Below are 51,919 nucleotides of genomic sequence, written 5' to 3'. Positions count from 1 at the left end.
TCCAGCGAATCGGCGAAGGAACCGGCAATTTCCGCCATGACCTGCTCCCAGCTTGCCGAGGCGGGAACGAGCATGACGGTGAACCTGCCTTCGCTATCCCTTCCGGCCCTGCGGATAACGGGTCCCGCTATCATATAACGGTTCAGTGTTTCTGCAAGCTCCCCGGGTTCCCGTCCATCCACGATGTCCTTGACGATATCAAAGAGGATGCTGCGCAGCGCTTTCAGCTTCTCCAGTTCATCCTCATTCGGCGCGGGCAGTGCCGGCAGTCCTTCCTGGGCGAGCCATTGCAAGGTCCATTCCGGTTCCTCCAGCCGGTCGCGGTCCTTACTGCGGTCCCCGGTTCTCCAATCCCTCCAGTAGCTGTTAATAAAATCAGTCCACAACATGCGATCCTCCCTTTCCATCCCTTGATTGTAACAGGTGAAACTCAGTTTTGCTAGTTACTTGAAATCATTGTGTCGAGCGTGATACAGTGTCTTTGTAACCTGTATTTTAACTTTAGGTAGTTACGAATATGTGGGAGGTTAGGGATATGAGCGAAACAATGGTCAAAGTGCTGCAGCAAAACTGGGATTACGCGATGGAACAGGAGGATTGGGCTCCTCCTCTGAAGGATGCGCTTGCCGACGTGAGTGATGTGCAGGCGCTGTGGAAGCCGGAGGGAGGGGCGGCGAATTCCATTTGGGAGACGGTGAATCATCTTTTGTATTACAAGGAAAGGCTGCTCCGCAAGTTTAAGGGACTGCCGCAGCTTTCATCTGCTGAAAATAATGACGATACCTTCACCGTAACGGGGAGCGGGCCGGATGCCTGGGCAGAGGCAGTGCAGCATCTTCGTGAAGTGCATGCGGAGCTGAGAGCGGAGATCGCGAAATTCGGCGCTGGTGTCTTTAACCGGGAGGGAGAACGCCATGCGCCGGGCGAGGAGATTATGAGCCTGATTCTGCATGATGCCTATCATACGGGCCAGATCGTGCTTGTCCGCAAGCTGCAGGGCTCCTGGCCGGCTCAGCGGCATTTTGGCTAGCGTCATCCATCGCCGGCACAGCATAAACAGCATAACGGACCCGTTCTTCCTTAGGGGAACAGCGGGTCCGTTATTGCTGCCGGGCGAACTTCCGATGTTTGCCGGAGGATACTATACGGGCGTAGGTCAGGCACGTCCCTGTCTCCGCTTAATCACGGAATCCCGGTAGAAGTACCAGCATTCGTTCAGCAGCTTGATCTGCCGCCGGTCTTTTTTGTAATACGCCTTCATTAATTGATGACACAGCCATTGGGGCATAGGAATCCCTCCTCGAATGATTCGTATGACAGCATATGTGGGCGCTGGGTTAAAGGTGCGGTCTACTGCCAGGAGGGCATATGTCCGGAATGGCGGTTCTATAAGGCCGGGCAGCGGCCGCAGCATGGATTCTGGTAGAAATAGGAGGCAGCAGACAGATTGAGTTTTTGATCTTGTGTAAGATAAGATTACATTAACAGGCTTGGTTTTGAAGAAAAACAGCTCGAATCCTGCCTATTTTACGCAAAAAAACACTGTTTATTTCACCTTTCATGTTATGTTTTGAAACATTATTTTATTTTTTTATTGAAAATCATGAAACATTAGTTTATCATACATTCAAGAGCTGCTACACCGGTGCGTAGCTTGAATGTTATTACGGCGCTGAAGAAGGTGAGAACATTTATGCATGGAGGTCTTATCAGCATTAAGGAAGCCTTGCCCACACTGAAGCCGCAGGAGCGTATCGTAGCGGATTTCATTCTGGCTCATCCCGAGCAGACGGTGAAGCTGTCGGTTCAGAAGCTGGCCAAGCTGACAGGTGTCAGCGAAGCTACCATCATTCGCCTCTCCCGCTCACTGCACTTCAAAGGCTTCCAGGAATTAAAAATGAGGCTTGTCGCCGATTTGGCCCAGCCAACCTGGGCGCTGCAGGATACGGAAGCCTATCAGGAGATTCAGGTGGAAGGGTTGACCTCGACCCTGATCGATTCCATTTCCCACAATAATATGCAGTCCATTCAGGACACGCTCGCGGTTCTGTCGGCGAAGGAAGTGGAGCGGGCGATCGAAGCGATCGAAGGCGCACGGAAGATTTGCGTATTCGGCATCGGCGCATCGGCGATCATCGCCCAGGATTTCATGCAGAAATTCTCACGGATCGACCGCTGGTGTGAAGCCGCCTATGATTTCAATTCGCAGGCGACGCTGGCCGCCAATCTGACAGAACATGACGTTGCGTTCGGCGTATCCTATTCGGGTCAGACCGAGGATATCATCCAATCGCTGGCGGTCGCCAAAGAGAGCGGAGCGACGATTATTACGCTGACGAAGTTTGGAAGCAATCCGGTATCCGGTCTGGCGGATATCAAGCTGTTCACCACCTCCCTTGAGAAGGGCATCCGCAGCAGTGCCACGGCTTCGCGGATTACCCAACTGAACGTGATCGACATTCTGTATGTCGGCGTGATCCGCCTGAACTTCGAGAGCACGGTCGGGCTGCTGGAAAATACACGTAAAGCGGTAAGGAGCTCCAAACGCGATGGAAACGTGGAATGAGCTGATTGAGGGATGGGTGTCTCAAGGCAAAATACCCGGCGCGGTGCTCGATATCCGCTTCGGAGATGCCTGGCGATATTCGCGGTCATATGGAAGACTAGCTCCGAATACTTCTTCAAACAACGAATTAAATCATGCGATTGACGGACCCGCCAAACTGTCCACCCTGTTCGATGCGGCCTCGTTAACGAAGGTTGTTGCCACGCTGCCCGCTGCACTTCTTCTGGCGCAACAGCAAGAGCTTCGGCTGGATGATGAGGTGAGCCGCTATATTCCCGAATTCCGCCACGGCGGAGTGACACTCAGACATTGTCTTCAGCATACCAGCGGACTGCCTGCCGACATGCCGGGGTATCTGGATCGTTACACCTCGCTTGATCCGCTGCAGGATGCTCTGGCGCAAGACTTGATCAGCGCTCCCGGAGAACGGGCGCTATACAGCGACGTCGGCATGATTCTCCTGGGGGTTATCATCGCCCGCGTTGCCGCGCAGCCGCTAGATGCATTTGTTAAGCACAACATATTCGAGCCGCTGGGAATGATGGATTCCACTTTCAATCCTCCTGCGGAGCTGAGGAACAGAATCGCGGCAACCGAATGGGACGGAAAGTGTTATCTGCAGGGCGAAGTCCATGATGAGAAGGCGTATCGTCTCGGAGGCGTGTCCGGAAGCGCGGGGTTGTTCACAACCGCCGAAGATTTGTCGCGGTATGCTGATAGCTGGCTTAATCCGGAGCGTTACAGCCTGCTGGACCCCGAATGGATAGAGGAAGCTGTAAGCCGGGCGATTCAGGGCCGGGGGCTTGGCTGGCAGGTGTGGCGGCAAGGCGGCGAGAAGATGGCGTGCGGGAATCTGATGCCCGAGGGAACATATGGCCATACTGGATTTACAGGCGGCAGCCTTTGGCTTGAGCCGAAGCGCGGACTGTCGGTCGTCTTCTTGACGAATGCCGTACACTACGGGCGGAATAATCTCATCCGGGAGCTAAGACCGGAACTGCATAACGCGATCTTTGCACATTTCTATATGTCATAAAGACGAATATATCGGATAAAAGGGGAGAGATTGATCTAATGAAGCGTATATTCAAGCACACTGCAACTCTGATGCTCCTGACTTCTGTCGCACTGGCCGGCTGCAGCAGCAATTCGGGCGGGAATGCCGCCGCGACGGAAGGCGCAGCCGCCAGTCCGGCAACCGCATCGGGCGAGAAGGTGAAGCTGACCATGGGCAGCTGGAGAACGGATGATAAGGAAGTCTACGATAAGATCATCGCGGCGTTCAACAAGCAGTATCCGAATATCGAAATCGACTTCAGTCCGACCAAAAGCACCGAGTACAACACTGTGCTGAATACGGCGCTCCAGACGGGCGGAGGCCCGGACATTATCCATCTTCGTCCTTATGCCGCAGGTATTGCGCTCGGCGACTCCGGATATGTTGAACCGATCAACGGCCTGAAGGGGCTGGATGCATTCTCCAAGGATGTGCTCGCCGCGGCGACAGGCAAGGACGGCAATATCTATGGTGTGCCAATGGGTCTTAATACGGTAGCCATTATGTACAACAAAGATATTTTCGCCAAGTACAATCTGCAGATTCCGGGCACCTGGGACGAGCTGGTCGATACCGCCAAGAAGCTGAAAGAGAATAAAGTCACTCCGTTTGCCATGGGCACGAAGGATGGCTGGATTCTGTCCATCACACACAGCGCACTTGGACCGTCCGCGTATGGCGGCAGCGCCTTTGCGGAACAGCTCGTTAGCGGAGAGAAGAAATTTACCGATCCGGCTTATGTGAAATCTCTCCAGTTAATGAAGGATCTCTCCCCTTATTTCGCGGATAACTTCACAGGCGTGAGCTATGAAGACATGCGTACCCTGTTCGTCACAGGACAAGCCGCCATGTATATTATGGGCGATTTTGACGCTGGCGTCATTGAATCCCAGAACCCCGATTTGCACTTCGACGTATTCCCGGTTCCTCCGCAGAGCGCAGGCGGCAGCCCGACGGTAACCACCTATGTGGACGGCTCTTTCGGAGTCAACGCCAACTCCAAGCATAAAGAAGAAGCGAAGAAATTCCTGGAATTCGCGGCGTCTCAAGAATTCGGCAATTTGTTCTCTAATGAAATGAAGCGCGTCAGCCCTGTTCCGGGAGTATCGGTCAGCGACCCAGTTGTAGCCAAATTTGCGGAATATGCCAACACCATCTCCACACCGTATGTCCTGCTGGCCAACTTCGGCGTAGGCAACCCGACCACGAAGGTCACAATGGAAAATGACATGCAGGCGTTGTTCTTCGACAAGATGACGGCTGAGAAGGTAGCGGAAGATATGCAGTCCAGCTCGGATAAGTGGAAGGCTTCCTCCAAATAAGTTCGTTCGAATAAAATACACTTCAATTCACATAACAACGTAAATTCACTGATATACCCGGTGTCGGTTCGCGTTGAAACGCCGGGTATCCCTTTTTTAAGAAAGCCAAACGAGGTGAATGCACACTATGAACCAGCTCCCGTATACCCGCAGGAAGAGATGGACAATCCATTTGTTTCCGCTGCCGGCGCTTGCCATCTACCTGACTTTTATAATCTACCCGATCATCGCGGCCTTCTCCTACAGCCTGTACGATTGGTCAGGTATCCGGAAGCTTGATTTCATCGGGCTCTCCAATTTCGTCGACCTGTTCACAATGGAGCCGTTCAATACGATGTTCACCAACGCGCTGAAGCATAACCTGCTCTATTTTGCCTTGGAGATGATTGTCCAGAACGGAATCGCCTTTCTGCTGGCCTATCTGATTTATCAGCGGGTCAAAGGCTCGGGACTGTTGAAAATCGCTTATTTTCTGCCCCGTCTATTATCTGTCATTGTGGTCGGCTTCCTGTGGAAGCTGATTCTGAATCCAACCTACGGCACCTTGAACGTGATGCTGAAAAAAGTCGGACTGGAGTCGCTCGCCATGACATGGCTGGGAGATCCCAAGACGGCGCTGGTTTCCATTATTATCGTCAACTGCTGGTTCGGCGTCGGATTGTCGCTGCTTATTTTTCTGGCTGGCCTCCAATCCATTCCGACCGAGATTATAGAGGCTTCCCGTCTTGACGGTGTCAAAGGGATGCGAATGATTACTTCGATTGTTCTGCCGCTGATCGCACAGCAGCTCATTATGGTCACGGTACTGACCTTTATCCAGTCGTTCGAGGCGTTCGAACTGGTATATGCCATGCAGGGCTCCATGGGCGAGCCGTATTACTCGACGGACACGCTTGCGGTCTTCTTCTACCGGACGGCGTTCGGCGGTTCGGCGGACAGCTCCGCTGCTGTGGGACTCGGCTCGGCGCTCGCCGTGGTCATGTTCGCGATTATTGCCGCGATCTCCGCGCTGTTCCTCATGCTGACCAGGAAGGTGAGCCGCACATGAAACCACATCTTGCATACCGTATCGGCCAGCATGTGATTGGCTATCTGTTCGCTCTGCTGAGTCTGTATCCCGTCTTCCTGATGGTGACGGCTTCCTTCAAGACGACAATCGAAATCTTCACGAAGCCGCTGTCCCTGCCGACCAAATTCTCGCTTGCCGCGTACGACAAGCTGCTCGGACAGATGCCGTTTGGCACCTATTTTGTCAACAGCGTGCTTGTATCGGTCGTCAGTGTCTTCCTGATTCTGCTGACGGCGACGCTGGCTTCCTATTATATTTCCCGTACCCGGTATAAATGGAATGAGGCGCTGCTGTTCATCTTCCTGCTCGGGATGATGATTCCGATCAAGCTCGGTATTGTGCCGCTCTTCCTGCTAATGAAGGGGCTGCATCTGACGAATACGGCCTGGTCCCTGATTCTCATCTATACGGCAATCGGCATCCCGATGGGCGTGATGATTCTGTCCGGCTTCTTCCGGACACTCCCGACGGAGCTGGAGGAAGCGGGCCGGATCGACGGCTGCACAGACATGCAGATACTTGGCAAAATCGTGGTGCCCCTCATGCGCCCGGCGCTCGGAACGGTTATGATCATCAATTTCGTCACGGCATGGAATGACTTTTTCTTCCCGCTCATCTTCATTCAGAGCGAACTTAAGAAGACGATTCCGGTCGGCTTGATGTCGCTGTTCGGGGAATATGCTTCCGACTGGAGCACGCTGTTCTCCGGACTGACCTTGGCCTCGCTGCCGATGATCCTTCTATTCATGTTCGCTTCCCGCCAATTCATGGACGGCATGACGGCTGGGGCAGTCAAATGACGATCCAGCCGGAAATAGGAGGTATCAATCATTGAGCAGCGAGAGCTATGTTATCGGAATAGATGGAGGAGGCACCAAAAGCCGGCTGTATGTGGCCGATCTCTCCGGCGCCAAGCTGGGGGAGGCGACGGGCGGTCCGACCAATCTTCATGCCATAGGCGAAGCGGCCGTGACCGAATCGCTTCGGTCGCTGATTCTGTCCGCGACCGAAGACGCCGGACGGCGGATTGAGGATTGCGCGGCATTATGCCTCGCAAGCGCCGGAGCCGACCGGCCGGATGACAGAGCGGCGCTTGAGCAGATAGTGGCGGCCTGCGGCATCCGCGGGGTGATCACGGTGACGAATGACGCCGAACCGGTCCTGGCCGCAGGCAGCGGCGGACGCGAGGGCGTAGCCGTCATTTCCGGTACGGGCTCGCTGGCCTACGGCCGCCGGGCGCCCGGCCTGATGGCCCGCGCCGGAGGCTGGGGGCATCTGATCGGCGATGAGGGCAGCGGCTATGCGATAGGAGCCAAAGGCATTGCCGCCGCCGTCCGCGCCTATGACGGACGGGAAGCCCCTACCTTGCTTGCGCCCCGGTTGCTGGAGCATTTGGGACTTAGCCGCATGGAGCACATCGTGCCCTATGTCTATCAATCGGCGGGCAAGAAGGAGATCGCCGCTCTTGCGGCGGTGGTCCATCAGGCTTATCTGGACGGGGATGAAGCGTCTGCCCGCATTCTTAAGGAGGCGGCCGAGGAGCTTGCTCTAATGGCAGGCGCTGTAATCGAGGCGCTGTCTTTTGGAGAGGAACCGCTGGCGGTTGTGTGCAGTGGCAGCGTATTTGCCAATATGAACTATATTTACGCTACATTTACGGAACTGCTGCAGCGGAGCTATCCGTTAGCCAAGGCAGTGCTTAAAGGTACAGATGCGGCCTATGGAGCGGCTCTGCTTGCGCTGCTCTCCCTTCAGGATAACCCTTGAGTCCTGTATGCATAGCCGGGCAGCGGCGGGCATCGCGAGTATGGCCGGCAATTGAGGAGAGAGGAGACACCGATGTTGGAGAACTTGGGAGAATTGTTGACAGAAGGCAGGAATGAACATCCGGAGTCTTTGGACACCTGGTCGAGTCTGGAAATTGTGAAGCGTATGAACCGCGAAGACGCCCTGGTGGCGGATGCGGTGAGCAATAGATTGGAAGAAATTTCGCTGGCTGTTGATTTGATCGCGAATGCGCTGGATAACGGCGGAAGGCTCCTGTATTTTGGCGCAGGAACAAGCGGAAGGCTGGGCGTGCTGGATGCCTCGGAATGTCCGCCGACGTTCGGAACCGATCCGGAGCTGGTCCAGGGAGTAATTGCCGGAGGCACGGAAGCGTTGTTCACCGCCATTGAAGGCGCGGAGGACTCGGAGGAAGGCGGCGAGCAGGATGTCCGCGCACGGGATGTAGGCGCAGGCGATGTTGTCGTCGGCATCGCGGCCAGCGGCAGAACGCCTTACGTCATCGGCGCGCTTAGAGCGGCCAGAGCCGCGGGTGCCTCTACGGTTGCCGTCGCCTGCAATACGCCTTCGGAAATCGGGAAGCAGGCCGATATAGCCATCGAGGTGCCGGTCGGTCCTGAGGTGGTCACCGGCTCTACCCGGCTCAAAGCGGGCACCGCGCAGAAGCTGGTGCTGAACATGCTGACAACGGGAGCCATGATTCGGCTCGGCAAAGTGTATGACGACCTCATGGTCAATCTGCAGGCGACCAACAAGAAGCTGCAGGAAAGGGCCAAGCGGATTGTGGCGGCGGCCACGGGACTTGCTGCGGAGGAAGCGGAGCATGTGCTGGCCGCAGCCGAGGGAGACTGCAAAACTGCCATAGTGATGCAGAAATGCTCCATTGACGCCGAATTGGCGCGTGAATTGCTGATTCGGTCGCGCGGCCGGGTCCGCGCCGCGGTGGAAGCCGGTCTGGAAGGGAGCGGAGGCAAATGACGGCAGATTCCGCCTCCGCCCAAGAAGACCGGCATCAGAGAATACGGGACGTATCCCTGCGGCATATTTCCGTCCCGTTGATCAAGCCGTTCAAGACGGCGCTGCGCACGGTCGAAACGGCGGAGACGATCGCCGTCGTCATCACCGACGGCGAAGGACGGCGCGGCTATGGCGAAGCGCCGCCGACGCTGGCCATTACAGGCGAGCAGCTTGAGGGAATCGCGGCGTTCATCCGCCGCGCATCGGCATTGCTGCTCGGGCAGGAGCCGCTCAGGCTGGAGGCGGCTCTCGCGCTTCTCCAGCGCGGCGCCGTCGGCAACTCCAGCGCGCGGGCGGCGCTGGACATGGCGCTGCACGATCTGGCCGCGCAGCAGGCGGGTCTGCCGCTGTACCGATTCCTGGGCGGCTATCGCGATACATGCCGCACGGATTTCACGGTCAGCGTGGATGCGCCGGAGCGCATGGCGCAGGATGCCGCAGACAGCATTGCTTCCGGCTTCCGGACTTTGAAGATCAAAGTCGGACTTGGCGATGTCTCTCTTGACATCGAACGTGTCGCCGGAATCCGCGCAGCGGTCGGCCCCGGCGTCAAACTGCGGCTTGATGCGAATCAGGGCTGGAGCGCGAAGGAGGCCATCCGTGCGATCACGGCGATGGAGGATGCCGGACTGGACCTGGAGCTTGTGGAGCAGCCGGTTCCGGCCCGCGATCTGAAAGGACTTGCGCAGGTGACCCGCTCGGTCGGGACACTCATTATGGCCGACGAGAGCGTCTTCGGTCCGCAGGATGCCATGACCGTGCTTGCCGAGCGCGCCGCCGATTTGATCAATATCAAGCTGATGAAGGCGGGCGGTATCCGCCACGCCGTCACGATCTGCCGGATGGCGGAGGCCTGCGGCATCGAATGCATGGTCGGCAGCATGATCGAGACGCGAATCGGCATTACGGCGGCCGCGCATTTCGCGGCCTCGCAGCCCAATGTCACCCGCTTTGATTTTGACGCTCCACTGTTGCTGTCAGCCGATCCCGTAGTGGGCGGCGTTCGGTACGAAGGAGCGGATATGTTCCTCTCCCCGTTGCCGGGCCTTGGCATTACAGATTTGAAGGCGGAATACGGGACCGAACTTTAAGCTCAAAATTCTGAACTCTAAGCTCAAAATCCTAAACTCTAAAAAAACAAAACCCGAACATGCAGACCGCATGCTTCGGGTTTTGCTTTTTCTAAAAGGCCTTGATTACCGCTTGCTTACTGTGCCCGCTCTGCTTCCTCTTCGTACCACTGCTCCAGCTGAGCCTGTAGGGCGCGAATCTCGGTCAGCAGAGAGATCAGCGGGTAATTCTGCTCGTCAATCGAGGCGAAAGCCTTCTCCAGACGGTTGATGTAATCCAGCCCGGATTCGAGGGAGTATCCTTCGCGGAGAAGCTCCAGCGAATCGCACTCCGCAACTGCCAGGGGCAGATCCGGCACATTGTCTGCGGTCAACTTGTCGATTTCCTTGTTAAGCCGCAAGTTGAGCGCGCTGAGCTGATAGGCGTAATCTTCGGGCATTTCCACAAATTGAAGCTCCTGGTGCTGCTGCAGAATGACGTAACGCATATTTGACATCGAAATTCTCCCTTCCGTGCTTTCCTGGGTGCGGCTATGCCCGCAACATGACGCAGGCTTCCGCTTTCTCTTGAAGTGTAGCGTATGCGCAAGTTACAATTCAAGTAGATCCATAGAAGATTACCGAAAGGACTGGAAGAGAATCTCATGAGCATGACGGACGAAGAGCTTCAGCACTGGATTGAACGGGTGTCTCGGGAGAGCTTCGGTTTGCCTTTTCGGCATAAAGCATCGTTCAACAGCAGGCTGTCCACCACAGGCGGGCGATATTTTATGAAGAGTCATAACATCGAGATCAATCCCCATCAGCTGGCCGCATACGGGCATGAAGAGACGGAGAAGATTATCAAGCACGAGCTGTGCCACTACCATCTTCATCTGGCTCAAAGAGGGTACAGGCACCGGGATGCCGATTTCAAGGCGCTCCTGGAGCGGGTCGGCGGCAGCCGTTTCTGCCAGCATCTTCCCGGAGCCAAAGCGCGCAAGCCGCTGCCGTACCGGTACAAGCTGGTATGCAGACGCTGTGCAACCGAGTACCTGCGCAAGCGGAAGGTAGACCCGCGGCGCTACCGTTGCGGGAAATGCACCGGCCCGCTGAAGCTGATCCTGATCGGCGAAGCCTGATGATACAGCGTCCCGGCAGCGGGCGCTTTTTATTTTACCCGTCCAATGGACAGGCTTATCTTATAATTGCCATGCTTCAGCAGCCGGTCGAGCAGTGTGTTCAGCTTGTCGGGATGGTCCGTGCGAACCCTCATCCAGTAACAGCCTTCGCCGCTTACCCGGTAAGCCTCCTCGATTTCCGTCTCCTCCTGAAGAAATTCGAGAAAGGGCTTGTGCTGATTGCCGGAGTTCAGAAATACCGTTACCAGAGCGTGAACGTGAAGTCCCAGCTTCTCGGGGTCCCAATTTACTGAATACCCTGTAATAACGCCGAGGTCCTGAAGTCTGCGAATGCGGGCGCCAACGGCTTGCCCCGTCAAGTGAACCTCCTGTCCGATTTCCTTGTGCGTAAGCGCCGAGTTGCCAATCAGCTGCCGCAGTATGAGCAGGTCGGTATTGTCGATTGCCGCTTGATCCATCAGTCCAAATTCCTTTCCAAATGAAAATAGAAGAGCCGCATTCCTTTCAGCGCTTTATATACGCCGGGCCGGGCGGGGAAATATACTTAATTGTATCAGAAGTCATCTCAAAGAAGGAGTGCGGAGCATGAAACTTCAATTAATACGAAACTCGGCAATTTGGCTCGAATACGTAGGAACTTCCTTCCTTATCGATCCCATGCTGGGGGAACAAGGGGCCTATCCGCCGATCATCAACACGGAGAATGACCTCAGAAATCCGCTTGTCGGTTTGCCCGGTGAAGTAGGGCAGTGGCTGAAGCCCGATGCCGTCATCGTGACCCATCTTCACAATGACCATTGGGATGAGGCGGCTGTATCGCTTATGGACAAGGAGATCCCGGTCATTTGCCAGCCGGAGGATAAGGAGCGGATTGCGGCCCAGGGATTTCTCAAGGTGATTCCGGCCGGGATGGAAGTGAGCTTCGGACAGACGCTTCTGATCCGTACCGGAGGACGGCATGGAACGGGAGAGATCGGCGACATGATGGGACCGGTGTCTGGATTCGTGCTGAAAGCGCCCGGCGAACCGGTGCTGTACATTGCAGGCGATACGATATGGTGCGAGGAAGTGAAAGAGGCGCTGGAGCTGTATCATCCGGGGGCGGTAGTCGTCAATGCGGGCGGAGCGCGTTTTGTATCGGGCGACCCGATCACCATGACCGGGCGGGATGTTGCGGAAGTATGCCGGCAAGCCCCGGAAGCCAAAGTGATAGCCGTTCATATGGAAGCAATCAATCACTGCCTGCTAACCCGGGAAGAGCTGGGCAAGGAAATGAAGGCGAACGGCTTCGGCGATCGCGTGCTCATTCCGGCGGATGGGGAAGCGATTTCATTATCTGAATGACAGCCTTGACTCCAGGTTAAAATCATGATAAATTAAGCTTTGTTCACATTAAAATGTTCCCTGATAGCTCAGTTGGTAGAGCACTCGACTGTTAATCGAGTTGTCACAGGTTCGAGTCCTGTTCGGGGAGCCATTTTCTTGGAGAGATACCCAAGTGGCTATAAGGGGACCCTCTGCTAAGGGGTTAGACTGCGTAAGCGGTGCGAGGGTTCGAATCCCTCTCTCTCCGCCATAATTTCGAATTTGAAGACCGGCTGATGATCAGTCGGTCTTTTTGTTGTTCGCTGACAGAGGGAGAACAGGTTCGGGGAGGTCGGACCGTATGTGATATGATCCCGAATGCTGTCTGAATACTGTTGAATGTTGCGGCGTACTACAGAATACTATGTAATACTATATAATAGAAGGAAAATTTTTGAGCGCCTGCTTTTTTCATTTGCAGGAACGTGGGGAGGCGTGCGGGAGCATGCCGATTATCCCGGCTTGTCCCAATTGACCCTTTGTCAATTTGCTGTAACGGCGCTTTAAAGAGATAAATGTTATATTATTTGCGATNAAGTTTATATTACATAATAATAACATAATGCGTAATTAAAATTACCATATATTTTCGAATTTTCTTGGAATCCACTAAAATTTTAGTGACGGAAAAAAAGACATATGTTAATATAGGTAACATCATTACAGAAAAAGAAAGAAACGAATGAAAGAGAGCTGAGGGTTTACTAATGAACAACAGAAAAGGGGATGACAATGGAGTACTTCATTCAGCAGTTAATTAACGGGATCTCCGTCGGCAGCATTTATGCGCTGATTGCTCTGGGTTACACCATGGTATACGGGATCATTAAGCTGATCAACTTCGCACATGGGGATGTGTTCATGGTTGGTTCGTTTATTGGACTCTTCAGCGCCAATTTTTTGAGCGATGCGGGTCTCCCGCCAGTGCTGGTGCTGATTGTGTCGCTTGTGTTCTCGATGACGGTCAGTGCGCTCCTCGGTATTACAATTGAACGTTTCGCTTATAAGCCTCTCCGCAAGTCCACCCGGATTGCAGCCTTGATCACCGCTATCGGGGTATCCTTCCTGCTTGAGTATACCGGCGTACTGGTGCTTGGACCACAGGCCAAGGGATTCCCGGATATTCTCGCGAAAAAGCAGTTCAACCTGTTCGGCACAACCATTCAGGTGGAATCAAACCAGGTCATGATCCTCATTGTAACGATTATTCTTATGCTCCTCCTGCAGTATATTGTACGCTACACCAAGACTGGCAAAGCAATGCGCGCGGTATCCTTCGATATGGAAGCGGCCCGTCTGATGGGAATCAACGTTGACCGCACCATTTCGGCGACATTCGCGATCGGCTCTGCGCTTGCGGCGGCGGCCGGCGTTATTTTTGGAATGACATACAATTCCGTCGACCCGCTCATGGGCGTTATGCCCGGACTTAAGGCATTCGTAGCCGCGGTTCTTGGAGGCATCGGCAGCATTCCGGGCGCGCTTGTAGGCGGCCTGCTGCTGGGAACGGTCGAAACTGAAATTTCTTCGCTTGGATATTCATCATGGCGCGATGGCGTAGCATTTGCCGTCCTGATCCTGATCCTTATCTTCAAACCATCCGGGCTGTTCGGCAAGAATGTCCGGGAGAAAGTGTAGGAGGGAAGCGGCGTGAAGAATATAAACAAAAAGTTCTGGTTGGGAGTTATTGTCTCGCTGGTTTTTTACGGGGTTGTACAGGTTCTTATAACAACGGGAATATTTAATGATGTTACTCGATCCATGTTCCTGCTCATCGGTGTCAATATCATGCTGGCGGTGTCTCTGAACCTGATTAACGGGATTACGGGACAGTTCTCCATAGGCCATGCCGGATTTATGTCGGTTGGCGCCTATACATCCGCTATTCTGACGCTGGACTATAATGTGCCGTTTGTTCTGGCGATTGTTGCCGGGGGGCTTCTTGCGGCTGTATTCGGTGTATTGATCGGCATGCCGACGCTGCGTCTGAATGGCGACTATCTGGCGATCGCTACGCTGGGCTTCGGCGAAATAATCCGGATTATTATGCTGAATACGGAGTATGTAGGCGGCGCTTCGGGTCTTAGCGGCATTCCGGCCAAGACGACCTGGACGGTAATCTTCTTCTTCACTCTAATAACGATTGTTCTGATCAATAATTTTATCCGGTCAACCCATGGCCGTGCCTGTCTCTCGATCCGCGAGAACGAAATCGCGGCGGAAGCGATGGGTATCAACACAACACTCTACAAGGTTATCGCCTTTACGATCGGCGCTCTGTTCGCCGGCATGGCAGGAGGACTGTCCGCGCATACGTTCTATGTCATTACGCCGGGCAGCTTCAACTTCCTTAAATCCTTTGAAATTCTCGTTATGGTCGTTCTCGGCGGACTCGGCAGCACAGCTGGTGCAATCGTGGGCGCGGTCTTCGTAACGCTGCTGTACACGTATCTGCGCGATTTCCCTGAATGGCGCATGATTATCTATTCCATCGTGCTGATTCTGATGATGATTTTCCGTCCTGGCGGTCTGTTGGGCAGCACCGGATTCTCGCTCAAAAAGTTTGGCAAAAAGGGGGCGAAGGTAAGTGGCGACGTCAACAGCAGTGCTTCTTGATGTTCAGAGTGCGAGCCGTTCCTTCGGTGGTCTGAAGGCGCTCAGCGAAGTTTCTCTTCATATTAATAAGGGCGAACTGATCGGATTGATCGGCCCGAACGGTGCCGGGAAGACGACGCTGTTCAACCTTCTGACAGGCGTGTACCCTCCTTCGACGGGCAAGATTATTCTTGCGGGCGAATCTGTCGGAGGGATGAAGCCTTATAAGATCAATCACAAAGGGGCTGCACGTACCTTTCAGAATATTCGTCTGTTCACGGCGATGACGGTGTTGGATAATGTCAAAATCGCATTCCACCAGCATGCCAAGCATTCCATGTTCACTTCCATGCTGCGTCTTCCGAAGCATTTCAAGGGCGAGGGAGAAATCACGCAGAAGGCGCTCGACATTCTGAAGATATTTAATCTTGCCGATCATGCGAACGAACTGGCGGGCAATATGAGCTATGGCAATCAGCGCCGTCTGGAGATCGCACGCGCTCTGGCGGCCGGTCCGAAGCTTCTTCTCCTCGACGAGCCTGCGGCCGGCATGAATCCGAACGAGACCCGTGATCTGATGAATCTGATCGCCTGGATTCGCAAGGAATTTGATCTGACCATACTGCTGATCGAGCATGATATGTCGCTGGTTATGGGGGTATGCGACCGTATTTACGTGCTGGACCGCGGGATGCTGATCGCCGACGGAACGCCTGTCGAAATCCGGAGCAATTCCAAAGTTATCGAAGCGTATTTGGGACAGGAGGCGTAAAGGCATGCTGACAGTTAAAGGGATCGACGTATACTACGGAGCCATCCACGCCTTGAAGGATTTGAGCATCACCGTTAATCAGGGAGAGATTGTAACGCTGATCGGAGCGAATGGAGCGGGCAAGTCGACGCTGCTCAAGACGCTTTCCGGTCTGCTTAAACCTAAAACAGGCAGCATCGAGTTTCTGGGCAAATCCATTACGAACCAGAGCGTTCAGTCGATCGTCAAGCAGGGGCTTATCCACTGTCCCGAAGGGCGGCGGGTGTTCGCCAATATGTCGGTAGAGGAGAACCTTGAGCTTGGCGCCTATCTGCAGAACTCCAGCAGCCTGGCTGCGGATTTCGAGAAGGTCTACAGCACGTTCCCGCGTCTTCATGAGCGTAAGAAGCAGCAAGCCGGAACGCTCTCCGGCGGCGAACAGCAGATGCTGGCAATGGGCCGTGCCATTATGGGACATCCGAAGCTCCTCTTGCTGGATGAACCGTCCATGGGCCTTGCTCCGCTGCTCGTTCAGGATATTTTCAAAATAATCCAGGAAGTGAACGCGGCAGGCACAACCGTGCTGCTGGTCGAGCAGAATGCCCATCAGGCGCTTAAAATCGCTCACCGGGCCTATGTTCTGGAGACCGGAAGAGTCGTTCTGGAAGGAGACGCCTCGGAACTGGCGGATTCCGAAGAGATCAAAATGGCTTACCTCGGGCACTAACGAGGGGGCCGCAAGTCTAGGGGCATCACAGAAATAACATATAAAAATCAAAAATTCTGGGAGGCTTGGAGAACAATGAAAAAATTTGGGGCCATCATTTTGTCGACCGTATTGACCGCGGTACTCGCGGCAGGCTGCGGCAGCAACAACACGGAGAGCAGCGGGAATTCCGGTGGAAGCAGCAATTCTAGCGGCGATACGATCAAAATCGGAGCCGATCTCGAGCTCACCGGAGGCCAGGCTTCCTTTGGCGACTCCGCATCGAAGGGCGCTAAGCTGGCCGTACAGCAGATCAACGATGCCGGCGGCATCAATGGCAAGAAGCTGGAGCTGGTAGTAGCGGATAACGCCTCGAAATCGGAGGAAGCTACACAGGCAGCCCAGAAGCTGATCTCCAATGACAAAGTTGTTGCGATCATTGGCGCATCGACTTCGACGAACACGCTCGGTATTGTTCCGGTCGCAACCGAGAAGCAGATTCCTCTGGTAGCTGTTGGCGCGACCAACCCGAAAGTAACCGTTGACGAGCGCACCAAGAAGACCAATGATTGGGTATTCCGTACTGCCTTCATCGATCCGTTCCAAGGCCAGGTTATGGCGAACTTCGCAACCAACAACCTGAAAGCCAAGACGGCCGTTATCTACACTGACACATCCAGTGACTATTCCAAAGGTCTGCAGCAGTTCTTCGAAGAAACCTTCATCAAGAACGGCGGCCAGATTCTGAGCAAAGAATCTTATCAGCAGAAAGACTCCGACTTCAAAGCGGTATTGACTCGTATCAAGCAATCCAATCCGGACGTTATTTACCTGCCGGGTTACTATGAAGAAGTAGGCAAAATTATCAAACAGGCTCGTGAAATGGGCATTACGGCTCCGTTCCTGGGCGGCGACGGCTGGGATTCCCCGCAGCTGGCTGAAATCGCAGGCGCAGCAGCTCTCGAAAATACTTACATGTCCAACCACTACTCGCCTGAAGACACTTCCGAAGAAGTAAAAACCTTCGTTGATGCCTACAAAGCGGCTAACGGCGGTGCGGTACCGGATGGCATGGCAGCTCTCGGCTATGACGCTCTGAAGCTTGTTGCCGACGCTATTTCCCGTGCGGGCGAAGCCGACCCGGCCAAGATCAAGGACGCCCTGGCGGCAACCAAGGATCTGCAGCTGGCAACTGGCAAAGTTACGCTGAATGAATCGCATGACCCGGTTAAAGCGGCTGTCGTTCTGAAATTCGTTGGCGGCAAGCAAACGTTCGAAACCAAGGTTAATCCGTAAGCAATATCGCTATCACCAAGTATGATCTGTCTGACCGGGATGCCGCTCCATCATTGATGGGGCGGCTATTCCCATCTATCCTGCCATTTCTCATTACAAGGAGGAGAAGCCTGATGATTATCGGAGTGCCGAAGGAAATCAAGAACAACGAGAATCGGGTCGGAATTACCCCTGCCGGAGTGGAAGCGCTGGTCAAGTCGGGGCATACGGTGCTGATCGAGGCATCGGCGGGAGCCGGCAGCGGGTTTGCTGATGCTGAATACCGGGATAAGGGAGCTGAGCTGCTACCGGAAGCCTCTGAGGTCTGGGCGAAGGCAGATATGGTCATCAAGGTGAAGGAGCCTTTACCGGATGAATACGGTTATTTCCGGCGCGGACTGATTCTGTTCACGTATTTGCATCTTGCTCCCGAGGCGAGTCTGACGAAGGCGCTGGTGGACAGCGGGATTGTGGCGGTTGGTTATGAGACGATCCAGCTGGAGGATGGTTCGCTGCCGCTGCTCACGCCAATGAGTGAGGTGGCGGGGCGAATGGCGGTGCAGATCGGGGCGCAGTTTCTGGAGAAGCCGCGTGGCGGCAAGGGCATACTGATGGGAGGCGTTCCGGGAGTGAGCCCAGCCGAGGTTGTCATTCTTGGTGGCGGAATTGTCGGCACAAATGCGGCCAAGGTAGCCATTGGAATGGGAGCACAAGTGACCGTACTGGATTTGAACGCGAACCGTCTGCGGGTTCTGGACGACATGTTCGGCGGCAGGCTGATCACCGTCATGTCCGATTCCTATCATGTCGAGCAGGCGGTGCGCAAGGCTGATCTGCTGATCGGAGCCGTACTGATTCCAGGCGCCAGAGCGCCGAAAATAGTGAAGGAATATATGGTGCAGCAGATGGCCGAGGGATCGGTTATCGTCGATGTTGCCATTGATCAGGGAGGATCAATCGAGACGGTTGACCGGATCACCACCCACGAGAATCCAACCTATGTCCGTCACGGGGTGGTCCATTATGCGGTGGCCAACATGCCGGGAGCGGTTGCGCGCACATCAACGCTGGCGCTGACGAATGTAACGATTCCGTATGCGCTGCAGATTGCGAATCTGGGCATAGCCGAGGCTGCCTCCCGGATCGCCGCTATTGCCTTGGGGATCAATGTAGCAGCCGGACAGGTCACGAACCGGGCGGTGGCAGAAAGTCTTGGATACGAATACCGGGACGGATTGGATGCGCTGAAAGGATAACAAGCTTAATAGACGGACCAGGCGTCGAACCGTCGGAATAGCCCTCTTTTTACCGAAAGTTCAGGGTGAATCTGCTGCCAGACGTCTTCAGAAGGCATCAGGACTTTTTCGAAAAAAATATAGCTTGTCAGATCATATGAAGTTTGATATACTCTTTTTGTTGTGGCCCGTTGGTCAAGGGGTTAAGACACCTCCCTTTCACGGAGGTAACAGGGGTTCGAATCCCCTACGGGTCATATTGTGCGGTAGTGGTGGAATGGCAGACACGCTATCTTGAGGGGGTAGTGGGCGTACGCTCGTGGAGGTTCGAGTCCTCTCTACCGCATTATAGCAACATTAGAGAAAAGTCCTTGATTCCGGTCAAGGGCTTTTTTGTGTACCACGAATTTGTATGTGAAAAAGAGTTCAAAGGGAACTTTTATTGAGCTACGAACCAATAACGTACAGATCGAGAGGAGGGATTAGCTCTATGAATGAGGAGGAATTGTCCGGATGGCTCCAAAAGCTGAGAGAAGGGGATAGCCAAGCTTTCATACAGGTTCATGAATTTATCAAAAGGCCGGTATACGGTACGGTCTGTCTGCTGGTCAAAACGCGAAACGATGCGGCTGATGTGACGAATGAGATCTATATGGAATTGTTCCGATCACTTCCCAAGTATGACGAGAGCAAGCCGTTCAAGGCCTGGCTCAACGGAATTATTGTCAGACAGTGCAGCAACTATAACCGCAAGCAGTGGAGAAAGAGCCGGGTGGAGGGCAGAGTAAGGGATTATACCGAAGGGACGGTATCGCCGGGCGCAGACCAGTTGGCAGTAAACCGGGAGCGCCGGGAAGAGCTGCTTCACTTGGTTACGCAGCTTCCCTATAAATTCCGGAGCGTTATTGTGCTGCGATACTTTCAGGAGTGTTCGTTTGAGGAGATCGGCGTAGCCTTGGGAATTCCGGTCGGCACGGCGAAATCCAGGCACTTCAAGGCGCTGGGTAAGCTGAGAAAGCTGGCGGGTGCAGATGGGCTCTCAACCATGAAGGAGGAATGGCAATGGGTATCGAAGATGAATTGAGTTTGGGTTTTAAAAAATATAACGAAAATGTTGTTGTGCCGGATAGCTTGGAACAAAGGCTGGAGCAAAGCTTTAGCAGCTTCTATCGCCGGAATTCGGAGAAAACTGCAAATTCAACCCATCATCATGTCTCTTTCCGATCGGCCCGTTTTGCCGCTGTCATGCTGTTCGGTCTCTTGCTGCTTGGCGGTACGGTATATGGTGCGCAGCGTCTGTGGTCGATCACCTATCCGACCGGGCAGCTGAATGTCGCCAAGGGTAATGAAGGCTCTGGCATAGCGGGAACTATCGGAGCGGCTGAATTACAGGATATTTTTCAACATGTACAGGATCAATTGAAGCTTGGGGAGTCGGCTTATGTTTATGTGCCCGGAACAGTGGACGGCGACCGGGTGTTTAAGGTGAACAAGGTCATTTCTTATCGTAATTATAGGAGCTGGGAATTTGTCACGACAAAAATCATCGGAGACATCCCCGTTCCGGGCGAGATGCCGGCAGGATTTCATTTTGTAAGTGGAACATCGGATAGTCTGCTTGGAATTCTGGATACCGCATCAGAGGCCAGATTTCGCTCTTTGCTTCATACAAGAGTGAATCAAGATCAACGTTACGCCTGGATCAAAAGCGATGAGGAACAGAACGAAGTGAGTAAGACGATTAGTCCGACGGTGGTTTATGGAGGTCCGTCCGGGGAAAAAATTGAAATTTCCTATTCTCCACTGCCTCTAACCGCTTGGGGCGGGAAGTCGGTTCTAACCTGGAACGTTCCGGATACGGCGAAAGTAGAGCAATGCCAGGTTCGTGGGGTTAATGCCGCATATGTTCAAATTCAAGATAAGGATATAACAAGCCCGGACCGGTACCACGCATCCTTGCAATGGATTGAGAAACAAGGCGAGGGGGAGATGAGCATCTTCTATTCAGTGGGCACTAATTCTCCCAAGGTGGGAAAAGAGGAGCTTCTCCAGGTCGCCAAAGCATTGAAGTGATGGGACATCATTATCTTATAGAAGCAGTTATTTCACGCAGGATCTGCCGGGGCGCTGATAATATCAGCCTCAAGAATGCGTTATTCCGCGCACACTCTTAGCGCCCTGGCATATTGCGGATACAGCGTATGGAGGCAGTTCGGACAGATATCATGGGTCAGCTCGGTGTGCAGCTGTTTTTTAAGATATTGTTCGATAGGGACCCAGGTCTGGCCCACTCGGATAGACTTGCAGGAAGCGCATATCGGCAAATAGCGTGCAGGGTAGCCAAAAGGGAGGGGAGTAGGCAGAACACCGGGACGAAGACGAGCCGCAGGCATGTAACGGTGAAACAGCAGAAGACTAGAGATCTCATAACGGCTTTCGGCAAATTGAGGGACTGCTTCGATCAGGAATGTCTTGGAGCCCTTTAGGAAGGGTGGTTTCGTGAAACGGGAACTAAAGGTAAGTCTCGCACCGTTATATATAGAGTTCAGACCGGATTGGAGCATGGATAGCTGGGCGGAAGGTAGCACCAATTCCCTCATCAGATCGAAATAATCGACGCCCTGCCAGATGAAGCTCCTGGAAAGGCCTGATAGAATGCCATAGGCTCTCCATTTGGCGTTAACCGCCAATATCACTCCATTTCGATTAAGAATCAGGGCTGCGTAACCCGGCGGGTCGGGTATTGTGGGAATGCTGGATGTGGACAACGGGATCGCTCCTAACAACAAATAATCCTGTAGAGAAATGAACGGAATGAACGACGGCTCATGGGTGGTGATTGTCCGGAGGGAGCTCCAGCAGTCTTTCAACCTGGATGCGGTATCGCCGCGTCAGACGTGTACCGTGAATCATATTGGACAGGCGGTAGGGCGGAATGTCGTGCAACTCGCAAAATTCCTGCTGGGTCAGCTTCTTCTCCGCAAGTCTCTGCTTAATAGCCCATCCGAAAGGGGTAATGGGACGTCGTCTGGACATTTCACTCACCTCGGCTCTTATGGATACCGTCAACCCTGTGATATAATGGGGAAAGGCTCTTGATTTGTCTATTATACACGTATTTACGTCATTTTCCAATATAAAAATAGCTTTATTACGTAATTTTTTCCTTATTTGTGGGGAAGGCGGTTTGCAAATGCAGTCGATTTATGAACGGATTGAATATTTGATTGATCAAAAAGGCATGACTAAAAAAGCATTCTGTGAGCAACTCGGCATCAGCACGGGAAACCTCGGTGACTGGAAAAGAGGCAAGTCGACGCCGGGAACCCATAAATTGATCGAGATCGGAGCATTCTTCGCTGTAAGTCTGGACTGGCTTATTCTGGGTCGTCCCTCTACAGATCCGGTAATTCGGGAAGAAGGGGAGGATTATTTTTTTGAGCTTAAGCGGCAATTCGATTGCCGATTGGATGAGCTTTTGCCGGAAGAGAAAGCCTTCATCGAGGAATATCTCGCCTTCACTGAGTACCGCAGAAGCAAACGTGTGAAGGATGAAGAACAATCTTAAGATTTCTGCTTTACATTTGTCTTACATAAGAGTATAATCATTTGTGTTGGTCTTAAAAAAGACTTTCACCGCGCGGTAGTGGTGGAATGGCAGACACGCTATCTTGAGGGGGTAGTGGGCGTACGCCCGTGGAGGTTCGAGTCCTCTCTACCGCATATATAAGTAACGGCTTCGCTGGATGACAGCGGGGCCGTTTCTTTTTTCAAACATTCCCGTCTCTTGGCGGAAACTTGTATTGGGGTCTGTAAAGCGTTATTCTATTAATACTGAGTTGTTTCATGGGAATAGACTACATATTGGATTGGTTTTGAAGTGAAAAATAAGGAGGCGCGATAAATGGGAAGAATCGCGAAAAATCTGACGGACCTGATTGGCAATACGCCGCTGCTGGAACTGACGAGCTTTGAGAAGGAAGGAGCAAAGGCCCGGGTTCTCGCCAAGCTGGAATATTTCAATCCGGCCGGAAGCGTGAAGGACCGCATCGGCTACGCTATGCTGAAGGATGCCGAGGATAAGGGACTCATCAACAAAGATACGGTGATCATCGAGCCTACCAGCGGCAATACCGGGATCGGGCTGGCTTTCGCGGCGGCGGCTCTCGGATACCGGCTCATTATTATTTTGCCGGAATCCTTCAGTTTGGAGCGCCGGAAGCTGCTGAAGCAGCTCGGAGCGGAGCTGGTGCTGACCCAGGCCTCCGAAGGCATGTCGGGTGCGATCCGCAAGGCCCAGGAGCTGTCCGCCGAAACGCCGAATTCCTTCATTCCCCAGCAATTCGAGAATCCGGCGAATCCGGATGTTCACCGCCGGACGACCGCTGAGGAAATCTGGAACGATTCCGATGGTACGGTAGACGTATTTGTAGCCGGCGTCGGTACCGGAGGTACGATTTCCGGAGTGGGGGAAGGGCTGAAGCAGCATAATCCGAACGTCCGCATCGTGGCGGTAGAACCGTCGGGATCGCCTGTGCTGTCTGGCGGACAGCGGGGACCGCATGCCATTCAGGGAATCGGAGCCGGGTTCGTCCCGGGGAACTTCAACCGCAGCGTAGTCGATGAAATCGTCACGGTCGGCAATGAAGACGCGATCCGTACAGCCCAGGAACTGGCCAGAACAGAAGGGCTTCTGGTCGGGATATCGTCGGGAGCGGCAGCGTTCGCAGCGCTTCAGCTTGCCAAGCGGGAAGAATACGCCGGGAAGACGATCGTCACTCTTCTTCCGGATACCGGCGAGCGGTATTTGTCCACCGATTTGTTCCCCGAGGAATAAGCTCGGCTGAGTGGATGTTTCATAAGAGAATAGCAAAGGCGGCCTCCCTAAGGAGACCGCCTTTTCGTCATTTGTCCAGCAAGGCTGCGATTTCGTCCTGAATGCTCTCCGGAGTTGTGGTCGGTGCGAATCGTTTCAGCACGCGGCCCTCGCGGTCCACGAGGAACTTGGTGAAGTTCCATTTAACCCGCTTGGAGCCAAGAGCCCCGGGCGCTTCCTTCGTCAAATGCTTGAACAAGGGATGCGCATTGTCGCCGTTAACGTCGATTTTTTCATACATGGGGAAGGTAACGCCGTAATTCAACTGGCAGAATTCTCCGATCTCATCGCTGTTTCCAGGCTCCTGAGACGCGAATTGGTTGCTTGGAAAGCCAAGAACTTCAAATCCGCGATCCTTGAATTTATCGTACACTTCCTGCAGGCCTTTGTACTGGGGAGTGAAGCCGCATTTGCTGGCCGTGTTCACAATCAGCAGCACTTTGCCTTCGTACTTGGACAAGGATTCCTCTTTACCCCGAAGCGTGTTGGCCTGATAATCGTAAATGCTCAACAGAAGGCCCTCCTTCATAATGATTTCTCACTATTTAATTGTACACTATATATTATCAGGGTCAATATCCTAATTTTTCTCGTTTCAAAGTCTTTGCGAAGTTTAATTAAAGATAGGGAGACGAACTTGAGATTAAGGGTCTTGGATGCTCAAGTTCGGTTTGTTCACTCCAAATTTGTTCAGGCAAAGGAGACGACTGCAATGAAAGCACTGTATACGGCCTCCGCGACGGTTCGCGGCGGGCGTGAAGGATCTTTCGAATCCTCCGACGGGGCCTTGAAGCATGACCTTAGCATGCCCAAAGAGCTGGGAGGCCCGGGCGGCTCCGGCACGAATCCCGAGCAGCTGTTCGCGGCAGGCTACGGCGCCTGTTACGAAAGCGCCCTGGCTAACGTGGCCCGCAAGGAGGGCGTGAAGCTGCAGGACGTGGAAGTCGTGTCGAACGTCTCGATCGGCAAGGACGAGAGCGACGGCGGATTCAAGCTGGCGGTTACGCTGGATGTGAAAATGTCCGGTGTGGACCATGCCAAGGCGGAAGAGCTGGCGAAGAAGGCGCATGATTTCTGTCCGTACTCCAAAGCGACGAGAGGCAATATCGAAGTTAAACTGAATGTCGTGGAAATGAGCAAGCAGTAACCTGTCGTTATTAAACGGTCCGTTCAGAACGGGCTCCAAGCTGAATGTCACGAATTGAATGTCTTGAATTGGTATCCCCGTTCTTTCTTCCGGGAAAGGGCGGGTATCTTTGCGTGCCGAAAGAAGGGGCTTCGGTTGACATCACTTGCAAAATTCTTTAAGATGTCTAAGTATCTGAAGCATCGGAAATACGCTTGGAATGAGCCAAAATTTAAGATAATAGGTGATGAACATGTCTTATAAACCCGTAATTGCGAATGTGACCAAAGCCGGCAGCAACGAAAAGGAAGGGCTGTACGAATTCATTCTCAAGCTCGCCGACGGAACAGAGTGCCGTGCTTTCTACCATCGTAATCCGGAATGGAGAATGACGAACATCAGCCGTCTGCTGAAGACGCCCTGTCCGGTATGCCGCAAGGACTTCATCTGCAAATGCATGGAAGCCTTCACAGGCGAATTGGAAGATCAGATGATTGGCGACAACTGGATCGAGAAGACGGTCGGCGAATAAGGCAAGGCAAGAACGTGAGGCGCGGGAGCAGTCCCGCGTTTTTTTGTTATTTCAGATGGCAGGCGTTCATCTTAGTTTGCCCGAAAATGGGGAATGATATGGTTCTAAGGAAGGGGGACGAACCATGACGGAACGAGAGTTCAGGCAGGATATGCAGATTGGGAACTCCGGGTTAAAAGCAGGCGACGAAGTTCCTCCGGCGGAGATTGCGCGTCTGGGGGAGGCCGGGAAGGAATCCATCGTGCTGATCGACGGCGTCTGTCATCTATGCCAGTGGACCGTTGCTTTTATCATCCCCCGCGACCCGGAGGGGAGGTTCCGTTTCGCGCCGCTGCAGAGCGATGTCGGGCGATATTTGCTGAAGCGGGGCGGGCTTGAGGAGGAACTGCTGGACACGGTCGTGCTGATCGAGCAAGGGCGTTATTACTCGCATTCCGCGGCGGCGCTCCGTATTCTGCGTCGTCTCCGGTTTCCGTGGCCTGCCGCCTATGCGCTGATTGCCGTCCCGGCACCGCTTCGGGACTGGCTGTACCGCTATGTGGCCCGGAACCGCTACCGCTGGTTCGGCCGGGACGACCGCTGTCTGATGCCCACTCCTGACATAAAGCGGCGATTTCTCTAAATCAGTCCAGGGAAGGAAAAATTCCGATTTTTAAATATTGCCGAGCTCCCCTTAATTATGCTAGTATAACTGTAAATTAAAGGAATCAGCAACGGAAGCACCGTTCATTGACCGTTTGACGCGGTTATTGACGGTGCTTTTTTGTGCTGTTTTGGACAAAAGGGGGAGTAAATATGGCCGCTGGCATTGTGTTCGCAGTGCGTGAGACCGAGTATATCGAACCGCTGCTGCACTACATCCAGCATAGCGAGTACGGCGAAATGCTGAAGGTGAAGGCATTCAGCCGAATGGAGGCATTCAAGGACTATATGAAAGGCGGAGAGTCGCCGGATGCCGTAGTAGGCGATCCTGAATTCATTGAGGCCTGGCTTGTGGAAGGGCGCTCGGAAGTACCTTGGGCGGTTCTGGACGAGAGCGGGAGCATGTCCGCTTTGAGGAACGGCAGCGCGGCTTACGGGAGAAGAATCGCCAAGTATCAGGCGCTGCCTTCCCTGCTGTCCGCCGTAATTCAGCTATGCGAGCTGAAACGGACCCGCAGGGGAGGACAGACCGATGGCGGTCCGCTTGTCATCGGGATCGTCTCGCCCAGCGGCAGCAGCGGCAAGACGACGGTGGCGATGAATATGGCGAAGCTGTTTGGAAGCCAGGGGCTGTCCGTGTTCTATCTTAACCTGGAGGCGGTGAACAGCAGCGGACTGTACCTGCGTCCTCCCGGAGGAGGCGGGCCGGGACTTGAGCGGCTGCTCTACGAAATTCAGGCTTCGCGCGAGCGGGAGAAGCCGGAGGAAATCGTGATCGCTCCGTATACGGTCAGATTGGATGCACTGCGCTGCGATACGTTCCGGCCTGTCGGCAACGTGAAGGAAATGCTGCAGATGAGCGCAAGCGACGCCAGAGAGCTAATTACCCGGCTGGCGGCGGGTGGAGGATATGATCTTGTCCTTATCGATACGGGAGGCATTGATGAAGACCGAACAAGGGGAGCAATGGCGTGCAGTGACCGGCTTGTATGTGTGATCCGGGACGATGAGGTCAGCGCTTATAAGCTGGGAAGATGGGCCTCTCATCTGGAGTCGATCCAGGATTCCCATCCGGAGGCGATAGCCGGTCTGCGGGAGCGCAGTATGATCGCGGTGAACTTCGTCAAGGATGAAGTCATACAGATTCGGCTTCCTGAAGGTGTGGAGCCGAATGCGGTCCTTCCCTATATCTCCTCCTGGAGCCTGCCTGGCATAGGGGAACTACTGCTCAATTCCCCTCCATTTCAGCAAGGAATTGCCGACTTGTGCCGGGCGATCACCGGGGCTCTGCAGGCGGAGGCGGTACTCTCGGCCGGAGTGAGGACATGAGCGGCGACCTGTTTCAAGCCCTCCGCAGCGACATCCGCACGGGGCTCGATGTAAGATCATCCGTTGGCAATGAAGAGCTGATTTCGCATATCGAGCGGACGATCTTTGGACGGGAGGAGTTGAAGTCGCTGACAGCGCATGAGAAGCATGCACTTGTCCGCCGGCTGTTCGATTCGTTTCGGGGGCTTGATGTATTGCAGCCGCTGGTGGACAATCCGGCCATCAGCGAGATTATGGTGAACAGTTACCGGGAAATTTTTGTCGAGGAGGAGGGGGAAATTCGCCGTCTGCCGGAAGGATTCGAATCGGCCGCGCGCCTGGAGGATATCATCCAGGTTATCGTCTCCGACGTCAACCGGGTCGTCAATGAGTCGTCCCCGATAGTGGATGCCCGCCTCCGTAACGGCTCACGGGTCAATGTCGTGCTTCCGCCTGTGGCACTGAAGGGACCGGCGATGACGATCCGCAAGTTCCCGGATGCTCCGATGATGATGGAAGAGCTGCTGCGGAGGGAGACGCTCGGGGAAGAGGCGGCAGAGCTGCTGCGGCTTCTGGTTGCGGCGAAGTACAACATCTTCATCAGCGGCGGCACGGGATCGGGCAAGACGACCTTTCTCAACGCCTTATCCCAGTTCATCCCGCCGGAGGAACGCGTCGTTACCATTGAGGATTCGGCGGAGCTGCAAATCGTAACGGTTCCGAACCTGGTGTCGCTGGAGACGCGCAATGCGAATACGGAAGGCAAAGGTGAGATTACGATCCGCGACTTGATCCGTTCTTCGCTTCGCATGCGCCCCAACCGGATCGTTGTCGGTGAGGTGCGGGGCGCGGAGGCGCTTGATATGCTGCAAGCGATGAATACCGGGCATGAAGGCAGTCTATCTATTAGAATGTGTAATTCATAAGCAGAATGTGTCTATACCACATTCTATAGGATAGGTCTCCATCGAAGGTAAAGTGGGGTTAATTGAATGTAATGTCTTGAATGTAGGCGTCGAAGAACTTGTTCTTCACACCTTTGACCTGCTTGAGGTTGGTATTAATGACGATCTGGGAGAAGAGAGTATAAACGAGGTCTTTCTTTTCCTGGTCGTCCAGGTAAGGCCAAGCATCAGCCAAGCCGGCTAACTCAGTTAAGCGGGGAATGCCTGATAATGTTTTTTGACTGGCAGCAATGAGTTTTTGAGCCTCTTGCTCCTTTTGATCCTCCTCTGCCATCTTTTTTCGGATTTCATCTTTTGTGATCAACCCTTCCACGAACATGTACTGCCACTTCTCCCGGCGATCCGAAATTTTTGCAAGATCCTTTTTGTACTTGTCGATCTCATTCTTTCTTTTGCTCTCATCTTCGGTTATGCGCTTGGCTTCTTCCTTGATTCTGTCCATATCGACTTGTAACTGGTTAATGTACTCCATAACTAAATGCTCCACATGAACCTGCCGGAAGATCGGAAGATCACAACTTTTGATGTGATGGCGATTGGAGCAGATGTAAAACTCAGTCCGAACGACTCCTTTGGTGGTTGAACGTCTGGTCGTTAGGCGCCCGAACATAGGGGCACCGCAACGACCGCAGCGCAGGACTCCACTAAACCAGTAGGTTTTGATTTTGCTGTATCCTCCATGTGATTTTCGTTTCATATATGCTTTGAGCTCATTATATTCGTCCTTTGTAAAGACAGGTACATGACTCCCTTTTCCATAGATGCATTTCACCCTCTCATCACGTTTACTGTTTACGTAAATTCCAGCCGGTGTCTTCGATCCCAAACGAATAATCCCCGCATAGAAGGGGTTTTCCAAGGTGTATGCCACTGTGGCGTCTGTCCACTCACGGCCGCGGCGTAATTTACCAGCAATATTCATCATTCTTGCCACGCTCTTATAACCCGGTCCGCTCATGTATAAGTCTTTGAGTTCACGAATTAGGGCGGCTTCTTCCGGAATAAGCACTCCTTCTTGCGTATATCCGTATGGCATCACTCCTCCTGGGCGCCGGCCTTCCGCAACCATTTGCTCGACGCCGAAGCGTACACGCTCTGAGATCGTCCCACGCTCCCATTCTGCCATTGCACCGACCAAGGTGATGAAGAACCGGCCCATGGCTGTCGTAGTCTCAAATATCTCCGTAGAGCTCTTAAACTTGACTCCGTATAGGTCGAACGTTTTGAGCAATGCGTGCAGATCGGCGACGGACCGGGTTAGCCGGTCGAGCTTGTATACCAAGACCACATCAAACATCTTCTCCTCCATGTCGGCCAGCATTCGCTTCATTTCGGGACGATTCAAATCCTTGGCCGAATAACCATCGTCGATGTAGAAATCATGAATGCTCCAGTCCTGAGACTCTGCAAAACTGGTCATACGTGATCGCTGCCCTTCTATGGAGAATCCCTCTTCGGCCTGCATATCCGTAGAAACACGGATGTAAATAGCGGCGCGCATGACGCCAACTGCTGTTCCATCTGCTTTCGCAACCATTCGATTCACTCCTTTAGAAATTGATTGCATCATCGAGAGCTTCCATTGGCAGAAACAACCTGTTAGCCGTCTGCCCGTGCCTTGAAGCTATACGGCCCATGTCGATTGTCACGTAGCCGGAGCGGTCACGGGGGAGTTTCAGGTCACCGGATCGCACCATTGCACCGTCACGGTACGAGTACGGCTGAGAATCGACGCTCCTAAAACAGCCGTCCACTTCGATGTAAAGTGGACTCTCCCAGTCAAATCCACCACGCTGCTCAATGACGAGGGTATGCGGGCGGGAGAGGTCTTCAAGACCGTATATCCCCCGAATGACCGGCTCGGCAGTTGGTAAGGGAATGCATTCTTCCCTCGCGGGAGCCGGATATGTAAAGGTAGCGGTAATAAACTCAGCGCTGGAGATTCGCTCTTGAATTTGACGGAGGCGCTGCAGAGCGAACTCCGGCGGAACCTGGAAGATTTTCGCGAGATGTCCAGCTGCTTCTTCCTCTGCCGCCGGCAGGGGGATTGATTCGAGTATGAAGAAGGGGATGGCTGCGTACAGGCAGAAGCGCTCTGCGTCGGCTTCCTGCATTTGGCGAAAGAGTTCGGGCATACGCCGCTGATCGCCGGCATGACGCAGTACATGACCGAGCTCATGAAAAAATGCTATTCGCTGCTTGTAGATATCGTCCTGATCATTAAGAACAATCACGCTTAGCTCATTATCAGAAAACGATTTGATGTTCTTGAAATAAACCTCGACCCCAAAAGCTTGGGCTACATCCTCAGCCGATAGATCAATCGGATTGACGATGCCTAAGGAACGGTAATGATCTTCAACGGTTTGCTCCAGAGGAGTTTTGAAGTATTTGGATAAATGCATAGTGATCCCTCCGTTATAAGCACATATGTTCTGTTTTTATTGAAAAAGAAAAGCCATTGCTGGCTAAAACTTAAACACGAGCACCTCTAATTTATTTCTGTACATCCTTCAAAAAATTAGGTGCGTTTAGTAGATAATCCTTGTTTCCAATAGTTAGGTGAAATTCTGTTGAGTCGGAATAAACAGCCCATATGATCTTTCCGTAGCGTTCTTCTCCTATTTTGATAATAGGAGAAGCTGAGAAAGAATTATAAAGCAATTCACCCTCATCACCTTTGTCATCTGCGATATGAAGTTTAGGTTTGAATTCTTGTAAATCTCTAGGGCTAGTAATGGTTTTAGAGACTACAGCCTTAATATAAAGAACTAAGAGAGCATCATGACTGCTCTTTTTGCTCTTGTTGAAACCAATACTGAAACCCTGTGAAAAACTGTCCGAAATGCCCTCCGTTTTATAGCCATTTCCAACAATATTCTCATTCCCAAACTCTACCCCTATGATTTGTGCATTCACATCATTAGATTGGAAATCCCCAACTAAACCTGTAACAGAGTCATTGAGGTTCGAATTCAAAGCATTAGAGATTTGTAATTCAGTCTCTAGGCTTGTCTGATAATTAAGAACAGGCGCAAATGAATTAACCACATGTTCTATAGTTGTCTTGCCCACATCAGATTCAAAGAAATTTCTTGAGCATGAGAATGTGACCGTGAAAAGCGTTGATTCAGTAGGAATGAGGTACTGTGTCATTATCACTTCAATTTGCGATGGATTCTTGTAACTTCCGACTAAAAGGCCTGCGTCCACGCCCTTATAATTTTTGGACTCAAAACTAATCCGCTTATAATCTGTCATTCCTGTAACTTCTTCNACTTCATACTTCAACCGACATGTCGCTATACAAATTTGGTTCTACTGTGACATTAATATTGTCTGTGAAATTTTCTTTAGGTGTTGGATTACTGACTGCGAATTTTATTTGTGAGATATTTTGCAATTGTTTACTTACATCAATCCAAGAGTATGGGTATGAAAGAGTAAATTGATCAGAGGTAAAGGCTTGGTAGTCGCCCACATTTTGGTTGACATTAACTTCAGGTACACTCTTATTCTCTTGTTTAAAGATGGAGCACCCACTAAGAAGTAGTAATGCGGATAAAAGAACTATTAAATTTTTCATTATCTATACCATATACGCTTCCTCATCGGCTGAGGGATTTGCTAATGATCATTTTTAGCTTTGTCTAAGGCTCTTTGACGTGATTCTCTTACTTCCTTGATAAAATCATCAGCAGCTTTGAATTCATCCTCTGTCCAATCATTTGGACCTCCATAAAAGGAGAGGCTTGGCTCCCGTTTGGGAACATCCGACAATCCTAAGAAATAATCAGAATCAGCGTCAAGAATCTGGCAGATTCTGGTTAGAGTTTCGGTATCGATATCACGTTTTCCAGACTCGTAATTTCCATAACCTTGGCGCGAAATTCCAAGCTTCCCTGCCAATTCCTCATGGGTTAACTTTTTTTCAATCCTTCGTTCTTTTAATCGATCGAGACGGATCACGTTATCACCTCTATAGGAGGAGTATAACGCAACTTATTGTTGCTAAAAAGATACGCAACAAAAAGAAGCATAAAACTGTTGACAGAAACAAAACGTTGCTTTATATTGGTTTTATCAACGAAACGAAATGTTGCATAGGGGTGGTGAAATGACTAGGCAGTGGTTGATAGATTTTCGCAATTCTGATGCTAGAACTCAAGATTATATTGCAGAAAGAACTGGTATCAGTCGTCAGTATTACGGAATGATCGAAGCTGGTAATCGGAATCCAAGTGTCGACCTCGCAAAAAGAATTGCTTCTGTTCTTAGATTTGATTGGACACTTTTTTTTGCGGATAAAGGTAACGAAATGTTGCATAAATCAACTATACGAGAGGAGGTTATCTAATTGGAACACAACCTCAGTGACGCCTCTGGCGTCCGTGAAACCTTTAACTCGGAAGAAGCGGACAGGCTCTTGCAGGAAGGCTGGACACTCCATAGCATCTGGCCTGATCAAAGCAAAACGCGGTATGTACTCTTGAAATTCTAGCGGAGGAGGTTTCGTTCATGAAAAAAACGACACCAGAACCATACAACCCTGGTCTTTCGGAAAAGGCATGGGACAAGCTCCATAAGTTCTTGGCTGCGGCGAATGTCAAGTATGCAGAGCAGATTCAGCAAGACCGGAAATCGAAGCAGGAAGACGCAGCTGGGTGAGTGAAGAAACCCGCCGAGCTGTACCGGCGCCGGCGGGCTGGGGATGGGGAAGGGGAATTGCTTAACGAAATCATACATCAGGCTCCTGTCCGGTAGCATCCCGATAAACGGACAAAGGAGAGGGTTGGCAGTTGGCAATAGGACAATTTGGGCCGGCACTTGAGTCGGCAATGAAACGCGAGGGGGAGACCCGCAAAGAAGTTGGTCGAATAGCTCATTCTGATCCTTCAATGATTGGCAAGGTCATCAAAGGAAGTCGCAAGGCATCGGAGCCCGTCATGCGGGCGGCGACTCAGCACTACGACGACGGCCAACTCTTTCTGGCGGCGGCAGGGGAGGTCACCGGTGGAGCATTTCCTCCCTGGCTCAATAACGTCGATCTCCACCGGGCCAGCGTCTTGGTCAAGTCCGTGGAGGAGTTGAGGGAGGTCTTGGCAGCAAGTTCGGAAGCGCCAATAAGCAAGACTGGAGAGCAGATAACTGAAACTGAGCGCCGACAGATCAAGCGGCTGCTCATGGAGACGGTAGAAGCGATTACGGCGCTGACCCATCTGGCCGCGGTGCTTTGCAGAGAGTATTCCTTCAGCTGGCTGGGGACGTGGAAGGAGCACCGAGCCGAGTTGAAGGCAAAAAAATATGTGAAATGAGGAGCGAGCATGAAAACAATCGAGGACTTTGAAAGTGAAGCTCGTTTTATCGCGAAGAATGCGAAGCATAACCTTCACTTGGTTAGACAGCAAGCGCATCTGATGGACCCGAAAAAGCTCGATCGCAATATTCGTTGGCTTGAAATGATGATCGAGCTCCATAAGAGCGATCTGGATACTTTGAAAGAACAAAAGAAAAAAGCCCGCCTGGCAGGGCGGACCGGTTTGAGAACTCGCTTAAAGTATCTCGTTGCGTCCATTTTACGCGATGATTCGCGTAAGCGCAAGGAGGGGGCAACTTGACGGAACAAGAGATTCAGGAATTTGGACAAGCCCTCGCAGAGCGTTTCAAACAAGTGGGCGATGAGTGGAGCATTGCTGAAAGAAATTTCAGAGAATCACTTTATTCCTCAGTATCTAAACGAGTAGAAGTTTTGGAGCTTGAGCGTAAGAAAGACAAAGCAAAGGCGATCTATGAGACCTGGAGCGCTGTCACCGATATGCTCCCACTCGATATCAAACGCGCATTTATTGCTCATTACCAAAAAATCAAACCCACGGAGGATTAATAATATGAAATCTACTGGAATCGTGAGAAAAATCGATGAGTTGGGCCGTCTGGTTATTCCTATCGAATTGCGCCGTACACTGAATCTCGAAATTAAGGACCCGGTTGAAATCTTCGTTGACGGCGAAATGGTCCTGTTCCGCAAATATGCTCCTGGCTGTGCGATTACCGGCAGTCAGAAGGATCTTGTCGGGTTCGAGGGTAAACAGTACAGCCGCGAAGTCATTAAGCAACTCGCCAAAATAGCAGGTCTCATTTAAAGGCAAGGGCTTCGGCCCCTGTCTTGGAATGTCGGACCTTAGAAATAACCTTTCCTCCGTCCGGGATTCCAAGATGCGGCTGACGCATCACAGAGCATTAGCGCGAGGGTTCCATTGTTTGTCGTTGTTGACTCCCTCTACAAAAGGAAAACACAGCGGCTGGTTCGCTATTTGCCACGTAACCGCCTGCTCGATTCGGTTATCGGTCATAGTGGGTCGATTGGTTGGGAAAATAGCAACTCTCGCGGTAGTGCTCTAACTACCCAAGGTGGAGGCGGATCGCCCACCTTGCAAATACATAGAAAGGAGGCAACACATGCAAATCATTCAAAAACTGACGGTTCTTTGTACGCCGAATCGGATTTTTGAAGTCGGCACAGAGGTTGATGGGCGTGAAATCATCGCGATCAAGCAGGTCAGACAGAACTTCGAAAACTCAGTCCACTCTGAGTTTCTGATCGAGGATGAGAACGGTGACCTGATCGGCAGCGTCGAAAATGCTCCGGTAATAGTGGACTGGAAGACGATTTCCGAACATGGCGATCCGCCAGAGACGCAAAAATGACCGCGTGCAGGCGGCCATCTTGTTCATTGACAATCAAATATTCACTTGCCCCCATCTTAACAGGTGGGGGCGCAATACACAAGAGGGAGTGATTGGTATGTCAACTGCTTTTTCAGCAGATGTATCCGGCAAGCGGATTGAGGTCGGTGTTACACCACCCAATACGTATTCGCCGGCTGTGCTTTCTATCAGCCAACAAGCTGCGACCTTTCAACTGCATGCCGATCCTGAGCAGCTGGCCGAAGTGGAATTCGCTATCCGGACTTATCTGGACAGTATTAAGTATCCGCAGCCGGTGCCTCCGGCAGCGAAGGAGGAGATCGCTTGAAGAGTATCGCATTGGAGCGCTTGACGCTCCGGAATTTTAAAGGAATCAAAGAGTTCGTCCTTGCCGCTAACGGTGGGGACGTAGATGTCTATGGTGATAATGCCACAGGAAAGACCACCGTGTTCGACGCTTTTATCTGGCTGCTGTTCGGTAAAGACAGTTCAAATAGCGCAACCTTCGAGATCAAAGGACTCGACAGCAGCGGTCATGTGCTTCAACACAAACTGGAGCATGAGGTGGAGGGAGTGTTTCTGGTCGATGATCGGCCCCGGACTTTCCGTAGGGTCTTCAAAGAGGACTGGACTAAGAAACGCGGGTCGGCAATCGAAGAGTTCACCGGCCATACCACTTCATATTTCATTGACGGTGTACCGGCTAAAGCTGGGGAGTACAAGGCCGAGGTTGATTCCATCATTAAAGAGGAACTGTTCCGGTTGCTGACTAGCCCTTCGTATTTCAATGAGATTCTCAGCAAGGAGCAGCGGCGGAAGACGCTGCTTGATGTGTGCGGGGAGCTGACGGACGCCGAAGTCATCCACGGCAACAAGGCCCTGGCCGATCTTCCGGTGATCTTGGCTGGACGGGAAATGGAAGCACACAAGAAAGTTGTTTCCGCTCGGCTTTCTTCTATAAATAAGGAAATTAAAGAGCTCCCGGTCCGGATCAGCGAGGTACAGCGCCAGATGCCGGATGTCTCCGAGCTGGACGAGGAGCTACTGAAAGAAGACATCTCGCTGCTCCGGAGCCGGATTGAGGCTCGGGAAGCGGAGGTTTCCCGTATCCTTTCCGGCGGCGAGGTCGCAGTAAAGGAAAAGAGGCTCCGCGAGATCGATGCGGAGCTGCTGGAGATCAAAACTCGGCTACAGTCGGCAGTGCTGGACAAGGTAGCGGTCAAGCGTGACACAGTAAACCGGATGCACCAGGAGCAGGACCGGTTCCGCCGCCAAGTTGACGATAAGCAGCAGCGGATCATGCAGAACGAACGGCTTGCGGCCGGGCGCCGGCAGGAAGCCGAGCGGCTCAGGACTGAATTCGTTGCCTTGAAGGAGAATGTTTTTCAGCATCATCACGATGACAACTGCCCGACATGTGGACAGGCACTTCCAACGGATCAAATCAAGGCGGCCCACGATAAGGCAGAAGCCGACTTTAACCGCCAGCAATCAGAGCGCAAGGCCCGGATCAATGCGGATGGGAAGGCCGCGGTCGCTGAGGCTGAGAAATTCCAGCAGGAGACTGTCCGGCTGCAAGGTGAGATTGATCAGTTGAACGAAGCTCTTGCCATCCTTCAGACCGAGATCACTTCCGCAGAATCCGAACTCAACGAGCTACGCGCAGGCGTTAAGGACCCAGCTGTCGATCCGGAATATGCCGGCAAGCAAGCGGAGGCGGCCCGGTTGCAGGAGGAAATCAAGCAGCTCCGCGAGTCAAGCCAGGTTGCTGCTGCAGGTGTCCGGGAAGAGATCGCTCGGCTCCGCCGAGAAGTCGAGGACATGGAGCGTGATCTGGCCAAGTTCGACGGGGTTCGGCGTGCTGAACAGCGGATCGCCGAGCTGGAGCAGCAAGAGCGCGATCTGGCCACTGAATACGAGCGGCTGCAGCATGAGCTATATCTTTGCGAGGAGTTCACACGGACCCAAGTCGCCATGCTGGATGCCAAGATCAACAGCAAATTCCGTTTGACCCGCTTCCGGTTGTTCGCCGAACAGGTCAACGGTGGCCTGAAGGAGACCTGCGACACGCTCTACAACGGTGTGCCCTACGACGGCGGCCTGAACAACGCGGCCCGCATTAACGTCGGCCTCGATATCATCCGAACTCTTAGCGCGCATTATGGGTTTTCAGCCCCGATCTTTGTTGACAACGCCGAGGCCGTCACGCGGCTGATCGATACGGACGCCCAAGTGATCCGACTGGTGGTTAGCGCGCCTGACCAGCAGCTCCGGCTGGAAAGCAAATCTATTCAGGAGGCGATTTAATTGTTCAATGTTAACGAAAGTATTAAAGCACAAGCGAAATTGTGTAAGGAGAAAGGCTACCCTCATTTTGCTCCTTCTTCAGGTGTCTGCTGGAGTTGCAATAAGAATATTTACAGCCCACAAGAAAAGACCGGATGGAACGACCAAAAATATACTAGCGGGATTACGGTCGAAAAGGCTGCTTCAGAATTGATTACTGGCTGCCCTCACTGCAACAGAACTTATTGCGATTAAAGGAGGCGACTAAATTGAGCAAGCCATTTGAAACTGGGCTGGCCAAGATCACAAATACCTTCGCCCCCATGATTGAAAGCCAGCTTATGAGCAATGGCGTCAACATGGACCAGTACGCGAAGCAGTGCGTGATTAACGCGATTTCAGCTATTAACACGGTTCTGGATAGTAAGGTGATCGATTGGAACGATCCGCAGCTCGATCGCAATAACATTACGCAAATCCTTTTGAATGTCGCTTCCCTAAAACTTAACGCCGCAGCCAGTCCGCGGGAGGTGTTCTTCCAACTTCGGAATGTAAAAGTCAAGGGCGCTGAAAGCAAGGAGATCTGGAAGAAGCAGATCGAGATGGGAATTGAGGGCGACGGGAACGATGCCATCCTCTCTAATTTCGGCCGGAACGTTGCGAAGGTGTATCCTTACTGGCTCGTTCGGGATCAAGATCATTTCGTATATCCGAAATATCGCGGAGTGGAGTACGAACCACCGGAGTGGTCCCCGACAGGCCGGGGTGAAGTTGTTCGAATCGTATACCCTATTCTTCATACCGACAAATCCCTGCACTATTACATCTCTGAGCGTGATGATGTTGTCAAAAACCTCATTGCGCATATCAACAACAACATGATGAATGAAACATTCGGTATTTGCCAGGACCGTTTCAAAGCTACGGCAGATCAGAGAAAAAAGATCGCTGCCAAGAAGTCTGAGGTTCTCAAAAGGGCAAAGGATCTTGGAATTGGCGCTCTGGATGACCCTGATCTACAGCAGTATATCAGCCCTGCCTGGAGCGAGTATCACAGCCGTGAGTCCATGTTAATCCGTAAGATGCGGAACAACGTGGTCAAGAAGATCCCGAAGGATTTCGGCAGCGCCTTTGTCGAGATGCTTCACGACGAAGTGAACGACCCTGATTTTGCCGAGGTTCGGCGGGAGATTTCTGAGAATGCCAACAGTGAGCCGATAGACATTCCTTCGACTCCGCAGACACCAAAAGAAGACGCGCCTACAGCTCCGCCGCCTGCAGCAAAACCTGATCAGAACCCGCCCGAGTCTGAGGGATCACCCGAGTCTGGCGGACCGCCAGCGGATGATTTCTCCGGTGATGTCCCGCCGATTGAGCAAGAAATGGACTTCTAATGATCGACATCCAATGCCTCGGCTCCAGCAGCGCCGGCAATGCCTACCGGATTACGGACGGGCATACTGCGCTCCTGCTGGAAGCCGGTTTTCCTTATAAGTCGATACAGCGGGCATTGAATTTCCAGATGAGCGGTATTGCGGGTTGTCTGATCACCCATGAGCACGGTGACCATAGTCGGGCGGCGGCGGATGTTATGCGCGCCGGCATTCCGGTGTACACCAGCCGCGGAACGGCGGATTCGCTGGGGATTACCGGGCACCGCTTGCGCCCTGTAACGCCACTGGAGCCGTTCGAAATTGGGACGTGGACGGTTATGGGGTTTGACGTCGAACACGATGCTGCAGAACCTCTGGGTTGGCTACTGGCCAACCAGGACGGGGACAAGCTCGTCTTTCTGACCGACTCCTATTACTGCCGGTACCGCTTCTCGGGCCTGACCCACATCATGATCGAGTGCAATTACTCCCAAGAGATTGTAAACCGCCGCGTCCTGTCCGGGGATCTTCATCCGGCGCAGAGAAAGCGATTGTTGCGTTCCCACTTCTCGCTGGAACACGTCAAGGATTTCCTGAAAGCCAATGATACCCGTGGCATAGAGGAGATTTGGCTGCTCCACTTGTCCGACGGCAATAGCGACGCCGAATTGTTTCAGCGCGAAGTCGCGGAGCTGACCGGCGCGATCGTTCGGGTGGCGGACCGATGAGCGAGAACGAATTTGGAGGTCGCGTCTGGACCAGCATGATCGGTGAGCATATATGGGCGCTGAAGGAGCGGGACCCGGAGGCTTTCAAAGCAGCCGTTAGGGAGTATTTCAACCGGGGGCATCCCGGGTTCACAGTGCTTCGGGCGAAATACCCGCACATCTATATTCGCGATGATCGGGGGCAGTAAACATGAGTGATGTTGTGCAGCTGGACTTATTTGGAGGAGAGGATTCTCTCGCCCCAGCTATGCCGGTCCTCAACGGAATGTACTACGAGCGAGCTACAGGCTTGTTCGTCTCTTATGTGCTTGGTCGTCGGCATTTCGAAGTAAGTCCCGGCGCTTGCCTGGGCGATAAGGCATGGAAGGAAAAAACGAAGAGGGAGCGTGCGATATGAGCACTTTTACGGAGGAAAAAGCAAGGAGGAAGCCAATGAGATCGTTGACTTTCTTATGGACAAATTGAGAAATGCTGCTGAGCAGGGGGAGGAGCATGTTTTTCATTTCTTGCAAGCTTCGTCCTTTGCGCTTGGCTCATGTGTTGCTCTTGCTGTAAATCATCCTTCTGGCATCGGCCCAATCATGGGCAAAACCATTGAAACGCTGACTGATGGTATCCAGTCCGGATTACAGGCAAAGGGTATGAACGGCACCTTTATTAAAATAGTCAAAGATTAACCGATGCACGGCTGCTGCGGGAGGGGGGAGTAGATGTCCGACACAGCCAGAGAACCATCTCTTTCCGGCCTACTGAACCAGTTTGAAGCGATTGGCGGTCCTGAAGAATTTGGCCCGGAAGGTTTGGCTATAGCCGTCGCTTTGTGGCGAAAATCCAGCAAACTGGACTGGCTACAGACCTTTCAGATGACCAATACCGAGCTTCAGGTTCAAACGGGTATTGCCACTCGAAAGACCCTAAATGTCTATCGCTCCAAGCTGGTAGAAGCCGGAATAATTGCATATGAACCTCCTCCCCGGGGGTCTTCAAGAGGGATATATTCTATTAATTTTCATCTTGTTGGGCCTTCGAAACCTGTAACCTCAGGTAACAGGTCGGAGGAAGTAGGGCAGGAAGTTGTAACCTCAGGGAACCACTTTGGGAACAACTTTTCAGAAGTTGACCCTAAAGCTGTTACGTCAGGTTACCACTTTCCGAAAGTTGTAACCTCAGGGAACCACTTTCGGACCACTGTATTAAAAGATCTTTCTTCTTCTACTTCTTCTGCTTCTACAGCAGAGGAGGCAATTCCGTATGAATCGTTTTACTCGGCTCACAAGCGTGTCTTTGGATTTGACTGTAATCCGTTCCAAGCCAGTAAATTGGCGGTGTATATCGATCAAGATGGATTGGAAGAGACGGTAGTCATTCGCGCAATCGAGCGTGCGGCCCTTGCAGCGACGAGTTATCGCTTTAACTTGATCACGAAGATTCTGGACGATTACTTTCGCTCCGGGGCTAAGACATTGGAGCAGGCACTGGCATGGGATGCTCAATTCGATGCAAAGAAGGCGACAGGAAATACGCGCGCATCTCCGTCTCAGACCAGACAGCAGCGAGAGCTTGAAGAGCTTGATCGATTTATCGAGGAGGAGGAGCGTCGTGAACAAAATCGAGATCGCTAAATTGTACAAGGTCATCAAGAAACGATATCCGAATTTCGACGCCAGTACACAGGCTGTTGAAGAAGACGTTGAAATGCTGCAGGACATCCCTTATGACGTTGCTCAATCGAATATTCGGCAGCACATCATGACAAACGACTTTCCACCAAAAATTTCACAAATCCGCGGCCGGCTGGGTGAGCAAATCGAGCGTGATCGGATGCGGAGGGAAACTGAGGAACTGTTTGCAGCTCAAGATGCGGCGCGCGCCGCCGCCGTTCCACCTCCACCAGGACTGAAGGAGGCTCTCTATGAGCGACTTGGCATACGGCGTTGAAATGCCGCAGAGCCCGGAAGCGGAAGTGTCCGTCTTGGGCGCAGTCCTCATCGACCCTGCGGGCGATGCGCTTGAAACTGCTATGCAGCTCTCTCCAGAGGCATTTTACAATCCAATTCATCGTTTCGTTTTCGAGGCTGCTAAGGAGCTTGTCGAGGACGGGCAACCAGTTGATATCGTGAGCCTATCGACGATCTTGTCCGGGAAGAAACAGCTCGAAGAGATTGGCGGTGTCTCGTTTCTCTATCGCCTGTCACATGCGGTTCCAACCGCTGCCAACGTGGACTATTACGTCGATGTGCTTAAGGACAAGCAGATGCTCCGTGAGGTCATTCGGGCCGGAACCGAGCAGATCCGGATGGCGACTGAATCTGGCGATTCGGCACAAGTCATCACCGCGATGCAGGTTGCGGCGGCGAGGATTTCTGACCAGGCGGCTCCAAAACGGGAATTTAAGCGCGTTGGTGAGGTTGGTGTCGCGGTCTACGAGAACATGGAGTATCGCTTCAAGAACAAGACGGATCATGGTATAACCGGTATTCCTTCCGGGTTCAACGATCTAGACCGGCTTACGGCCGGCTTCCAGCGCAATGACCTGATTATCGTGGCCGCCCGGCCCTCTGTCGGCAAGACGGCGTTCGCGTTGAATATTGCTCAGAACGTGGCTGTGCGCGCCGGGGAAACGGTTGCCATCTTCAGCTTGGAAATGTCAGCCGAGCAGCTTGTGCAGCGTATGATCTGCGCAGAGGCCAACATGGACGCCAACAACATGCGAACGGCCACCTTTTCGGATGATGACTGGACCCGCGGAGCAGAAGCAATCGGCAAGCTTGGCGAAGCCAACATCCTGATTGACGATTCGCCTGCACTTACCGTTCATGAAATCCGGAATAAATGCCGCCGGCTTAAAAAGCAGGAAGGGCTTGGGCTGATCCTGATCGATTACCTCCAGCTCATATCCGGCAGCGGGAAGCGTGGGGAGAACCGCCAGCAAGAGGTTTCCGAGATTTCTCGGACACTGAAGCAGATGGCTCGGGAACTGGAAGTGCCGGTAATCGCCCTCTCACAGCTCAGCCGCGGAGTTGAGCAGCGGCAGGACAAGCGGCCGATGCTTTCGGACCTTCGTGAATCCGGATCGATCGAACAGGATGCGGACATCGTAGCCTTCCTGTACCGTGACGACTACTACAACCAGGATGCTGAGAAGAAAAACATCATCGAGGTGATCATTGCCAAACACCGAAATGGCCCGCTTGGCACAGCGGAGTTGGTGTTCCTGAAGCAGTTCAACAAATTTGCGAACTACGAACGAGCCCACTCAGAGCAGACACCGCCGCCAACGGGCAATGTGAAGGAAATGAATAAGCGCAAATGGGCATGAGAGGAAGGATACGGGATGAAGCAGGGGAAGCGGCCGACACGCCGCCAGAAGCATGAAATCAAGGCTGCCGGGCTGAATGCTGACAATTGGCTGGTCGAGCGGGATGTCAGGGGTGAGAAGCCTGAGTTGATTATTATCCACCGTGTATCCGGAAAGACGCGGAATGTGCGCCGGGTTGCACAATGAGCGGTCGCCGGAATTACTGGCATGTATACAACCACATGCGCAGGCAGTACATGGATTCCGGCAGGGTACCTGTGCTGGATGAACTGCTGGCTGAGTTCGATGATTTGGAACTGGCCGATGTTCAGGAGGGCATCGCAGAATATGAGATGGCCTTCGGAGACAAGCGGGGAGGCGGCACTGATGGGCTCGAATAAACGCAAGCCGCTAGACCCGTTCTTCCAGCGAAAGCATTTCTTCACCGTGATGGACAGCTCTGGTCGGATCGCTGGCACTGTATACGTTCTGGACACGGCGATGATGCCGCAGCGGCAGAGGGGAGGGAAGGCACTTGATCCAGTTCACGGTATTCGGCGAGCCCGTCGCGCAAGGTAGGCCAAAATTCAGCACTGCCGGAGGGTTCACTCGAGCGTATGACCCTAAGAAATCACGCGACTACAAAGATTACGTCCGGCTGGCCGCACAAGATTATGCACCAGCGGCGTTGCTTGATGGGCCACTTGGAATAGCCGTAATAGCTTACCGTCCTACGCCGAAGAGCTTCAGCAAGAAGAAGGCAGCCGCTGCGGAGCGAGGGGAGATCCTCCCGGTTTCCAAACCGGATGCGGACAACTACCTGAAAGGTGTTAAGGATGCGCTGAAGGGCGTGATTTGGAAGGACGACAGCCAGGTCGTTGACGCCTTCGTTCAGAAACGATACAGTGCCAAGCCGCGCATTGAAATCAAGATTAAGCAGCTCTAATAAATCCATAAGGGGATGGGATTACTGATGAACGATCATGCGAAATTTACCGGGGAACTCGCGAAAGGTATAAAAATTGGGGAGTCGAGCGTTGAAGTGAAGCTGCTTATTCCGCTAAAGGCGGCGCTCCCGCACTTACTCTTTCTGAGCAGCAATCAAGGCGAAGAGATCAATGTCTTCCTTGGAGACCTGCAGGCTGCTTTTGACTTTGGTGACGATCAGGAAGAGGTGTTTAAACCGGTTCCCGGTCATCGTGTTACCACAGACGGTTCTGGGGTTGTGACGAACGTTGAAAAGCAGGGGGTAGGAGATTCGAACCAAGGTGAATTGACCTTCCAAGAGGGAGAAGGCGGACTCCAGCCTGGATGGCTGAGCAGCGACGAAGGAGACGAATCAACCGAAGAAGGACAAACCGGGGAAACTTCTGATGGTCAGGAGGAAGGCAGCGATGAAGGCGAGGGAGCGGGTGTTTCTGAGCCGGCTTCTGATCCGGAGGTTAGCAAGGAAGAACTGGAAGAGTTCATCCTTCGTGAGCGCCCAATCTTTCCGGAGATTGAATACCAAGGGGAGCCGATCCCATTCCCTGACCTGCTGGACAAGCATCTTCGTGAGGATAAGACCTGGCGGGAGATCGCCAATGAGCGGGACATGACCAGCGGGCAGTTGTCGTCCAAGTGGTCGGCGTACCGTAAGCTGGCGGCCAAGAGAATGAACGGAGACGGAGGAGCAGCGTAAGCTGCTTCTTCTCTTACAAAGGAGGGCTGGTCGATGCGGACGGACCTAAACAAGATCAGCAAAGAATATTATGAGGCCATGTTGGGCATGCACGCAGAAGTGGTGCTGGAGAATGCCATCGAGCAGCGGCTGCGCCGATTAATTGACCAGGCGCTGGACCGATGGGATGAAGCGACATTCCGGCAGCTTGCGGCGGAGCTGGCCGGTAGAAAGGCAGCTGACAATGAACAACATTGATGTTATCCCGCCGATTACCCGCTGCCGTTACTGTAACGCTGATGTCGTTTGCATATCCACGCTTGAGTTTTATGGCCGTGACTATGGAGCCCACGTTTACAAATGAACCGGCTGTGAGGCATATGTCGGGACGCATAAGGGAACTCGTATACCACTCGGCACCCTGGCAACCAAGGAACTGCGGGAGCTGCGTAGACAGGCGCATTCAATCTTCGACCCGCTGTGGAAAGATGGCCACATGCTACGGCATTCCGCATATAGACGGCTCAGCGAGTTCATGGGTACTGACCGCAAGGAGACCCATATCGCAATGTTCAATGAAGAGCAATGCCGGCGGATTATCGCCGGCTTTCGAAAATTTGTTTTGGCAGGTGGGAAGAAATGACGGAATCCCAGCAAGCAATGTTAGTAATTGATGACGCGCTGAAATACTGCGCAGCCTGCCCGCAGCGGGTAGAACTGATGCGAGAACACGGGGCGATCTTTTCCAAGATAGATGGCTATTGTAACCGGGAGTGTCCGGTGGGTGGCCTGTTGCAATTGCAAGGCAAGAATTTAGTACGTGATCGTACGTGATCGGCTGGACACCTGAAGTGCCTACCATCCGGCAGGCGACCGGACGGGACGGTAAGATCCGGACGTACATCGTGGCCGGCAGTGAGTTTGAGATAGAGGTTATGCTGCGAGCTGCCGGAATTTTTACAGGGGTCATCCATGAGCAGCATAACGAAGCACTGACCGGATATTACCGGATTCTCCGGGCAACAGAATACCGAAAGTTGAAAGAGAAGTTTCCATGAAAGGATGAAACTGATGCTGGAGGCAAGTGAAATCGAAGTTGGTAAGCAGTATGTCATGGTTGAGTCTCCGTTTTATGCTGCGGTTGTATCCATCGTTGAGGATAAGAGCGGGGCGGACACGGAGTCCAAGCGCTCCAAAGAATGGGTTGGCTGGAAGGTACGAATTGAAAAAACGCTCTCCGGCATCGAGCAGGAGCCGGGAAGTGAGTTTGAAGTCGGCTGGGATGAAAAGCACCGTCATTATTCTCCGGTTGAATTTTATCAATACGAAGAATCAGAACAATCGGAGGGAGCTGAAACCAATGAATGAGCATCAACGCCGGAAGGTGTTCCAATGGGTCAAATCACTGTCAAATGCAAAGTTCTGGAACTGGATGAATTACGTCCACTCCCGTGCTTATGCCAAGGCCCAGCAGCATTATGAAGAAGCGATGAGCATTGTTCTTCAGCCGAAGCAGGCAGCGGCTGTTAGTGCAAAGGCCAAGGAGATCCGGGAGTCCTGGGACGGCATGGCCGAAATCACAATGGATGAAACCGAAGGTGCTGAATTCAAAGCTGCGGGGGTGTAGGCATGAGGAATACATTGGGGGATTTGAATAACCATCTGTTTGCTCAATTGGAGCGGCTGAGCGACGAGGATCTGACCGGAGAAAAATTGGCGGACGAAATCAGCAGAGCGAAGGCTGTGACGAGTGTTGCTTCTCAGATTATTGCGAACGGATCTCTGGTGTTGGATGCCATAAAGCTAGCTGACGACAAGATGAATGCTAATACGGCCATCCCTAAGATGCTGGAGGGATGATTGATGTTTCGATATACGCCGGAGCAGAAGGAATTTATCCGGACCCATGTACAGGGACGATATGTTCTGGAACTGACTGCGATGTTTAATGAGAAGTTCGACGTCGAGCTCCAGCCTTCGCAAATGCGGGCCTTCATTAGAAATAACGGCTTGAAGAGCGGCATCGATGCCAGGATTAAACCGGGCAACGTTCCACCCAATAAAGGGAAGAAGAAGCTATGGGTCGGCGGTGAAGCTACTCAATTCAAAAAGGGTCATAAGCCGCACAATTACGTACCCGTAGGCTCCGAAAGGGTGAACGGGGATGATTATGTCGATATCAAGGTTGCTGATCCGAACAAATGGCGGGGAAAGCACTTGATAGTCTGGGAGCAGCAAAACGACAGCCCCGTTCCGAAGGGTCATGCGGTTATCTTCGGCGATGGGAATCGGCGCAACTTTAATCCGGATAACTTGATCCTGGTCACCCGCGGGCAATTGGCCATCATGAACAAACGAGGACTTATCCAAAACAGCGCTGAGTTGACGCGAACCGGTGTCATTATTGCGGATCTCTATAAAAAGATTGGTGAAAGAAAGCGGAGAGGTGGCAGCTGATGCTGGAGCGGTACAAGGGTCGGGCAGTTGGAGTTCAGCCTGTAATCGAGCTAAGTACCGCAGTAATCAAAATCTACAATGACAACTGCGACAAACCCTGTCCACGCTGCCCGCTACGGCCCGAATGTGTATCCGATCAAGGACGGGCCAGGCAGGAAAGGATGATTGGGTGAACCGGGTCAACGAGGCTGCGGATCGATTGTCAAAAGAATGAACCAATGGACAAGGCGGATGCCTATGCCATTCATGGTGGACAACCAATCAACCGGTGGCGTAGGTTCCCTGACAACAGTCGTTTTTGCTCCGCTCGAGGCCTTAGCTCAGCCAGGTAGGTGCGTCGCTGGCAGTGAAGCGATGGTTAATGTCAACACGATCAAAGCCGAGTTGGGGGTGGTAACATACCCAAGTGTTATTTCACCCACTCGCAAGTAAGTGTTCGGATATTTGTCCGGGGCTGCCTGTACCAATACCAATCGGACAGCCGCCCTTGAAATGTTCGTCCGAACAAAACTCTAGGTCCATGACATGGCATCAGTGGCATGTCATGGACCCGGAAGGAGGGGGCTCATGAAAGTACCCCGCATATTACACTACCCCGGCAGCAAGTGGAGCATGGCCGACTGGATCCTCAGCCATATGCCTCCGCACACGACATATTTGGAGCCGTACTTTGGCAGCGGGGCGGTGCTGTTCAATAAGGAGCGCTCAGTTCTTGAAACCGTGAATGACCTGGACGGTGAAGTTTCAAACCTATTCGAGATTATCCGGGACCGGCCGGATGATCTGGCCAGATTGATCCACTGGACACCATACGCTCGAGCTGAATACTACCGGGGATATGAGACGGAAGGGACCGACCTCGAGCGAGCGCGTCGTTTCCTGGTCCGCTGCTGGATGGCAAGGGGGGGCAAAACGAGCGACCGGACCGGCTGGCGCCACATCATCGATCTGAATGCCCCGCACCCGGCAAAGGATTGGCAGCTGCTTCCGGACAAGATCATGACGGTAACAGACCGGCTTCGTGGGGTGCAGGTCGAGAATCAGCCCGCCATACAGTTAATTGTTCGATACAAGCGCCCGGAGGTTCTGATATATGCAGACCCGCCCTACATCCTGAGTACTCGGAATAACCGAATGTACAAATGCGAGATGAAGGACAAGGATCACGAAGAACTGCTGGCCGTCCTACTGGAACATCCTGGACCCGTCATCCTGAGTGGATACGCCCATCCAATGTACGACGATCGTCTGAAGCATTGGCGCCGTGAAACGAAGGTTGTGAAGGCAGAAGCTGGCCGCAGCAGGACGGAAGTCCTCTGGATCAATCCGTCCGCGGCCGGGCAGGTTGGGCAGATGCAGCTATTTTAAGAGATAGAGCATAGACCCATTACCAAAATTAAGAAAGGGGGGGATAGAATCCCCCCTTCATGATCAAATGAAAAATGGAAGCAAGAACAAAGTGGTAATAGAACCAAAAGGTATACGTGTACGAATAAAACGGCGTCTTGGGAAAAAACCCGGGTGGAATCCAAACTGTCTATAGGTTGATTTTTGTGATGACATTCCACTCATTTGATCCATCATTTCGGTAGTTGGAACAGCAAGTGTAACAAAGTCCGGATCTACATGAGCAATGAACCCATCGTAGCTTGCACCGTCAGATGTTGTTATTCCCACATATTTATTCATACAGGTCCAACTAATTTGTTGGTAGTTTGTTTCCATGGTCAACCTCCTCAAATAGTAAACTCGACAACAGTCTATGGTCTTCAACATATGCTGTTCACGGCGAATGTCTATTGCAAAAAGATATCAGGATTAGTCGGGGCTAATGCCCGTAAAGGAGATTTGTCATGAACCAGATCATGCTCGACATACCGCAATATGGTCCTTGGATGCGGGTCCAAAAAGCTGATGACTCCTGTCGGCAGTTGGCGGATCGGCATTACAGTCGGCAGACGGTGGGAGCGGCGCAGTTCACACGGCCTGGCCGGAACCTGGTCCTTCGGACTCCGATCGGAGACGCTGTATGGGTTACCTGGTCGGGTGTGCGTGACGATGGGCTGCAAGCGTGGGAATGCACGATCTTTCGGAATGAGAGTAAACGCCTGAGCAGCGGTATGATCCGAGCGGCAGTAGCGGCCACGCTGGCTGAGTGGGGACCGCCTCCACCGGACGGAATTATCACATATGTTGACGCGGATAAGGTGCGTAGCAGAAACCCCGGCTGCTGCTTCAAGGCAGCGGGGTTCCGGAGAATCGGACGGAGCAAACGGCGTGGGTTGGTGCTTCTTCAATACTTGGAGGGATATACACTTTGAAGGTACCGCGCTATTACACTACACCGGCAACAAGTGGAGTATGGCCGACAGATAATCAGCCTTCCTTATGATGGAAATCCGTCACCATGATGTGACCTGGTTCAACTGCTAAAGTGATTGTCTCAATACCAAATGGGGGATTGTGTGGGCCGGTAAAGGTTTTGACTTGCACAGTTACTTTGAAAAGGTATCCGCCGGCTTGTTCACGCTCCACTTTCAAAATTTTCGCATCATACAAGCCAAATAGTCGAGGGGATCCATAATAACCAGCTATAGCGTTGTCGATGGCCGGAGTTATAGCAGAGAGTAGAGCATCTTCAATCAGATGTTCCTTTCCATCTGGAGAAGCACTTGCAGCAGGCAACTTGACTAGGAAGATCAGAATTAATAGTACGGTTGTGATTTTTCTCAATGTGCTGCCTCCTTTATAAGGAGTATTCCCGGGAAATTTCAATTTATCAAATCGGCGCATAGCCCAATAAGGAGATGGTAAACAGATGGGCGATAAAACAAAGATCGAATGGACGGACGCGACGTGGAATCCCATTGTCGGCTGCTCCAAGGTGAGCGAAGGCTGCCGAAACTGCTATGCTTTTGACCTGCACGGCCAGCGCCATACGGCCAAGCAGGCCGGAAAGCAGCTGCCGGAGCAATATGCCAAGCCCTTCAGCGAGATTCAACTCTTCCCGGACCGCTTAGATCAACCTCTGCGCTGGCGCCGGCCGCGACGGATATTCGTCAACAGCATGAGCGATCTGTTTCACCCGGACGTGCCGGACGAGTATATCGACGAAGTGTTTGAAGTGATGGCAATGTGCCAGAATCATACCTTTCAGGTTCTTACCAAGCGGCCGGCACGAATGCTGGAATGGTTCAACACCGTTCGGAGCCGCAGGCCGATTCAAGGACAAGGAGTTTGCACAGGCGGGTCACCGTTCTGCATGGGAGCATACTGCAAGACTCATGACGCTTCTGTAGGGTATTGCGGATCTCCTTGGCCGCTGCCGAACGTCTGGCTCGGCGTGACCGTCGAAAACCAGCAGGCAGCCGACGAGCGGATTCCGCTGCTGCTGCAGACTCCGGCGGCTGTACGGTTTCTGTCCTGCGAGCCGCTGCTTGGGAGTGTTGATCTGAGTAAATGGCTTATGACTCCCGGTTGGGTGCCGAGCTATTACGATCCTGACAACCGAAACGGACAACCCAACGCAGAGCCGACAAATGATTATATCAACTGGTGTATCGTGGGCGGAGAGTCGGGGTCAAAGGCGCGGCCTATGCATCCAGACTGGGCGCGGAGCCTGCGGGATCAGTGTCAGGCTGCGGGCGTACCGTTCCTGTTTAAACAATGGGGCGAATGGAAGGAGACTCACTCACTGCGCTGCAACGAGCCTGGGATTAAGGGCAAACCGTGGGTTACTTTCGACCCGGACACATCCGTCTGCCGGATCGGTAAGCAAGCAGCTGGCCGCGAGTTGGACGGGCGGACGTGGGACGAGTACCCGGAAGGAGGGCAATCATGACCAAGGGAAAAGTTACCTTACCTACTGCGGAGCGGATTACAGAGATCAAAGTGGCTTCAGATGAATTTTGGATAAAGGCAGACAATTCACGTGGCCTGGAATCGCATTTATGTAATGAGGTATTTGAACTCTGCACTTTTAACAATGAGCTGCTGGCGGCTCTGGAAGAGGCACGGCATCAGGTCAAGTTCATAACGGTTGCTCGTGACCATTATAAAGAGCTTTCTGCGCGATATGGGGAGGAACTAGGGGAGCTACGGGGCGAAGTGAAGCGGCTTCGGGAAGCGTTGGGTATTCAACCATGAGCGAAATTGATTACACGAAAGTCACCTGCAGCACATGGACGCCGGAACAACTTGCCAAACACCTCCGACGGATCGGTGCGGACAAGCCGCCGGTGCGCAGGCCGAACAATGATTTCGAGACCTGCATCACAGCTCCCAAGCAAGGACGCTGGAGCCGATATCTTAAGTAATACAAAGACCCCCATAACCTGGCCGGGCGGGGGTCCAATCTCTTACCTTCATTCGCATTATACCACGAGTGAGGGGATTAACATGGGGAAAAGCGATAAAGCAGCAATTCAGTTGGCCTTTGACATCCTCCCGATCGACGAGAAGGAAACCCGCCGGCGGGTAGAGGAATATCTGGAAACGGTTCGTGTGTACCGGCAGATCGGCTTCGTGCGGCGCCAAGCGACCATGACAGCAAGTCCAGATCCTCGTTATCATGGTGCTACTAATGCAATTAGCCGTCAGACGGAGAATATAGCGATTTGGAACACCGATAGAGCGGCAGAGCTGGAACAGCAGTCCAACCTACTGGATTTGGCGATGGGGAGGCTGAAGAAGGCAGAACGAGAAATCATTAAGCGACGGTACCTTGATTATGAGGATGAGTATGATTCGATCCTGTGTGGGGAATTGGGGATGAGTGAGCGGAAGTATCGGCGGGTGAAATCAAAGGCGATTTATATATTGGCATGCTCATTAGGACTTGAAATATTACTGGAATAATAAAAAAACTACTATGTTTCAGTGCGGTTACTTAACTGTTATAATTCTTTTAAAAGCTTTAGTGTAGGTGAATAGGGAATGTTTCCAATAATTGATATTTCAAGTTGGCAATTCGAGGACTTATATGTTTCTGGATCAAAAGAGAAACGGTGGTATCGTAATCCGACTG

The 51,919-nt window shown here is 52.6% G+C and carries 75 protein-coding genes, 5 tRNA genes and 2 pseudogenes (1 of these 82 cut by a window edge); 67 read left to right on the top strand and 15 right to left on the bottom strand.

From position 1 onward, the window contains the following. Nucleotides 1-389: the 5' portion of a CGNR zinc finger domain-containing protein gene (locus KIH86_RS23465; RefSeq protein WP_223085818.1), read on the bottom strand. 163 nt of this gene lie to the left of the window's left edge; only the first 389 of its 552 coding nucleotides appear in the window; it begins with the start codon at nucleotides 387-389; the stop codon falls past the left edge of the window. A gap of 146 nt (nucleotides 390-535) precedes the next feature. On the opposite strand from KIH86_RS23465, the gene KIH86_RS23460 reads away from it, so the two are divergent. Beyond that, nucleotides 536-1,030, top strand: a complete 495-nt coding sequence (locus KIH86_RS23460) for a DinB family protein (RefSeq protein WP_223085817.1) — start codon at nucleotides 536-538, stop codon at nucleotides 1,028-1,030. 126 nt (nucleotides 1,031-1,156) lie between these two features. Here the strand turns inward: KIH86_RS23460 and cmpA are convergent, their stop codons facing one another. Then, nucleotides 1,157-1,288, bottom strand: coding sequence for a cortex morphogenetic protein CmpA (gene cmpA / locus KIH86_RS23455; protein ID WP_156995804.1), 132 nt, complete (start codon nucleotides 1,286-1,288; stop codon nucleotides 1,157-1,159). 366 nt (nucleotides 1,289-1,654) lie between these two features. Here cmpA and KIH86_RS23450 point away from each other — a divergent pair, with 366 nt between their 5' ends. The 8 genes from KIH86_RS23450 (at nucleotide 1,655) to KIH86_RS23415 (ending at nucleotide 9,907) form a co-directional block, all read left to right on the top strand. Further along, entirely contained in the window at nucleotides 1,655-2,566 is a 912-nt protein-coding gene (locus KIH86_RS23450; RefSeq protein ID WP_456094024.1) for a MurR/RpiR family transcriptional regulator, read from the top strand. Continuing rightward, nucleotides 2,550-3,602 (top strand): serine hydrolase domain-containing protein, encoded by a 1,053-nt coding sequence (locus KIH86_RS23445; protein WP_223085816.1) that lies wholly within the window; start codon nucleotides 2,550-2,552, stop codon nucleotides 3,600-3,602. Before KIH86_RS23450 ends, KIH86_RS23445 begins: the two co-directional genes overlap by 17 nt. A 38-nt stretch (nucleotides 3,603-3,640) precedes the next feature. Further along, nucleotides 3,641-4,945: an ABC transporter substrate-binding protein gene (locus KIH86_RS23440; protein WP_223085815.1), complete on the top strand. Its 1,305-nt coding sequence runs from the start codon at nucleotides 3,641-3,643 to the stop codon at nucleotides 4,943-4,945. Nucleotides 4,946-5,072: 127 nt separating this feature from the next. Continuing rightward, nucleotides 5,073-5,993, top strand: a complete 921-nt coding sequence (locus KIH86_RS23435; protein ID WP_235775563.1) for a carbohydrate ABC transporter permease — start codon at nucleotides 5,073-5,075, stop codon at nucleotides 5,991-5,993. Further along, complete coding sequence (locus KIH86_RS23430; RefSeq protein ID WP_223085813.1) at nucleotides 5,990-6,814, top strand: carbohydrate ABC transporter permease; 825 nt, start codon at nucleotides 5,990-5,992, stop codon at nucleotides 6,812-6,814. Before KIH86_RS23435 ends, KIH86_RS23430 begins: the two co-directional genes overlap by 4 nt. Nucleotides 6,815-6,845: 31 nt before the next feature. Then, nucleotides 6,846-7,781 (top strand): BadF/BadG/BcrA/BcrD ATPase family protein, encoded by a 936-nt coding sequence (locus KIH86_RS23425; RefSeq protein WP_223085812.1) that lies wholly within the window; start codon nucleotides 6,846-6,848, stop codon nucleotides 7,779-7,781. 72 nt (nucleotides 7,782-7,853) lie between these two features. Then, the gene (gene murQ, locus KIH86_RS23420) at nucleotides 7,854-8,777 is read left to right on the top strand and encodes an N-acetylmuramic acid 6-phosphate etherase (protein ID WP_223085811.1); all 924 of its coding nucleotides are present in this window, start codon (nucleotides 7,854-7,856) and stop codon (nucleotides 8,775-8,777) included. After that, the gene (locus KIH86_RS23415; RefSeq protein ID WP_223085810.1) at nucleotides 8,774-9,907 is read left to right on the top strand and encodes a dipeptide epimerase; all 1,134 of its coding nucleotides are present in this window, start codon (nucleotides 8,774-8,776) and stop codon (nucleotides 9,905-9,907) included. Before murQ ends, KIH86_RS23415 begins: the two co-directional genes overlap by 4 nt. Before the next feature lie 116 nt (nucleotides 9,908-10,023). Here KIH86_RS23415 and KIH86_RS23410 read toward each other — a convergent pair whose 3' ends face one another. Beyond that, nucleotides 10,024-10,383, bottom strand: a complete 360-nt coding sequence (locus tag KIH86_RS23410; RefSeq protein WP_038694306.1) for a hypothetical protein — start codon at nucleotides 10,381-10,383, stop codon at nucleotides 10,024-10,026. Nucleotides 10,384-10,536: 153 nt separating this feature from the next. Between KIH86_RS23410 and KIH86_RS23405 the strand changes: the two genes are divergently transcribed. Continuing rightward, entirely contained in the window at nucleotides 10,537-11,007 is a 471-nt protein-coding gene (locus KIH86_RS23405) for a SprT family protein (RefSeq protein WP_223086084.1), read from the top strand. A 29-nt stretch (nucleotides 11,008-11,036) separates the two neighbouring features. Here KIH86_RS23405 and KIH86_RS23400 read toward each other — a convergent pair whose 3' ends face one another. Then, nucleotides 11,037-11,465, bottom strand: a complete 429-nt coding sequence (locus KIH86_RS23400; RefSeq protein ID WP_223085809.1) for an Lrp/AsnC family transcriptional regulator — start codon at nucleotides 11,463-11,465, stop codon at nucleotides 11,037-11,039. Between the two features lie 127 nt (nucleotides 11,466-11,592). On the opposite strand from KIH86_RS23400, the gene KIH86_RS23395 reads away from it, so the two are divergent. The 13 genes from KIH86_RS23395 to KIH86_RS23335 all read left to right on the top strand — a co-directional run bounded on the left by KIH86_RS23395 (nucleotide 11,593) and on the right by KIH86_RS23335 (nucleotide 21,007). Then, nucleotides 11,593-12,351: an MBL fold metallo-hydrolase gene (locus tag KIH86_RS23395; protein ID WP_223085808.1), complete on the top strand. Its 759-nt coding sequence runs from the start codon at nucleotides 11,593-11,595 to the stop codon at nucleotides 12,349-12,351. Nucleotides 12,352-12,408: 57 nt separating this feature from the next. Further along, a tRNA-Asn gene (locus tag KIH86_RS23390) sits at nucleotides 12,409-12,484 on the top strand. A 7-nt stretch (nucleotides 12,485-12,491) separates the two neighbouring features. Further along, nucleotides 12,492-12,583, top strand: a tRNA-Ser gene (locus KIH86_RS23385). 521 nt (nucleotides 12,584-13,104) lie between these two features. Then, nucleotides 13,105-14,010, top strand: a complete 906-nt coding sequence (locus KIH86_RS23380; RefSeq protein WP_223085807.1) for a branched-chain amino acid ABC transporter permease — start codon at nucleotides 13,105-13,107, stop codon at nucleotides 14,008-14,010. Between the two features lie 12 nt (nucleotides 14,011-14,022). Next, nucleotides 14,023-14,988, top strand: coding sequence for a branched-chain amino acid ABC transporter permease (locus KIH86_RS23375; protein WP_223085806.1), 966 nt, complete (start codon nucleotides 14,023-14,025; stop codon nucleotides 14,986-14,988). Continuing rightward, a complete protein-coding gene (locus tag KIH86_RS23370) occupies nucleotides 14,960-15,739 on the top strand; it encodes an ABC transporter ATP-binding protein (RefSeq protein ID WP_223085805.1) in 780 nt (259 codons plus the stop codon). The genes KIH86_RS23375 and KIH86_RS23370 overlap by 29 nt, the downstream gene beginning before the upstream one ends. A gap of 4 nt (nucleotides 15,740-15,743) precedes the next feature. Further along, a complete protein-coding gene (locus tag KIH86_RS23365) occupies nucleotides 15,744-16,445 on the top strand; it encodes an ABC transporter ATP-binding protein (protein WP_223085804.1) in 702 nt (233 codons plus the stop codon). A gap of 75 nt (nucleotides 16,446-16,520) precedes the next feature. Beyond that, entirely contained in the window at nucleotides 16,521-17,720 is a 1,200-nt protein-coding gene (locus KIH86_RS23360; RefSeq protein WP_223085803.1) for an ABC transporter substrate-binding protein, read from the top strand. Nucleotides 17,721-17,833: 113 nt separating this feature from the next. Beyond that, a complete protein-coding gene (gene ald, locus KIH86_RS23355) occupies nucleotides 17,834-18,955 on the top strand; it encodes an alanine dehydrogenase (RefSeq protein ID WP_223085802.1) in 1,122 nt (373 codons plus the stop codon). Between the two features lie 164 nt (nucleotides 18,956-19,119). Continuing rightward, a tRNA-Glu gene (locus tag KIH86_RS23350) sits at nucleotides 19,120-19,191 on the top strand. A gap of 6 nt (nucleotides 19,192-19,197) precedes the next feature. After that, nucleotides 19,198-19,280: transfer RNA gene (locus KIH86_RS23345), tRNA-Leu, on the top strand. Between the two features lie 144 nt (nucleotides 19,281-19,424). Beyond that, nucleotides 19,425-20,018, top strand: coding sequence for a sigma-70 family RNA polymerase sigma factor (locus KIH86_RS23340; protein WP_223085801.1), 594 nt, complete (start codon nucleotides 19,425-19,427; stop codon nucleotides 20,016-20,018). Next, on the top strand, nucleotides 19,997-21,007 hold the full coding sequence (locus KIH86_RS23335) for a hypothetical protein (RefSeq protein WP_223085800.1): 1,011 nt from the start codon (nucleotides 19,997-19,999) through the stop codon (nucleotides 21,005-21,007). Before KIH86_RS23340 ends, KIH86_RS23335 begins: the two co-directional genes overlap by 22 nt. Nucleotides 21,008-21,087: 80 nt before the next feature. On the opposite strand, the gene KIH86_RS23330 is transcribed toward KIH86_RS23335, so the two are convergent. Together KIH86_RS23330 and KIH86_RS23325 are read right to left on the bottom strand one after the other, a co-directional pair. Continuing rightward, entirely contained in the window at nucleotides 21,088-21,702 is a 615-nt protein-coding gene (locus KIH86_RS23330; RefSeq protein ID WP_223085799.1) for a hypothetical protein, read from the bottom strand. A 58-nt stretch (nucleotides 21,703-21,760) separates the two neighbouring features. Continuing rightward, a complete protein-coding gene (locus tag KIH86_RS23325; RefSeq protein ID WP_223085798.1) occupies nucleotides 21,761-21,970 on the bottom strand; it encodes a helix-turn-helix domain-containing protein in 210 nt (69 codons plus the stop codon). 157 nt (nucleotides 21,971-22,127) lie between these two features. Here KIH86_RS23325 and KIH86_RS23320 point away from each other — a divergent pair, with 157 nt between their 5' ends. The 3 genes from KIH86_RS23320 (at nucleotide 22,128) to cysK (ending at nucleotide 23,771) form a co-directional block, all read left to right on the top strand. Continuing rightward, nucleotides 22,128-22,502 (top strand): helix-turn-helix domain-containing protein, encoded by a 375-nt coding sequence (locus KIH86_RS23320; RefSeq protein ID WP_223086083.1) that lies wholly within the window; start codon nucleotides 22,128-22,130, stop codon nucleotides 22,500-22,502. A gap of 72 nt (nucleotides 22,503-22,574) precedes the next feature. Beyond that, nucleotides 22,575-22,657: transfer RNA gene (locus tag KIH86_RS23315), tRNA-Leu, on the top strand. Between the two features lie 181 nt (nucleotides 22,658-22,838). After that, the gene (gene cysK / locus KIH86_RS23310; RefSeq protein ID WP_223085797.1) at nucleotides 22,839-23,771 is read left to right on the top strand and encodes a cysteine synthase A; all 933 of its coding nucleotides are present in this window, start codon (nucleotides 22,839-22,841) and stop codon (nucleotides 23,769-23,771) included. 67 nt (nucleotides 23,772-23,838) lie between these two features. Here the strand turns inward: cysK and KIH86_RS23305 are convergent, their stop codons facing one another. Next, entirely contained in the window at nucleotides 23,839-24,321 is a 483-nt protein-coding gene (locus KIH86_RS23305; RefSeq protein ID WP_223085796.1) for a glutathione peroxidase, read from the bottom strand. Between the two features lie 201 nt (nucleotides 24,322-24,522). On the opposite strand from KIH86_RS23305, the gene KIH86_RS23300 reads away from it, so the two are divergent. The 5 genes and pseudogenes from KIH86_RS23300 to KIH86_RS23280 all read left to right on the top strand — a co-directional run. After that, nucleotides 24,523-24,957 (top strand): organic hydroperoxide resistance protein, encoded by a 435-nt coding sequence (locus KIH86_RS23300; RefSeq protein ID WP_223085795.1) that lies wholly within the window; start codon nucleotides 24,523-24,525, stop codon nucleotides 24,955-24,957. A gap of 232 nt (nucleotides 24,958-25,189) precedes the next feature. After that, a complete protein-coding gene (locus KIH86_RS23295; protein ID WP_223085794.1) occupies nucleotides 25,190-25,468 on the top strand; it encodes a hypothetical protein in 279 nt (92 codons plus the stop codon). 124 nt (nucleotides 25,469-25,592) lie between these two features. Beyond that, complete coding sequence (locus KIH86_RS23290) at nucleotides 25,593-26,090, top strand: thiol-disulfide oxidoreductase DCC family protein (protein ID WP_235775562.1); 498 nt, start codon at nucleotides 25,593-25,595, stop codon at nucleotides 26,088-26,090. A 173-nt stretch (nucleotides 26,091-26,263) separates the two neighbouring features. Then, the gene (locus tag KIH86_RS23285; protein WP_223085793.1) at nucleotides 26,264-27,439 is read left to right on the top strand and encodes a P-loop NTPase family protein; all 1,176 of its coding nucleotides are present in this window, start codon (nucleotides 26,264-26,266) and stop codon (nucleotides 27,437-27,439) included. After that, nucleotides 27,436-28,341: pseudogene (locus KIH86_RS23280) on the top strand (CpaF family protein); the annotation flags it as partial. The gene KIH86_RS23285 and the pseudogene KIH86_RS23280, both read left to right, overlap by 4 nt. Nucleotides 28,342-28,402: 61 nt before the next feature. Here the strand turns inward: KIH86_RS23280 and KIH86_RS23275 are convergent. The 5 genes from KIH86_RS23275 to KIH86_RS23255 all read right to left on the bottom strand — a co-directional run bounded on the left by KIH86_RS23275 (nucleotide 28,403) and on the right by KIH86_RS23255 (nucleotide 32,352). Then, nucleotides 28,403-29,920: a recombinase family protein gene (locus KIH86_RS23275; RefSeq protein ID WP_223085792.1), complete on the bottom strand. Its 1,518-nt coding sequence runs from the start codon at nucleotides 29,918-29,920 to the stop codon at nucleotides 28,403-28,405. Nucleotides 29,921-29,933: 13 nt separating this feature from the next. Next, nucleotides 29,934-30,788, bottom strand: coding sequence for an ImmA/IrrE family metallo-endopeptidase (locus KIH86_RS23270; RefSeq protein ID WP_223085791.1), 855 nt, complete (start codon nucleotides 30,786-30,788; stop codon nucleotides 29,934-29,936). A gap of 91 nt (nucleotides 30,789-30,879) precedes the next feature. Then, nucleotides 30,880-31,644, bottom strand: a complete 765-nt coding sequence (locus tag KIH86_RS23265) for a hypothetical protein (RefSeq protein ID WP_223110688.1) — start codon at nucleotides 31,642-31,644, stop codon at nucleotides 30,880-30,882. Nucleotides 31,645-31,663: 19 nt separating this feature from the next. After that, nucleotides 31,664-31,969 carry a hypothetical protein gene (locus KIH86_RS23260; RefSeq protein ID WP_223110686.1) on the bottom strand — a complete coding sequence of 102 codons (306 nt, stop codon included), beginning with the start codon at nucleotides 31,967-31,969 and terminating at the stop codon, nucleotides 31,664-31,666. Nucleotides 31,970-32,010: 41 nt separating this feature from the next. Further along, a complete protein-coding gene (locus tag KIH86_RS23255; protein WP_223085789.1) occupies nucleotides 32,011-32,352 on the bottom strand; it encodes a helix-turn-helix domain-containing protein in 342 nt (113 codons plus the stop codon). Nucleotides 32,353-32,500: 148 nt separating this feature from the next. On the opposite strand from KIH86_RS23255, the gene KIH86_RS23250 reads away from it, so the two are divergent. The 20 genes from KIH86_RS23250 to KIH86_RS23155 all read left to right on the top strand — a co-directional run bounded on the left by KIH86_RS23250 (nucleotide 32,501) and on the right by KIH86_RS23155 (nucleotide 43,177). After that, nucleotides 32,501-32,740 (top strand): helix-turn-helix transcriptional regulator, encoded by a 240-nt coding sequence (locus KIH86_RS23250; RefSeq protein ID WP_223085788.1) that lies wholly within the window; start codon nucleotides 32,501-32,503, stop codon nucleotides 32,738-32,740. Nucleotides 32,741-32,901: 161 nt separating this feature from the next. After that, nucleotides 32,902-33,051 (top strand): hypothetical protein, encoded by a 150-nt coding sequence (locus KIH86_RS23245; RefSeq protein ID WP_223085787.1) that lies wholly within the window; start codon nucleotides 32,902-32,904, stop codon nucleotides 33,049-33,051. A gap of 131 nt (nucleotides 33,052-33,182) precedes the next feature. Continuing rightward, nucleotides 33,183-33,698 carry an XRE family transcriptional regulator gene (locus KIH86_RS23240; protein ID WP_223085786.1) on the top strand — a complete coding sequence of 172 codons (516 nt, stop codon included), beginning with the start codon at nucleotides 33,183-33,185 and terminating at the stop codon, nucleotides 33,696-33,698. Nucleotides 33,699-33,707: 9 nt separating this feature from the next. Beyond that, nucleotides 33,708-34,001: a hypothetical protein gene (locus KIH86_RS23235; RefSeq protein WP_223085785.1), complete on the top strand. Its 294-nt coding sequence runs from the start codon at nucleotides 33,708-33,710 to the stop codon at nucleotides 33,999-34,001. Next, a complete protein-coding gene (locus KIH86_RS23230) occupies nucleotides 33,998-34,267 on the top strand; it encodes a hypothetical protein (RefSeq protein WP_223085784.1) in 270 nt (89 codons plus the stop codon). The genes KIH86_RS23235 and KIH86_RS23230 overlap by 4 nt, the downstream gene beginning before the upstream one ends. Nucleotides 34,268-34,271: 4 nt before the next feature. After that, a complete protein-coding gene (locus KIH86_RS23225; RefSeq protein WP_223085783.1) occupies nucleotides 34,272-34,526 on the top strand; it encodes an AbrB/MazE/SpoVT family DNA-binding domain-containing protein in 255 nt (84 codons plus the stop codon). Nucleotides 34,527-34,842: 316 nt separating this feature from the next. Further along, nucleotides 34,843-35,091, top strand: coding sequence for a hypothetical protein (locus KIH86_RS23220; RefSeq protein ID WP_223085782.1), 249 nt, complete (start codon nucleotides 34,843-34,845; stop codon nucleotides 35,089-35,091). Between the two features lie 97 nt (nucleotides 35,092-35,188). Further along, complete coding sequence (locus tag KIH86_RS23215) at nucleotides 35,189-35,419, top strand: hypothetical protein (RefSeq protein WP_223085781.1); 231 nt, start codon at nucleotides 35,189-35,191, stop codon at nucleotides 35,417-35,419. Continuing rightward, the gene (locus KIH86_RS23210) at nucleotides 35,416-37,398 is read left to right on the top strand and encodes an AAA family ATPase (protein ID WP_223085780.1); all 1,983 of its coding nucleotides are present in this window, start codon (nucleotides 35,416-35,418) and stop codon (nucleotides 37,396-37,398) included. Before KIH86_RS23215 ends, KIH86_RS23210 begins: the two co-directional genes overlap by 4 nt. Continuing rightward, nucleotides 37,399-37,632: a hypothetical protein gene (locus KIH86_RS23205; RefSeq protein ID WP_223085779.1), complete on the top strand. Its 234-nt coding sequence runs from the start codon at nucleotides 37,399-37,401 to the stop codon at nucleotides 37,630-37,632. Nucleotides 37,633-37,646: 14 nt separating this feature from the next. Further along, nucleotides 37,647-38,771, top strand: a complete 1,125-nt coding sequence (locus tag KIH86_RS23200) for a hypothetical protein (protein ID WP_223085778.1) — start codon at nucleotides 37,647-37,649, stop codon at nucleotides 38,769-38,771. Beyond that, entirely contained in the window at nucleotides 38,771-39,478 is a 708-nt protein-coding gene (locus tag KIH86_RS23195) for an MBL fold metallo-hydrolase (RefSeq protein WP_223085777.1), read from the top strand. The genes KIH86_RS23200 and KIH86_RS23195 overlap by 1 nt, the downstream gene beginning before the upstream one ends. After that, entirely contained in the window at nucleotides 39,475-39,666 is a 192-nt protein-coding gene (locus KIH86_RS23190) for a hypothetical protein (protein ID WP_223085776.1), read from the top strand. Before KIH86_RS23195 ends, KIH86_RS23190 begins: the two co-directional genes overlap by 4 nt. Nucleotides 39,667-39,668: 2 nt before the next feature. Beyond that, entirely contained in the window at nucleotides 39,669-39,875 is a 207-nt protein-coding gene (locus tag KIH86_RS23185) for a hypothetical protein (RefSeq protein WP_223085775.1), read from the top strand. A gap of 55 nt (nucleotides 39,876-39,930) precedes the next feature. After that, nucleotides 39,931-40,155, top strand: coding sequence for a hypothetical protein (locus KIH86_RS23180; protein WP_223110685.1), 225 nt, complete (start codon nucleotides 39,931-39,933; stop codon nucleotides 40,153-40,155). A 33-nt stretch (nucleotides 40,156-40,188) separates the two neighbouring features. Further along, nucleotides 40,189-41,100 (top strand): DnaD domain protein, encoded by a 912-nt coding sequence (locus KIH86_RS23175; protein ID WP_223085773.1) that lies wholly within the window; start codon nucleotides 40,189-40,191, stop codon nucleotides 41,098-41,100. Continuing rightward, nucleotides 41,078-41,416 (top strand): replicative helicase loader/inhibitor, encoded by a 339-nt coding sequence (locus KIH86_RS23170; RefSeq protein ID WP_223085772.1) that lies wholly within the window; start codon nucleotides 41,078-41,080, stop codon nucleotides 41,414-41,416. Before KIH86_RS23175 ends, KIH86_RS23170 begins: the two co-directional genes overlap by 23 nt. After that, nucleotides 41,391-42,797, top strand: coding sequence for a replicative DNA helicase (gene dnaB / locus KIH86_RS23165; protein WP_223085771.1), 1,407 nt, complete (start codon nucleotides 41,391-41,393; stop codon nucleotides 42,795-42,797). The genes KIH86_RS23170 and dnaB overlap by 26 nt, the downstream gene beginning before the upstream one ends. A gap of 15 nt (nucleotides 42,798-42,812) precedes the next feature. Beyond that, nucleotides 42,813-42,983, top strand: a complete 171-nt coding sequence (locus KIH86_RS23160) for a DUF6906 family protein (protein ID WP_223085770.1) — start codon at nucleotides 42,813-42,815, stop codon at nucleotides 42,981-42,983. Beyond that, nucleotides 42,980-43,177, top strand: coding sequence for a hypothetical protein (locus KIH86_RS23155; RefSeq protein WP_223085769.1), 198 nt, complete (start codon nucleotides 42,980-42,982; stop codon nucleotides 43,175-43,177). Before KIH86_RS23160 ends, KIH86_RS23155 begins: the two co-directional genes overlap by 4 nt. A gap of 10 nt (nucleotides 43,178-43,187) precedes the next feature. Here KIH86_RS23155 and KIH86_RS23150 read toward each other — a convergent pair whose 3' ends face one another. After that, complete coding sequence (locus KIH86_RS23150) at nucleotides 43,188-43,325, bottom strand: hypothetical protein (RefSeq protein WP_223110684.1); 138 nt, start codon at nucleotides 43,323-43,325, stop codon at nucleotides 43,188-43,190. Here KIH86_RS23150 and KIH86_RS23145 point away from each other — a divergent pair. The 11 genes and pseudogenes from KIH86_RS23145 (at nucleotide 43,312) to KIH86_RS23095 (ending at nucleotide 48,261) form a co-directional block, all read left to right on the top strand. Beyond that, a complete protein-coding gene (locus KIH86_RS23145; protein WP_223085768.1) occupies nucleotides 43,312-43,722 on the top strand; it encodes a RusA family crossover junction endodeoxyribonuclease in 411 nt (136 codons plus the stop codon). The genes KIH86_RS23150 and KIH86_RS23145 overlap by 14 nt on opposite strands. A gap of 27 nt (nucleotides 43,723-43,749) precedes the next feature. Then, a complete protein-coding gene (locus KIH86_RS23140; protein WP_223085767.1) occupies nucleotides 43,750-44,457 on the top strand; it encodes a hypothetical protein in 708 nt (235 codons plus the stop codon). A gap of 33 nt (nucleotides 44,458-44,490) precedes the next feature. Further along, nucleotides 44,491-44,694, top strand: coding sequence for an IDEAL domain-containing protein (locus tag KIH86_RS23135; RefSeq protein WP_223085766.1), 204 nt, complete (start codon nucleotides 44,491-44,493; stop codon nucleotides 44,692-44,694). Between the two features lie 121 nt (nucleotides 44,695-44,815). Beyond that, nucleotides 44,816-45,079, top strand: a pseudogene (locus KIH86_RS30210) (zinc-finger-containing protein); the annotation flags it as partial. Next, on the top strand, nucleotides 45,076-45,270 hold the full coding sequence (locus KIH86_RS23125; protein WP_223085765.1) for a zinc-finger domain-containing protein: 195 nt from the start codon (nucleotides 45,076-45,078) through the stop codon (nucleotides 45,268-45,270). The pseudogene KIH86_RS30210 and the gene KIH86_RS23125, both read left to right, overlap by 4 nt. Then, complete coding sequence (locus tag KIH86_RS23120; RefSeq protein WP_223085764.1) at nucleotides 45,267-45,494, top strand: hypothetical protein; 228 nt, start codon at nucleotides 45,267-45,269, stop codon at nucleotides 45,492-45,494. The genes KIH86_RS23125 and KIH86_RS23120 overlap by 4 nt, the downstream gene beginning before the upstream one ends. A gap of 4 nt (nucleotides 45,495-45,498) precedes the next feature. Next, nucleotides 45,499-45,804, top strand: a complete 306-nt coding sequence (locus KIH86_RS23115) for a hypothetical protein (protein WP_223085763.1) — start codon at nucleotides 45,499-45,501, stop codon at nucleotides 45,802-45,804. After that, the gene (locus KIH86_RS23110; RefSeq protein WP_223085762.1) at nucleotides 45,797-46,063 is read left to right on the top strand and encodes an EthD domain-containing protein; all 267 of its coding nucleotides are present in this window, start codon (nucleotides 45,797-45,799) and stop codon (nucleotides 46,061-46,063) included. The genes KIH86_RS23115 and KIH86_RS23110 overlap by 8 nt, the downstream gene beginning before the upstream one ends. A gap of 2 nt (nucleotides 46,064-46,065) precedes the next feature. Further along, nucleotides 46,066-46,296: a hypothetical protein gene (locus KIH86_RS23105; RefSeq protein ID WP_223085761.1), complete on the top strand. Its 231-nt coding sequence runs from the start codon at nucleotides 46,066-46,068 to the stop codon at nucleotides 46,294-46,296. Between the two features lie 3 nt (nucleotides 46,297-46,299). Further along, nucleotides 46,300-46,893 carry an HNH endonuclease signature motif containing protein gene (locus KIH86_RS23100; RefSeq protein ID WP_235775561.1) on the top strand — a complete coding sequence of 198 codons (594 nt, stop codon included), beginning with the start codon at nucleotides 46,300-46,302 and terminating at the stop codon, nucleotides 46,891-46,893. Nucleotides 46,894-47,460: 567 nt separating this feature from the next. Then, on the top strand, nucleotides 47,461-48,261 hold the full coding sequence (locus tag KIH86_RS23095) for a DNA adenine methylase (RefSeq protein ID WP_223085759.1): 801 nt from the start codon (nucleotides 47,461-47,463) through the stop codon (nucleotides 48,259-48,261). A 63-nt stretch (nucleotides 48,262-48,324) separates the two neighbouring features. Here KIH86_RS23095 and KIH86_RS23090 read toward each other — a convergent pair whose 3' ends face one another. Continuing rightward, on the bottom strand, nucleotides 48,325-48,618 hold the full coding sequence (locus KIH86_RS23090; protein WP_223085758.1) for a phosphatidylinositol kinase: 294 nt from the start codon (nucleotides 48,616-48,618) through the stop codon (nucleotides 48,325-48,327). 128 nt (nucleotides 48,619-48,746) lie between these two features. Between KIH86_RS23090 and KIH86_RS23085 the strand changes: the two genes are divergently transcribed. Then, on the top strand, nucleotides 48,747-49,214 hold the full coding sequence (locus KIH86_RS23085; RefSeq protein WP_223085757.1) for a hypothetical protein: 468 nt from the start codon (nucleotides 48,747-48,749) through the stop codon (nucleotides 49,212-49,214). A gap of 55 nt (nucleotides 49,215-49,269) precedes the next feature. Here the strand turns inward: KIH86_RS23085 and KIH86_RS23080 are convergent, their stop codons facing one another. After that, nucleotides 49,270-49,626 carry a DUF3888 domain-containing protein gene (locus tag KIH86_RS23080; protein ID WP_223085756.1) on the bottom strand — a complete coding sequence of 119 codons (357 nt, stop codon included), beginning with the start codon at nucleotides 49,624-49,626 and terminating at the stop codon, nucleotides 49,270-49,272. A gap of 85 nt (nucleotides 49,627-49,711) precedes the next feature. Here KIH86_RS23080 and KIH86_RS23075 point away from each other — a divergent pair, with 85 nt between their 5' ends. From KIH86_RS23075 to KIH86_RS23060, 4 genes are all read left to right on the top strand, one after another. Then, nucleotides 49,712-50,734, top strand: a complete 1,023-nt coding sequence (locus KIH86_RS23075; protein ID WP_223085755.1) for a DUF5131 family protein — start codon at nucleotides 49,712-49,714, stop codon at nucleotides 50,732-50,734. Continuing rightward, a complete protein-coding gene (locus KIH86_RS23070; RefSeq protein WP_223085754.1) occupies nucleotides 50,731-51,039 on the top strand; it encodes a hypothetical protein in 309 nt (102 codons plus the stop codon). Before KIH86_RS23075 ends, KIH86_RS23070 begins: the two co-directional genes overlap by 4 nt. Then, nucleotides 51,036-51,209 (top strand): hypothetical protein, encoded by a 174-nt coding sequence (locus tag KIH86_RS23065; protein WP_223085753.1) that lies wholly within the window; start codon nucleotides 51,036-51,038, stop codon nucleotides 51,207-51,209. The genes KIH86_RS23070 and KIH86_RS23065 overlap by 4 nt, the downstream gene beginning before the upstream one ends. A gap of 82 nt (nucleotides 51,210-51,291) precedes the next feature. Then, nucleotides 51,292-51,750, top strand: coding sequence for an ArpU family phage packaging/lysis transcriptional regulator (locus KIH86_RS23060; protein WP_223085752.1), 459 nt, complete (start codon nucleotides 51,292-51,294; stop codon nucleotides 51,748-51,750). Nucleotides 51,751-51,919 lie beyond the last annotated feature (169 nt).

Origin of the sequence: Paenibacillus sinensis, from assembly GCF_019904155.1 — a bacterium.
GTDB classification, from domain to species: Bacteria; Bacillota; Bacilli; order Paenibacillales; family Paenibacillaceae; genus Paenibacillus_AQ; species Paenibacillus_AQ sinensis.
Note: the sequence above shows the minus strand (reverse complement) of the source record. Positions and strands in the feature narration are given on the sequence as shown.

Bases quoted from the DNA above. Each gene is read 5' to 3' on its own strand.
- KIH86_RS23460 (WP_223085817.1), top strand. From the start codon at position 536: ATGAGCGAAACAATGGTCAAAGTGCTGCAGCAAAACTGGGATTACGCG.
- cmpA (WP_156995804.1), bottom strand. From the start codon at position 1,288: ATGCCCCAATGGCTGTGTCATCAATTAATGAAGGCGTATTACAAAAAA.
- KIH86_RS23445 (WP_223085816.1), top strand. From the start codon at position 2,550: ATGGAAACGTGGAATGAGCTGATTGAGGGATGGGTGTCTCAAGGCAAA.
- KIH86_RS23440 (WP_223085815.1), top strand. From the start codon at position 3,641: ATGAAGCGTATATTCAAGCACACTGCAACTCTGATGCTCCTGACTTCT.
- KIH86_RS23435 (WP_235775563.1), top strand. From the start codon at position 5,073: ATGAACCAGCTCCCGTATACCCGCAGGAAGAGATGGACAATCCATTTG.
- KIH86_RS23430 (WP_223085813.1), top strand. From the start codon at position 5,990: ATGAAACCACATCTTGCATACCGTATCGGCCAGCATGTGATTGGCTAT.
- murQ (WP_223085811.1), top strand. From the start codon at position 7,854: ATGTTGGAGAACTTGGGAGAATTGTTGACAGAAGGCAGGAATGAACAT.
- KIH86_RS23415 (WP_223085810.1), top strand. From the start codon at position 8,774: ATGACGGCAGATTCCGCCTCCGCCCAAGAAGACCGGCATCAGAGAATA.
- KIH86_RS23410 (WP_038694306.1), bottom strand. From the start codon at position 10,383: ATGTCAAATATGCGTTACGTCATTCTGCAGCAGCACCAGGAGCTTCAA.
- KIH86_RS23405 (WP_223086084.1), top strand. From the start codon at position 10,537: ATGACGGACGAAGAGCTTCAGCACTGGATTGAACGGGTGTCTCGGGAG.
- KIH86_RS23400 (WP_223085809.1), bottom strand. From the start codon at position 11,465: ATGGATCAAGCGGCAATCGACAATACCGACCTGCTCATACTGCGGCAG.
- KIH86_RS23395 (WP_223085808.1), top strand. From the start codon at position 11,593: ATGAAACTTCAATTAATACGAAACTCGGCAATTTGGCTCGAATACGTA.
- KIH86_RS23380 (WP_223085807.1), top strand. From the start codon at position 13,105: ATGGAGTACTTCATTCAGCAGTTAATTAACGGGATCTCCGTCGGCAGC.
- KIH86_RS23365 (WP_223085804.1), top strand. From the start codon at position 15,744: ATGCTGACAGTTAAAGGGATCGACGTATACTACGGAGCCATCCACGCC.
- KIH86_RS23360 (WP_223085803.1), top strand. From the start codon at position 16,521: ATGAAAAAATTTGGGGCCATCATTTTGTCGACCGTATTGACCGCGGTA.
- ald (WP_223085802.1), top strand. From the start codon at position 17,834: ATGATTATCGGAGTGCCGAAGGAAATCAAGAACAACGAGAATCGGGTC.
- KIH86_RS23340 (WP_223085801.1), top strand. From the start codon at position 19,425: ATGAATGAGGAGGAATTGTCCGGATGGCTCCAAAAGCTGAGAGAAGGG.
- KIH86_RS23335 (WP_223085800.1), top strand. From the start codon at position 19,997: ATGGGTATCGAAGATGAATTGAGTTTGGGTTTTAAAAAATATAACGAA.
- KIH86_RS23325 (WP_223085798.1), bottom strand. From the start codon at position 21,970: ATGTCCAGACGACGTCCCATTACCCCTTTCGGATGGGCTATTAAGCAG.
- KIH86_RS23320 (WP_223086083.1), top strand. From the start codon at position 22,128: ATGCAGTCGATTTATGAACGGATTGAATATTTGATTGATCAAAAAGGC.
- cysK (WP_223085797.1), top strand. From the start codon at position 22,839: ATGGGAAGAATCGCGAAAAATCTGACGGACCTGATTGGCAATACGCCG.
- KIH86_RS23300 (WP_223085795.1), top strand. From the start codon at position 24,523: ATGAAAGCACTGTATACGGCCTCCGCGACGGTTCGCGGCGGGCGTGAA.
- KIH86_RS23295 (WP_223085794.1), top strand. From the start codon at position 25,190: ATGTCTTATAAACCCGTAATTGCGAATGTGACCAAAGCCGGCAGCAAC.
- KIH86_RS23290 (WP_235775562.1), top strand. From the start codon at position 25,593: ATGACGGAACGAGAGTTCAGGCAGGATATGCAGATTGGGAACTCCGGG.
- KIH86_RS23285 (WP_223085793.1), top strand. From the start codon at position 26,264: ATGGCCGCTGGCATTGTGTTCGCAGTGCGTGAGACCGAGTATATCGAA.
- KIH86_RS23275 (WP_223085792.1), bottom strand. From the start codon at position 29,920: ATGGTTGCGAAAGCAGATGGAACAGCAGTTGGCGTCATGCGCGCCGCT.
- KIH86_RS23270 (WP_223085791.1), bottom strand. From the start codon at position 30,788: ATGCATTTATCCAAATACTTCAAAACTCCTCTGGAGCAAACCGTTGAA.
- KIH86_RS23265 (WP_223110688.1), bottom strand. From the start codon at position 31,644: ATGACAGATTATAAGCGGATTAGTTTTGAGTCCAAAAATTATAAGGGC.
- KIH86_RS23260 (WP_223110686.1), bottom strand. From the start codon at position 31,969: ATGAAAAATTTAATAGTTCTTTTATCCGCATTACTACTTCTTAGTGGG.
- KIH86_RS23250 (WP_223085788.1), top strand. From the start codon at position 32,501: ATGACTAGGCAGTGGTTGATAGATTTTCGCAATTCTGATGCTAGAACT.
- KIH86_RS23245 (WP_223085787.1), top strand. From the start codon at position 32,902: ATGAAAAAAACGACACCAGAACCATACAACCCTGGTCTTTCGGAAAAG.
- KIH86_RS23235 (WP_223085785.1), top strand. From the start codon at position 33,708: ATGAAAACAATCGAGGACTTTGAAAGTGAAGCTCGTTTTATCGCGAAG.
- KIH86_RS23225 (WP_223085783.1), top strand. From the start codon at position 34,272: ATGAAATCTACTGGAATCGTGAGAAAAATCGATGAGTTGGGCCGTCTG.
- KIH86_RS23220 (WP_223085782.1), top strand. From the start codon at position 34,843: ATGCAAATCATTCAAAAACTGACGGTTCTTTGTACGCCGAATCGGATT.
- KIH86_RS23215 (WP_223085781.1), top strand. From the start codon at position 35,189: ATGTCAACTGCTTTTTCAGCAGATGTATCCGGCAAGCGGATTGAGGTC.
- KIH86_RS23195 (WP_223085777.1), top strand. From the start codon at position 38,771: ATGATCGACATCCAATGCCTCGGCTCCAGCAGCGCCGGCAATGCCTAC.
- KIH86_RS23190 (WP_223085776.1), top strand. From the start codon at position 39,475: ATGAGCGAGAACGAATTTGGAGGTCGCGTCTGGACCAGCATGATCGGT.
- KIH86_RS23185 (WP_223085775.1), top strand. From the start codon at position 39,669: ATGAGTGATGTTGTGCAGCTGGACTTATTTGGAGGAGAGGATTCTCTC.
- KIH86_RS23180 (WP_223110685.1), top strand. From the start codon at position 39,931: ATGGACAAATTGAGAAATGCTGCTGAGCAGGGGGAGGAGCATGTTTTT.
- KIH86_RS23175 (WP_223085773.1), top strand. From the start codon at position 40,189: ATGTCCGACACAGCCAGAGAACCATCTCTTTCCGGCCTACTGAACCAG.
- dnaB (WP_223085771.1), top strand. From the start codon at position 41,391: ATGAGCGACTTGGCATACGGCGTTGAAATGCCGCAGAGCCCGGAAGCG.
- KIH86_RS23160 (WP_223085770.1), top strand. From the start codon at position 42,813: ATGAAGCAGGGGAAGCGGCCGACACGCCGCCAGAAGCATGAAATCAAG.
- KIH86_RS23155 (WP_223085769.1), top strand. From the start codon at position 42,980: ATGAGCGGTCGCCGGAATTACTGGCATGTATACAACCACATGCGCAGG.
- KIH86_RS23140 (WP_223085767.1), top strand. From the start codon at position 43,750: ATGAACGATCATGCGAAATTTACCGGGGAACTCGCGAAAGGTATAAAA.
- KIH86_RS23135 (WP_223085766.1), top strand. From the start codon at position 44,491: ATGCGGACGGACCTAAACAAGATCAGCAAAGAATATTATGAGGCCATG.
- KIH86_RS23125 (WP_223085765.1), top strand. From the start codon at position 45,076: ATGACGGAATCCCAGCAAGCAATGTTAGTAATTGATGACGCGCTGAAA.
- KIH86_RS23115 (WP_223085763.1), top strand. From the start codon at position 45,499: ATGAAACTGATGCTGGAGGCAAGTGAAATCGAAGTTGGTAAGCAGTAT.
- KIH86_RS23110 (WP_223085762.1), top strand. From the start codon at position 45,797: ATGAATGAGCATCAACGCCGGAAGGTGTTCCAATGGGTCAAATCACTG.
- KIH86_RS23105 (WP_223085761.1), top strand. From the start codon at position 46,066: ATGAGGAATACATTGGGGGATTTGAATAACCATCTGTTTGCTCAATTG.
- KIH86_RS23100 (WP_235775561.1), top strand. From the start codon at position 46,300: ATGTTTCGATATACGCCGGAGCAGAAGGAATTTATCCGGACCCATGTA.
- KIH86_RS23095 (WP_223085759.1), top strand. From the start codon at position 47,461: ATGAAAGTACCCCGCATATTACACTACCCCGGCAGCAAGTGGAGCATG.
- KIH86_RS23090 (WP_223085758.1), bottom strand. From the start codon at position 48,618: ATGGAAACAAACTACCAACAAATTAGTTGGACCTGTATGAATAAATAT.
- KIH86_RS23085 (WP_223085757.1), top strand. From the start codon at position 48,747: ATGAACCAGATCATGCTCGACATACCGCAATATGGTCCTTGGATGCGG.
- KIH86_RS23075 (WP_223085755.1), top strand. From the start codon at position 49,712: ATGGGCGATAAAACAAAGATCGAATGGACGGACGCGACGTGGAATCCC.
- KIH86_RS23070 (WP_223085754.1), top strand. From the start codon at position 50,731: ATGACCAAGGGAAAAGTTACCTTACCTACTGCGGAGCGGATTACAGAG.
- KIH86_RS23065 (WP_223085753.1), top strand. From the start codon at position 51,036: ATGAGCGAAATTGATTACACGAAAGTCACCTGCAGCACATGGACGCCG.
- KIH86_RS23060 (WP_223085752.1), top strand. From the start codon at position 51,292: ATGGGGAAAAGCGATAAAGCAGCAATTCAGTTGGCCTTTGACATCCTC.